The 55,184-nt window shown below is 67.1% G+C and carries 57 protein-coding genes and 1 pseudogene (2 of these 58 only partly in view); 27 read left to right on the top strand and 31 right to left on the bottom strand.

Translation table 11 applies throughout. The annotated features are described in order from the left end of the window. Window positions 1–268 carry the 5' portion of a carboxylesterase family protein gene (locus tag ACFVWG_RS13015; RefSeq protein WP_391543429.1) on the bottom strand. 1,166 nt of this gene lie to the left of the window's left edge, so 268 of the gene's 1,434 nt are visible here — the first part of the coding sequence; the start codon lies at window positions 266–268; the stop codon falls past the left edge of the window. Window positions 269–405: 137 nt separating this feature from the next. Beyond that, the gene (locus ACFVWG_RS13010; RefSeq protein ID WP_391543428.1) at window positions 406–792 is read right to left on the bottom strand and encodes an MmcQ/YjbR family DNA-binding protein; all 387 of its coding nucleotides are present in this window, start codon (window positions 790–792) and stop codon (window positions 406–408) included. A 104-nt stretch (window positions 793–896) separates the two neighbouring features. Here ACFVWG_RS13010 and ACFVWG_RS13005 point away from each other — a divergent pair, with 104 nt between their 5' ends. From ACFVWG_RS13005 to ACFVWG_RS12995, 3 genes are all read left to right on the top strand, one after another. Then, complete coding sequence (locus tag ACFVWG_RS13005) at window positions 897–1,490, top strand: TetR/AcrR family transcriptional regulator (protein WP_391543427.1); 594 nt, start codon at window positions 897–899, stop codon at window positions 1,488–1,490. After that, window positions 1,483–2,478, top strand: coding sequence for a zinc-binding dehydrogenase (locus tag ACFVWG_RS13000; protein WP_391543426.1), 996 nt, complete (start codon window positions 1,483–1,485; stop codon window positions 2,476–2,478). The genes ACFVWG_RS13005 and ACFVWG_RS13000 overlap by 8 nt, the downstream gene beginning before the upstream one ends. Window positions 2,479–2,650: 172 nt before the next feature. Beyond that, window positions 2,651–2,914: a hypothetical protein gene (locus ACFVWG_RS12995; protein WP_391543425.1), complete on the top strand. Its 264-nt coding sequence runs from the start codon at window positions 2,651–2,653 to the stop codon at window positions 2,912–2,914. 425 nt (window positions 2,915–3,339) lie between these two features. On the opposite strand, the gene ACFVWG_RS12990 is transcribed toward ACFVWG_RS12995, so the two are convergent. Together ACFVWG_RS12990 and ACFVWG_RS12985 are read right to left on the bottom strand one after the other, a co-directional pair. Next, on the bottom strand, window positions 3,340–4,179 hold the full coding sequence (locus ACFVWG_RS12990; protein ID WP_391543424.1) for a carotenoid biosynthesis protein: 840 nt from the start codon (window positions 4,177–4,179) through the stop codon (window positions 3,340–3,342). Beyond that, a complete protein-coding gene (locus ACFVWG_RS12985) occupies window positions 4,167–5,639 on the bottom strand; it encodes an FAD-dependent monooxygenase (RefSeq protein WP_391543423.1) in 1,473 nt (490 codons plus the stop codon). Before ACFVWG_RS12985 ends, ACFVWG_RS12990 begins: the two co-directional genes overlap by 13 nt. 121 nt (window positions 5,640–5,760) lie before the next feature. On the opposite strand from ACFVWG_RS12985, the gene ACFVWG_RS12980 reads away from it, so the two are divergent. Further along, a complete protein-coding gene (locus ACFVWG_RS12980) occupies window positions 5,761–6,489 on the top strand; it encodes a TetR/AcrR family transcriptional regulator (RefSeq protein ID WP_391543422.1) in 729 nt (242 codons plus the stop codon). Between the two features lie 17 nt (window positions 6,490–6,506). Here ACFVWG_RS12980 and ACFVWG_RS12975 read toward each other — a convergent pair whose 3' ends face one another. After that, window positions 6,507–6,656, bottom strand: coding sequence for a hypothetical protein (locus tag ACFVWG_RS12975; RefSeq protein ID WP_391543421.1), 150 nt, complete (start codon window positions 6,654–6,656; stop codon window positions 6,507–6,509). Between the two features lie 68 nt (window positions 6,657–6,724). On the opposite strand from ACFVWG_RS12975, the gene ACFVWG_RS12970 reads away from it, so the two are divergent. Continuing rightward, window positions 6,725–8,233 (top strand): FG-GAP-like repeat-containing protein, encoded by a 1,509-nt coding sequence (locus ACFVWG_RS12970; protein ID WP_391543420.1) that lies wholly within the window; start codon window positions 6,725–6,727, stop codon window positions 8,231–8,233. A gap of 10 nt (window positions 8,234–8,243) precedes the next feature. Here the strand turns inward: ACFVWG_RS12970 and ACFVWG_RS12965 are convergent, their stop codons facing one another. Beyond that, window positions 8,244–8,843, bottom strand: a complete 600-nt coding sequence (locus ACFVWG_RS12965; RefSeq protein WP_391543419.1) for a TetR/AcrR family transcriptional regulator — start codon at window positions 8,841–8,843, stop codon at window positions 8,244–8,246. 110 nt (window positions 8,844–8,953) lie between these two features. Between ACFVWG_RS12965 and ACFVWG_RS12960 the strand changes: the two genes are divergently transcribed. Genes ACFVWG_RS12960 through ACFVWG_RS12950 form a run of 3 tightly spaced genes read left to right on the top strand, consistent with a single transcriptional unit; the run spans window position 8,954 to window position 12,402 of the window. Then, window positions 8,954–10,381 carry an FAD-dependent monooxygenase gene (locus tag ACFVWG_RS12960; protein WP_391543418.1) on the top strand — a complete coding sequence of 476 codons (1,428 nt, stop codon included), beginning with the start codon at window positions 8,954–8,956 and terminating at the stop codon, window positions 10,379–10,381. Between the two features lie 12 nt (window positions 10,382–10,393). Further along, on the top strand, window positions 10,394–11,641 hold the full coding sequence (locus ACFVWG_RS12955; protein ID WP_391543417.1) for an amidohydrolase family protein: 1,248 nt from the start codon (window positions 10,394–10,396) through the stop codon (window positions 11,639–11,641). A 2-nt stretch (window positions 11,642–11,643) separates the two neighbouring features. Then, entirely contained in the window at window positions 11,644–12,402 is a 759-nt protein-coding gene (locus ACFVWG_RS12950; RefSeq protein ID WP_391543416.1) for an antibiotic biosynthesis monooxygenase, read from the top strand. 5 nt (window positions 12,403–12,407) lie between these two features. On the opposite strand, the gene ACFVWG_RS12945 is transcribed toward ACFVWG_RS12950, so the two are convergent. Continuing rightward, on the bottom strand, window positions 12,408–13,016 hold the full coding sequence (locus ACFVWG_RS12945; protein ID WP_391543415.1) for a TetR/AcrR family transcriptional regulator: 609 nt from the start codon (window positions 13,014–13,016) through the stop codon (window positions 12,408–12,410). Window positions 13,017–13,130: 114 nt separating this feature from the next. Between ACFVWG_RS12945 and ACFVWG_RS12940 the strand changes: the two genes are divergently transcribed. From ACFVWG_RS12940 to ACFVWG_RS12930, 3 genes are read left to right on the top strand one after another with little or no spacing between them, the layout of a single operon-like run. After that, entirely contained in the window at window positions 13,131–14,333 is a 1,203-nt protein-coding gene (locus ACFVWG_RS12940; protein WP_391543414.1) for an MFS transporter, read from the top strand. Continuing rightward, window positions 14,330–15,118: a cyclase family protein gene (locus ACFVWG_RS12935; RefSeq protein WP_391543413.1), complete on the top strand. Its 789-nt coding sequence runs from the start codon at window positions 14,330–14,332 to the stop codon at window positions 15,116–15,118. The genes ACFVWG_RS12940 and ACFVWG_RS12935 overlap by 4 nt, the downstream gene beginning before the upstream one ends. After that, window positions 15,115–16,047 (top strand): fumarylacetoacetate hydrolase family protein, encoded by a 933-nt coding sequence (locus ACFVWG_RS12930; RefSeq protein WP_391543412.1) that lies wholly within the window; start codon window positions 15,115–15,117, stop codon window positions 16,045–16,047. Before ACFVWG_RS12935 ends, ACFVWG_RS12930 begins: the two co-directional genes overlap by 4 nt. A 506-nt stretch (window positions 16,048–16,553) precedes the next feature. Here ACFVWG_RS12930 and ACFVWG_RS12925 read toward each other — a convergent pair. After that, window positions 16,554–17,387 (bottom strand): NAD(P)H-binding protein, encoded by an 834-nt coding sequence (locus tag ACFVWG_RS12925; protein ID WP_391543411.1) that lies wholly within the window; start codon window positions 17,385–17,387, stop codon window positions 16,554–16,556. An 81-nt stretch (window positions 17,388–17,468) separates the two neighbouring features. Here ACFVWG_RS12925 and ACFVWG_RS12920 point away from each other — a divergent pair, with 81 nt between their 5' ends. Further along, window positions 17,469–18,425, top strand: coding sequence for an AraC family transcriptional regulator (locus ACFVWG_RS12920; RefSeq protein ID WP_391543410.1), 957 nt, complete (start codon window positions 17,469–17,471; stop codon window positions 18,423–18,425). Here ACFVWG_RS12920 and ACFVWG_RS12915 read toward each other — a convergent pair. From ACFVWG_RS12915 to ACFVWG_RS12875, 9 genes are read right to left on the bottom strand one after another with little or no spacing between them, the layout of a single operon-like run. Continuing rightward, window positions 18,387–19,865 carry a bifunctional 3-(3-hydroxy-phenyl)propionate/3-hydroxycinnamic acid hydroxylase gene (locus ACFVWG_RS12915; RefSeq protein ID WP_391543409.1) on the bottom strand — a complete coding sequence of 493 codons (1,479 nt, stop codon included), beginning with the start codon at window positions 19,863–19,865 and terminating at the stop codon, window positions 18,387–18,389. The genes ACFVWG_RS12920 and ACFVWG_RS12915 overlap by 39 nt on opposite strands. Further along, window positions 19,858–20,868 carry a nuclear transport factor 2 family protein gene (locus ACFVWG_RS12910; protein WP_391543408.1) on the bottom strand — a complete coding sequence of 337 codons (1,011 nt, stop codon included), beginning with the start codon at window positions 20,866–20,868 and terminating at the stop codon, window positions 19,858–19,860. Before ACFVWG_RS12910 ends, ACFVWG_RS12915 begins: the two co-directional genes overlap by 8 nt. Continuing rightward, window positions 20,865–22,067, bottom strand: a complete 1,203-nt coding sequence (locus tag ACFVWG_RS12905) for a VOC family protein (protein WP_391543407.1) — start codon at window positions 22,065–22,067, stop codon at window positions 20,865–20,867. Before ACFVWG_RS12905 ends, ACFVWG_RS12910 begins: the two co-directional genes overlap by 4 nt. Next, window positions 22,064–22,951 (bottom strand): fumarylacetoacetate hydrolase family protein, encoded by an 888-nt coding sequence (locus ACFVWG_RS12900; protein ID WP_391543406.1) that lies wholly within the window; start codon window positions 22,949–22,951, stop codon window positions 22,064–22,066. Before ACFVWG_RS12900 ends, ACFVWG_RS12905 begins: the two co-directional genes overlap by 4 nt. Continuing rightward, window positions 22,948–24,036 carry an ABC transporter ATP-binding protein gene (locus tag ACFVWG_RS12895; protein ID WP_391543405.1) on the bottom strand — a complete coding sequence of 363 codons (1,089 nt, stop codon included), beginning with the start codon at window positions 24,034–24,036 and terminating at the stop codon, window positions 22,948–22,950. The genes ACFVWG_RS12900 and ACFVWG_RS12895 overlap by 4 nt, the downstream gene beginning before the upstream one ends. Beyond that, the gene (locus tag ACFVWG_RS12890) at window positions 24,033–24,995 is read right to left on the bottom strand and encodes an ABC transporter ATP-binding protein (protein ID WP_391543404.1); all 963 of its coding nucleotides are present in this window, start codon (window positions 24,993–24,995) and stop codon (window positions 24,033–24,035) included. The genes ACFVWG_RS12895 and ACFVWG_RS12890 overlap by 4 nt, the downstream gene beginning before the upstream one ends. After that, window positions 24,992–25,825 (bottom strand): ABC transporter permease, encoded by an 834-nt coding sequence (locus tag ACFVWG_RS12885; protein WP_391543403.1) that lies wholly within the window; start codon window positions 25,823–25,825, stop codon window positions 24,992–24,994. Before ACFVWG_RS12885 ends, ACFVWG_RS12890 begins: the two co-directional genes overlap by 4 nt. Beyond that, complete coding sequence (locus tag ACFVWG_RS12880; RefSeq protein ID WP_391543402.1) at window positions 25,822–26,781, bottom strand: ABC transporter permease; 960 nt, start codon at window positions 26,779–26,781, stop codon at window positions 25,822–25,824. The genes ACFVWG_RS12885 and ACFVWG_RS12880 overlap by 4 nt, the downstream gene beginning before the upstream one ends. Beyond that, on the bottom strand, window positions 26,778–28,280 hold the full coding sequence (locus tag ACFVWG_RS12875; RefSeq protein WP_391543401.1) for an ABC transporter substrate-binding protein: 1,503 nt from the start codon (window positions 28,278–28,280) through the stop codon (window positions 26,778–26,780). The genes ACFVWG_RS12880 and ACFVWG_RS12875 overlap by 4 nt, the downstream gene beginning before the upstream one ends. Window positions 28,281–28,386: 106 nt before the next feature. Here ACFVWG_RS12875 and ACFVWG_RS12870 point away from each other — a divergent pair, with 106 nt between their 5' ends. Then, window positions 28,387–29,172: a FadR/GntR family transcriptional regulator gene (locus ACFVWG_RS12870; RefSeq protein WP_391543400.1), complete on the top strand. Its 786-nt coding sequence runs from the start codon at window positions 28,387–28,389 to the stop codon at window positions 29,170–29,172. 36 nt (window positions 29,173–29,208) lie between these two features. Here the strand turns inward: ACFVWG_RS12870 and ACFVWG_RS12865 are convergent, their stop codons facing one another. Then, window positions 29,209–29,772, bottom strand: coding sequence for a TetR/AcrR family transcriptional regulator (locus tag ACFVWG_RS12865; protein ID WP_391543399.1), 564 nt, complete (start codon window positions 29,770–29,772; stop codon window positions 29,209–29,211). A 68-nt stretch (window positions 29,773–29,840) separates the two neighbouring features. Between ACFVWG_RS12865 and ACFVWG_RS12860 the strand changes: the two genes are divergently transcribed. Beyond that, the gene (locus ACFVWG_RS12860; protein WP_391543398.1) at window positions 29,841–30,173 is read left to right on the top strand and encodes an EthD domain-containing protein; all 333 of its coding nucleotides are present in this window, start codon (window positions 29,841–29,843) and stop codon (window positions 30,171–30,173) included. A gap of 9 nt (window positions 30,174–30,182) precedes the next feature. Here ACFVWG_RS12860 and ACFVWG_RS12855 read toward each other — a convergent pair whose 3' ends face one another. Next, window positions 30,183–30,545, bottom strand: a complete 363-nt coding sequence (locus tag ACFVWG_RS12855; RefSeq protein ID WP_391543397.1) for a nuclear transport factor 2 family protein — start codon at window positions 30,543–30,545, stop codon at window positions 30,183–30,185. Between the two features lie 116 nt (window positions 30,546–30,661). On the opposite strand from ACFVWG_RS12855, the gene ACFVWG_RS12850 reads away from it, so the two are divergent. Next, window positions 30,662–31,471: a helix-turn-helix domain-containing protein gene (locus ACFVWG_RS12850; protein ID WP_391543396.1), complete on the top strand. Its 810-nt coding sequence runs from the start codon at window positions 30,662–30,664 to the stop codon at window positions 31,469–31,471. A gap of 5 nt (window positions 31,472–31,476) precedes the next feature. On the opposite strand, the gene ACFVWG_RS12845 is transcribed toward ACFVWG_RS12850, so the two are convergent. After that, on the bottom strand, window positions 31,477–32,280 hold the full coding sequence (locus ACFVWG_RS12845; RefSeq protein ID WP_391543395.1) for an SDR family NAD(P)-dependent oxidoreductase: 804 nt from the start codon (window positions 32,278–32,280) through the stop codon (window positions 31,477–31,479). Beyond that, window positions 32,277–32,744 (bottom strand): nuclear transport factor 2 family protein, encoded by a 468-nt coding sequence (locus tag ACFVWG_RS12840; protein WP_391543394.1) that lies wholly within the window; start codon window positions 32,742–32,744, stop codon window positions 32,277–32,279. Before ACFVWG_RS12840 ends, ACFVWG_RS12845 begins: the two co-directional genes overlap by 4 nt. 114 nt (window positions 32,745–32,858) lie before the next feature. On the opposite strand from ACFVWG_RS12840, the gene ACFVWG_RS12835 reads away from it, so the two are divergent. Continuing rightward, complete coding sequence (locus tag ACFVWG_RS12835) at window positions 32,859–34,268, top strand: aldehyde dehydrogenase family protein (RefSeq protein ID WP_391543393.1); 1,410 nt, start codon at window positions 32,859–32,861, stop codon at window positions 34,266–34,268. A 12-nt stretch (window positions 34,269–34,280) separates the two neighbouring features. On the opposite strand, the gene ACFVWG_RS12830 is transcribed toward ACFVWG_RS12835, so the two are convergent. The 3 genes and pseudogenes from ACFVWG_RS12830 to ACFVWG_RS12820 form a co-directional block, all read right to left on the bottom strand. Next, window positions 34,281–35,069 (bottom strand): SDR family NAD(P)-dependent oxidoreductase, encoded by a 789-nt coding sequence (locus ACFVWG_RS12830; protein WP_391543392.1) that lies wholly within the window; start codon window positions 35,067–35,069, stop codon window positions 34,281–34,283. 1,153 nt (window positions 35,070–36,222) lie between these two features. Beyond that, window positions 36,223–36,660: pseudogene (rnhA, locus tag ACFVWG_RS12825) on the bottom strand (ribonuclease HI); the annotation flags it as partial. 950 nt (window positions 36,661–37,610) lie between these two features. Next, entirely contained in the window at window positions 37,611–40,007 is a 2,397-nt protein-coding gene (locus ACFVWG_RS12820) for a phosphoketolase (RefSeq protein WP_391543391.1), read from the bottom strand. 195 nt (window positions 40,008–40,202) lie between these two features. On the opposite strand from ACFVWG_RS12820, the gene ACFVWG_RS12815 reads away from it, so the two are divergent. The 4 genes from ACFVWG_RS12815 to ACFVWG_RS12800 all read left to right on the top strand — a co-directional run bounded on the left by ACFVWG_RS12815 (window position 40,203) and on the right by ACFVWG_RS12800 (window position 43,729). Next, window positions 40,203–40,550 (top strand): hypothetical protein, encoded by a 348-nt coding sequence (locus ACFVWG_RS12815; RefSeq protein WP_391543390.1) that lies wholly within the window; start codon window positions 40,203–40,205, stop codon window positions 40,548–40,550. Continuing rightward, window positions 40,540–41,229: a GAF and ANTAR domain-containing protein gene (locus tag ACFVWG_RS12810; RefSeq protein ID WP_391543389.1), complete on the top strand. Its 690-nt coding sequence runs from the start codon at window positions 40,540–40,542 to the stop codon at window positions 41,227–41,229. The genes ACFVWG_RS12815 and ACFVWG_RS12810 overlap by 11 nt, the downstream gene beginning before the upstream one ends. Before the next feature lie 72 nt (window positions 41,230–41,301). Beyond that, window positions 41,302–41,637 (top strand): hypothetical protein, encoded by a 336-nt coding sequence (locus ACFVWG_RS12805; protein WP_391543388.1) that lies wholly within the window; start codon window positions 41,302–41,304, stop codon window positions 41,635–41,637. Beyond that, the gene (locus ACFVWG_RS12800; RefSeq protein ID WP_391543387.1) at window positions 41,621–43,729 is read left to right on the top strand and encodes a catalase; all 2,109 of its coding nucleotides are present in this window, start codon (window positions 41,621–41,623) and stop codon (window positions 43,727–43,729) included. Before ACFVWG_RS12805 ends, ACFVWG_RS12800 begins: the two co-directional genes overlap by 17 nt. Before the next feature lie 117 nt (window positions 43,730–43,846). On the opposite strand, the gene ACFVWG_RS12795 is transcribed toward ACFVWG_RS12800, so the two are convergent. The 5 genes from ACFVWG_RS12795 to nadA form a co-directional block, all read right to left on the bottom strand. Further along, window positions 43,847–44,353: a hypothetical protein gene (locus tag ACFVWG_RS12795; protein WP_391543386.1), complete on the bottom strand. Its 507-nt coding sequence runs from the start codon at window positions 44,351–44,353 to the stop codon at window positions 43,847–43,849. Between the two features lie 73 nt (window positions 44,354–44,426). Further along, a complete protein-coding gene (locus ACFVWG_RS12790) occupies window positions 44,427–45,452 on the bottom strand; it encodes a hypothetical protein (protein WP_391543385.1) in 1,026 nt (341 codons plus the stop codon). Window positions 45,453–45,557: 105 nt separating this feature from the next. Beyond that, window positions 45,558–45,851 (bottom strand): DUF1330 domain-containing protein, encoded by a 294-nt coding sequence (locus tag ACFVWG_RS12785; RefSeq protein ID WP_391543384.1) that lies wholly within the window; start codon window positions 45,849–45,851, stop codon window positions 45,558–45,560. A 34-nt stretch (window positions 45,852–45,885) separates the two neighbouring features. After that, complete coding sequence (gene nadC, locus ACFVWG_RS12780) at window positions 45,886–46,770, bottom strand: carboxylating nicotinate-nucleotide diphosphorylase (RefSeq protein WP_391543822.1); 885 nt, start codon at window positions 46,768–46,770, stop codon at window positions 45,886–45,888. Window positions 46,771–46,775: 5 nt separating this feature from the next. Further along, window positions 46,776–47,753, bottom strand: coding sequence for a quinolinate synthase NadA (gene nadA / locus ACFVWG_RS12775; RefSeq protein WP_391543383.1), 978 nt, complete (start codon window positions 47,751–47,753; stop codon window positions 46,776–46,778). Between the two features lie 65 nt (window positions 47,754–47,818). Between nadA and ACFVWG_RS12770 the strand changes: the two genes are divergently transcribed. Together ACFVWG_RS12770 and ACFVWG_RS12765 are read left to right on the top strand one after the other, a co-directional pair. Then, window positions 47,819–48,523, top strand: coding sequence for an NUDIX domain-containing protein (locus ACFVWG_RS12770; RefSeq protein WP_391543382.1), 705 nt, complete (start codon window positions 47,819–47,821; stop codon window positions 48,521–48,523). A gap of 70 nt (window positions 48,524–48,593) precedes the next feature. Beyond that, entirely contained in the window at window positions 48,594–49,265 is a 672-nt protein-coding gene (locus ACFVWG_RS12765) for a DUF402 domain-containing protein (RefSeq protein ID WP_391543381.1), read from the top strand. A 292-nt stretch (window positions 49,266–49,557) separates the two neighbouring features. Here the strand turns inward: ACFVWG_RS12765 and ACFVWG_RS12760 are convergent, their stop codons facing one another. Continuing rightward, window positions 49,558–50,166 (bottom strand): hypothetical protein, encoded by a 609-nt coding sequence (locus tag ACFVWG_RS12760; RefSeq protein WP_391543380.1) that lies wholly within the window; start codon window positions 50,164–50,166, stop codon window positions 49,558–49,560. A gap of 137 nt (window positions 50,167–50,303) precedes the next feature. On the opposite strand from ACFVWG_RS12760, the gene ACFVWG_RS12755 reads away from it, so the two are divergent. The 5 genes from ACFVWG_RS12755 to ACFVWG_RS12735 all read left to right on the top strand — a co-directional run bounded on the left by ACFVWG_RS12755 (window position 50,304) and on the right by ACFVWG_RS12735 (window position 54,946). After that, window positions 50,304–51,473, top strand: a complete 1,170-nt coding sequence (locus tag ACFVWG_RS12755) for a hypothetical protein (protein WP_391543379.1) — start codon at window positions 50,304–50,306, stop codon at window positions 51,471–51,473. 501 nt (window positions 51,474–51,974) lie between these two features. Then, window positions 51,975–52,106, top strand: coding sequence for a hypothetical protein (locus tag ACFVWG_RS12750; RefSeq protein WP_391543378.1), 132 nt, complete (start codon window positions 51,975–51,977; stop codon window positions 52,104–52,106). A gap of 149 nt (window positions 52,107–52,255) precedes the next feature. After that, the gene (locus ACFVWG_RS12745; RefSeq protein ID WP_391543377.1) at window positions 52,256–53,764 is read left to right on the top strand and encodes a hypothetical protein; all 1,509 of its coding nucleotides are present in this window, start codon (window positions 52,256–52,258) and stop codon (window positions 53,762–53,764) included. Beyond that, window positions 53,764–54,105, top strand: coding sequence for a hypothetical protein (locus ACFVWG_RS12740; protein ID WP_391543376.1), 342 nt, complete (start codon window positions 53,764–53,766; stop codon window positions 54,103–54,105). Before ACFVWG_RS12745 ends, ACFVWG_RS12740 begins: the two co-directional genes overlap by 1 nt. 16 nt (window positions 54,106–54,121) lie before the next feature. Further along, complete coding sequence (locus ACFVWG_RS12735; protein ID WP_391543375.1) at window positions 54,122–54,946, top strand: hypothetical protein; 825 nt, start codon at window positions 54,122–54,124, stop codon at window positions 54,944–54,946. A 102-nt stretch (window positions 54,947–55,048) separates the two neighbouring features. On the opposite strand, the gene ACFVWG_RS12730 is transcribed toward ACFVWG_RS12735, so the two are convergent. Next, window positions 55,049–55,184: the final stretch of a hypothetical protein gene (locus ACFVWG_RS12730; RefSeq protein ID WP_391543374.1), read on the bottom strand. It continues 806 nt past the right edge of the window; the window shows 136 of its 942 coding nt (coding positions 807–942); its start codon lies beyond the right edge, outside the window; its stop codon occupies window positions 55,049–55,051.

The following is a 55,184-nucleotide window of genomic DNA, read 5'->3' as shown; positions in this document are numbered from 1 at the left end:
CGAAGACGTACACGACGACAGGGAGGGGCTTTGCTCCGCTCTCCGTCGGTGCCCAGATGTTGAGGTTCAGGCAGTCCTCGCTGAAGCCGTTGTCGGCCTCGAGCCAGCTGGTGTCCCCGGCTTGGAGCGGCGCGGGTCCCTTCTGGTCGTAGGGCAGGTCGGGGTCGAAGAGCACAACCTTCGGGCTGCGGAAGCGGTCCGCGGTGGCGTACGGGACGCCCAGCCAGGAGCGCACGGTGCTCCGCTCAGTGGTGTCGGTGCTGGTCATGTGACGAAGTTCCTTCCGGGGTTGGTCGTCGTCCGACGTGCTTGATTAGTCGACGAGGTTGGTGGCCGTGTTGTCAGTGGCCGCGCGGTCGGGGCGCAGGTTCGCCCAGTGCCGAAGCCGCTCGGTTCCCGAGCGCATCACCGGACATCGCGAGCGAACGTGGCAGGGTCAACCGGTCGCTTCGCACGCGGGAGATTCGCGACAACCAGCAGATAGGAGTCGGTGACCAGATCATCGATCAAGGTTTCCGGCAGGCCGCCCGAGGGGTGCAGCGTGATCCAGCGCTTCTTGTTCATGTGATAGCCGGGAGTGATGCCGTCGTGCTGCTCCTGAAGAGCTTTGCTGTCGTCCGGGTCGGTCTTCACAACCACGATCGGCTCCCCGGTGACGTCGGTGAGCAACATGAAGACCTTGTCCCGGACCTTGTAGACCTCCCAGCCGGGCCCGAACGGGTGCTCCAGATTCGCACCGGGTAGCTGCTGCACTCGCGCCCGAGCGTGCTCCTGCAGTTCAACGCCGTTCATGCGATCCCCTTCACCGTGGGCTAGATTGAGGTCAGGTACGTACGGATGTACGCACTCGGTCTGCGTACGAGTGTACGCACTACTTCAGGTATTTGGAGAGGGATATGCGACGAGGGAAACCGAATGACCCTGGGCGTCGCTCCCGGATCCTGCAAGCGACGCTCGACGTGATCAGGGCCGACGGCATCGGCGCGGCGTCCTACCGGGGCATCGCCGCGCACGCCGGGGTCCCGCTGGGATCGATGACCTACTACTTCCCCACCCTCGAGGGCCTGATCCTGAGTGCTCTCGATTCCACCCGTAGTGATCTTGAACCCCGCTACGCGGCCCCGCTGCGTGAGGCCCGCACGCCGGCAGACGTCGTCGAGGCGCTCGTCGAGGCGACGATCGGTTCGACAAGCCCCAGCCTCGTCGACATCCGTCTTTACGAGGAGATACGCCACTACGCTGCGCGGAACCCGACGGTGGCAGAGGTCCTCCAGGCGGTCGAGGACGATTCCCTGGTGATGCTCCATCGCGTGCTCCCGAACAGCACGGCGCTTGCGATCAACGCCCTGCTGTGGGGTTGGTGGAGCCACCGCCTGGCGCACCCCGATACTGCGCTCGACGAGCTGGCCGTGCGCCAGGCCTACGAAGCGCTTGTTGCCCTCCCCGCCCCCGGTCACCCATTCCACGAGAAGGAGCGGAACGATGCCTGAAACAATGCGTGCCATCCGACTTACCGGCCCCGCCGGCATCGAGGGCCTCGCGGTCAGCGACGTACCGATCCCGAAGGTTCGACCCGGGTGTGTGCGTATCCGGGTGATGGCATTCGGCGTCAACGAGTCTGAGGCCACGAGCCGCCAGGGAGAGTCCGGCCCCGACTTCTCCTTCCCCCGGATCTTGGGCATCGAAGCCGTCGGCGTCGTCGATGCCGCCGGCGACGGCGTCGCACTTCGCACCGGTCAGAAAGTCGCCACGATGATGGGAGGCCTCGGCCGAACCATCGATGGCAGCTACGCCGAGTACACCGTCGTCGACGCGGTCAACGTGATTCCGTTCGATACCCACCTCGGGTGGGACGTCGTCGGCGCGCTCCCGGAGATGCTGCAAACCGCCCACGGTTCGATCACCGCCGGACTAAGGCTGGAACCCGGCCAGAGCGTCCTCATCCACGGCGGCACGTCCACCGTAGGGCTCACCGCAATCGCGATCGCTCACCAGCTCGGCGCGACAGTCATCGCAACAACCCGGAACCCAGCCCGATCCGAGCTTCTCACCCGCGCCGGCGCCGACCATGCTCTCGTTGACGACGACACTCTGCCGCACGCGATCCGTAACCTCACACCAGACGGCCTCGACGCAGCCCTGGAATTCGTCGGCGCGACAGCGCTTCCAGCCACGCTGTCCTTCGTTCGACCCGGCGGCACAGTCTGCTTCGTCGGTGCGCTGAGTGGTACCTGGACCATCCCGGACTTTGACCCGTTCACCATCCCCACCGGAGTACGGCTCACCAGCTACGCCGGCGAAGCCAATGACCTTCCCTCCGGCGCGCTGAACCAGTACCTGCGCGCCATCGAGGCCGGCACCCTGAACATCGTCATCGCCGGAGCCCATGAAGGGCTCGAAAAGGTAGCCGAAGCACACCGCGACCTCGAGTCCCGCCACCAACCCGGGAAATACGTCATCGTCCTACCCACAACCTGAGGCCCGCCCATCAGATGCGCCACCACTGCGCGGCACCGAGACGCCTATGGGCCCGGTGCCTGATGGCCGGTGGCGCGGCATCAGTCGTGATCGTCTGTGACTGAGACGTGACCGAGTGGCGATCGTCGCCGAGGGCAACTAGTGCCGGCGCCGAGAGCCGCACACACTGGCTGTGTGGGCGAACTCCGTCTCGCGCAGCGTCCAGGCCAAGCGACTGTTCCTCATCGCGACGAAGTGCGCCACCTGCGGCGGACTGAGCGTCTACTACAACGGCAAGTACGTCGGCGCGGTGAGCCTGTACAAGGCCAGCACCGAGTACCAGGCGATCATCCCGCTACCGGTGCCCACGACCTTCCTGACCGGGTCCGTCCTGCTGACCACGCGGACGTCCGGTCAGACCTACCAAGTCGATGGGCTTTCGGTACGCCGTACCTGATCGGCTAGCAGACCTCGATGCGGTACAGACTGATGACCCTGGGTCGCCAGCTCGAGGCGATGGGCGAGTTGTTGCACGGCTGACGACTTGTCGGGTGAGGCCGCTGATAGCACAGCTTCACGAGAAGATCCGTCGGTAGAACCGGCGGATCTTCGGCCATGGCGTCGAACAGGTTCGGCTGGCAACGTCACCTTGGGAGCAGCTTCTCGCCAGACTTCCAGAGATCTGCCAGCGCTTTCGAGCCTCAGCATGATGACTGCCCCTGCCGCCTATGTGCGACCAGGCGAGGCAGTTCGAGAGCCCATCGACTTTATTGACCTCAGCGACTTCGGCGGACCTCAGCCGTCGGTACACCCTGACCAGTACTTGGTGACTGCGAACTTCACGGATGGCCGGGGAACCGACTGGCTGCCCGCTCCTGGTCATCACGCTGCGGGAGCACTACGCCGCTGGGCGATTCGGAGGAGGGAAAGCAGGGCGAGGAAGACCATTCCGTAGATGGCCAGCAGGGCTGAGGTTTGGTAGATGTCGGCGGTTTGCCAGGTCGCGCCGGTCGCATCGGTAACGGTGGTGTGCTCGCCGTTGATGAGCACTGTGAAGTACCCGAGCGTTGTGGCCGCGTAGAGCAGGACGGCCTGGGAGTCGCTCGCGGACCGCTCCTGTTGCCGCTGCGGCTCCGGGCCGCGGTAGTGCAGGTAGAGGGCGAAGACCTGCATGAAGAGGTAGACCGTGAAGGTCCAGCCCAGGTAGTTGATCAACGGTACGCCGAAGAAGCCGCCGCCGTCCTCCCAGATCCATGCCTGCTTGATGGTCGAGGCGGTCGGGTCGAAGGCGAGATCCCAGGCAGTCATGGCGAATGCGCCGATGACAGGGGTACCGATGGTGATCAGCCAGGGCGACCTGCGCCGTACCTCGTCGAGCAGAACGGTGGCCACGATCCAGGCGAGGTATCCGGTCGCCAGATAGGCCGGGCCGATGAACCACGGCACCTGGAAGATCTTGCCGTCGCCGGTGTAGTGGTAGTGACCGAAGGGGAAACCCGTTTGGATGCTGAGGTTTTCGAGGATGTTGCTGATCACCAGGCCGGCCACCACGAACACGCCGATGCCTCGCCAGCCGTAGCGTCGTGCGCCGTGCACGAGGAGGAACCCGACCTGGGCAACGATCACGACCAAGCGCAGACCGGGCGCGAAGGCGGTGACGGCCAGACCGAGGAGAACGATCCCCGTGACGACCCACAAGGTGGTGCGGTTCAGGACTGACATGCCACTGCTCCCAGCGTGAGGATTGCGTCGGCGAAGGAGGATTCCCAGTCGGCGGTGACGATGGCTCCGATGTATCCATCCGGCCGGATCAGGACGAGCGCATCGCCGGTGATGCCGTAGGTGTCTGCCGCCGCGGACGAGCTGCCGATCTCGATGCGATGAAGTGCGGCACCACCGGCCGGCCAGGTCAGCTGCGGCAAGATTTCGGCCGCCTCGGGACCGAAGGCCAGCAGGGTGAAATGCGGTCCCCGGAACGCCTCGAACAGACGCCGGGCCCCCGGTCCGTCGTACGGCGAATCCGGCGCGCGATCGCCGACTCGCAGGGTTCGTGTGGCGGGTACGGCGGCCGGAGCCAGCGGACCGCCGAAGTAGGACAACTCGAGTTGCCGTTCTTCGTCGCCGCGCTTCATGCTCGCGAGCCGGTTCTTGTCGATGCCGGCGTACAGCTCACTGGACCGGCCGAGCACGTGCGCGGCGATGGGTCGTCGTTCGAGCTCATAGCTGTCGAGCAGTGCGTCCGGCGCGCCGGCGAGGACCTGGCCGAGCTTCCAGCCGAGGTTGTATGCGTCCTGGACGCCCGTATTGAGCCCCTGTGCTCCGGCCGGTGTGTGCACATGGGCCGCGTCGCCCGCGACGAAGACCCGGCCGACCCGGTACCGCTCGACGATGCGGACGTTCGGCCGGAAGACCGAGGTCCAGGCGACGTCCCGCAGCCGAAGACCGGTCCGGGCCTGGAACCGGGCGGCCAGCGCGGCCTCGGCGACGTCCGGCGTCTCGTCGGGCCTGAGCCGGATCATCAACTGGAACAGCTCGGAGTGCGGAAGCGGACAGGCCCCGACGTACATGCCACCGAGGCCGGGCCACACATGCCAGCGATCACGGGACAGCCCGTCGATCACGGCATCCACGAGCAGCGTCCGATCGGTCTGGTCGGTTTCGCCCGCGAACCGGATACCGGCAGCCTTGCGGACGGCACTTCCACCACCGTCGGCGCCGACCAGGAACCGGCTGCGCACCTGCTCGCCGGAGGCGAGCGTGGTTGTCACGCCGTCCTCGTCCTGCACGAAGCCTTCCAAGGTCGTGCCGAACTCGATGTGCTGACCGAGGCGTTGCAGCAAACGATGCAGTACGGCGTCGGTGCGGGACTGGGGCAGTAGCAGGATGTCGGGGTAGGGCACGGCTGCGGTTGGCCGGTGCTTGCGCTGCATCCGCCAGGGCACAGTGATTGGGCCGAGATGAACGCCCATCAGCGGGTACGGTCCACCCTCGGCGAGGGCCTCGTCCAGTACTCCGAGATCCTCGAAGAGCTCCTGGGTGCGGGGCTGGATGCCCTTGGCGCGGGACCCTTCGAAGGCGCGCGGCGCCTTGTCGATCAGGCGCACGTCGAGACCGCGCCGTACCAGATCGGCCGCCAGCGTCGAGCCCACCGGCCCGGCTCCGGCAATCAGTACGTCGATCATCGCGCTCACCTCCCGCTCAGGTAATGGTTACGGCGTAGCCATTACGTTTCGGCTACAGTGTAGCCATATTTAGCTGACACTGACCAGCAGGGTCGTTTGTCGAGTGAGGCAGGGTGGGAGCGTGAGTCAGACAACTCCGCGGCCGGGAAGTCCGCGCTGGTGGCAGAACCGTCCGCCGAGGGAGCCCAGCGCAGAGCCGGGGCCGGGGCGTCCCGCCATGTCGTTCGACCGCGTCATCCGGACGGCGCTGGAGCTGATCGACGAGGTCGGTCCGGACGACTTCAGCATGAGACTGCTGGCCAAACGACTCGGCTCGAGCACCGCGACGCTCTACCGGCACTTCAAAGGCAAGGACGAGATCCTCGTCCACGTCGTGGACCACCTCTTCGGCGAGATCCCGCGCTACCTGACCGGCGTCTCGCCGGACTCGACCTGGCAGGCGAAACTGACCGGCAGCGCCGAGGCGATGTTCCGGACGCTGACGCAACATCCGCGGGTGGCGTCTCTCCTGGACGACCAGGTCCCGCTCGGGCCGCACGCACTCGCCGGCCGTGAGATCGCCCTCGGCGTCCTTCTCGCCAGCGGCTTCCCGCCCGAGGCCGCAGCCAGGGCATTCACCGCCGTGGGGCACTACATCATCGGCTTCGCCGGCCAACCAGGCGGCCACGAAGCATCCAGGCAGTACGGCAAGCAGGAGATCCGCGAGTTCTACCGATCCCTCGACGCCGCCCGCTTCCCAGCCACCCTCGCCGCTGGGCCGTACCTCCCGAACTCCTTGGACGACGAGTTCCGGTTCGGCCTACAGCTCATCGTGACCGGACTGGAGAAACACCTGACCGAGCACCACTGACCCGCCCCGACCGCGCATCAGGCCAAGGCCGGGGTGATGTCCATGTGGACGCGATAGTCGGTGATCTCGCCGGCGTGGAACTGGATGACTGTCACGCACGGCAGGGCGAGGGCGACCTCTTGAGAAATATCTATTAGCGCCCTACGTTGCCGCGAAAGCGCTCTCATCGCCCAGGGAGACCTCTCATGTTCGCTGGAATCGTTTCCGCCCCTCTTGACCTGATGAACGCGGCCTCATGAAGCGCCTCGCCTTGGCCCTCGCGCTCATCGCCGGGCTACTCGTCAGCACCGCCCCCACGGCGAGCGCCGTACCGGCTCTCAAGACTCTGCGGGTGATGCCGCTCGGGGACTCGATCACCGCCGGGGTCGGCAGTCCGACGTCATCGTCCTACCGCCGGCCGCTCGCCGCCCTGATCGACGGTCAGTCCCGGTACGCCGTCAACTTCGTTGGCTCGCAGGCGTCCGGCCAACTCGCCGACCTGTCGAACGAGGGCCACAGCGGGTGGATCATCGACCAGGTCCGCACCGAGATCGACAGCTGGCTCGCCGGTGCCCGGCCCGACGTCGTACTGCTGCATCTCGGCATCAACGACCTCAACCGCAACGTCGACGTACCGAACGCGCCCGCTCGCTTCAAGGGCCTGGTCGACCGGATCGTCGCCGACAAACCTGGTGTCACCGTGATCGTCCTCGGCCTGATCCCGACCACCCCCGGGCTCGAGTCCAAGGTCGCCACGTTCAACACCGCAATCAAGGCCGCCCTCACCAACCCCAAGACCCGGTACGTCGATCCGCCCGCGCTCACGTCGTCCGAGATGGCCGACGGGCTGCACCCCAACGACGCCGGATTCCAGCGGATGGCCCAGGCCTTCTACCCGGCCTTGGATCGCGCGTATTCCGACGGTGTCATCGCCGCAGCACCGGCTCTGAACGCGGGCAATGAGGCAGGTGGGTCCGGCAAGGTTCGCTGGGCCGACTTCGACGGCGACGGCCGGATGGACTATCTGGCGGTCGCGAGCAACGGCGCCGTACAGGCGTTCCTCAACCGTGGCGGCGACGGGCATGGCGGCTGGTCGCAACTCGGCCAAGTAGCGTCGGGCGTCACCACCGACGCGACCCGCGTCCGCTTCGCCGACTTCGACGGCGACAGCCGCGCCGATTACCTCGTCATCAACTCCAATGGCTCTGTGTCGGTCTACCTGAACCAGGGCGGCGATGGCCACGGTGGCTGGTCTGTGATCGGACAGGTGTTCGGCGGCGCGACCACCGATCAGGCCCAGGTGGTCTTCGCGGACTTCGATGGCGACGGGAAGACCGACTACCTGACCATCGCAGCATCCGGCGCCGTCCAGGCCTGGCTCAACCGCGGCGTCAACAACTGGACCTCCCTCGGCCAGGTAGCGACCGGTACGACGACCAGCCGGGCAACTGTGCGTTTCGCCGACCTCGACGGGGACACCCGAACCGACTACAGCGTCATCGCCACTGACGGCTCCGTCCAGACCTACCTGAACCGGGGCGGCGACGGCAGCGGCGGCTGGCTCCTTCTAGGCAAGACAGCAACCGGCCTGACCACCATCGCGAACCGCGTCTCGTTCAGCGATTTCACCGGCGACGGCAACGCCGACTACGCCATGGTCGACCTGACCACCAACGCGGCCACCGTCTACTCGTGGGCCGGCGGTGACGGCCACGGCGGCTGGATCAACCTCGGCCAGGTAGCGAGCGGCGTACCGATCGGTTGACCTGAAGACGCTAGCGGACAGATCCGAGGCCGGAGAGGCCTTCGACGAGTTGGGCGGCGGAGGCGCCGTCGACGAGGTGCTGGGTGACAATCAGGCCGGGCAGCATCGTCAGCAGTACGGCGCCTACCGCGTCGGGGTCGGCGTCCGGTGCGAGCCTGCCGTCGTCGAGCCAACACTGCGCGAGCTGGGTGAGGTGGACGCGGACGCCGGCGTAGAAGTCGTGGGTCCGGGTCCGCACCTCGGGCCGGCGGAGTGCCTCGGCCCAGGCGTACACGGCGATCTTGGACAGGTCGTAGTCCTCGTCTTTGTTGCGCTTGGCAACATAATCGACCAGGGCTTCGACGACCTCGGCCAGGGAGGGGGTCGGGTCCTGGGCGAGCAGGCCCGCCAGCAGGTTCCCGATCCGCTGGAGTGACTCCTCCGCGGTCGCGTCCACCAGCTCACTCTTGCTGCGGAAGTAGCGGTAGACGGCACTGGAGGACATGCCGGTGGCGGCGATGATGTCGTCCATCGACGTGGCGTGGAAGCCGTCACGCGTGAAGCACTGCCACGCACTGACGAGCACGTGCTGGCGACGCTGTTCCCACAGTTCCGTGCTGAGACGCGGCATGCGATCCATCCTAACTCAAAACGAAACGATCGTTGGCGTTAAGTCACCGACCGTGCTACGTTCGTCATCGTAAACGAAAACGTACGTTTCGGTTTAAGGAAGGAGGAATCATGGCCTCGTCAGCAACGGTTCCGACCCGGACGGATGTCCTCATCGTCGGTGCCGGTCCGGCCGGCCTGGCGCTGGCCGCGAGCCTGCGGCAGCTGGGCGTCGACCATGTGCTGATCGACCGCACCACGTCCATTCAGCCTGGTAGCAAGGCGGCCGCCGTCCAGCCGCGAACTCTGGAGTACCTGGACCGCATCGGAGTCGCCGAAACCTTGGTGAAGGTGGGTGTTCGCAGTCCCGGATTCTCTTTGCACGACTGCGAGAAGACCCTGCTCCGGGCGTCGTTCACCGATCTGGACACCCCGTTCCCCTACGTGCTGCTGGTGTCGCAGCAGACGACGGAGGAGTGTCTGCACGACCGGCTACTGGACCTCGGTGGCACGGTCCACCGCGACCACCGGTTCATCGACTTCACCGACGACTTCCCCGGTATCAGCGCGACGGTCGCCGGACCGGACGGCGTACTGCGCGCGATCTCGGCGCGTTATCTCGTGGGGTGCGACGGCGTCCGCAGTGACGTCCGGGCAGCCGCCGGCATCGAGTTCCCCGGTACGGCGCGTGAGTCGCGGTTCACGATTGCCGACATCAGGCTCTCCACCGTGGCCGAGGAACTGATCGCCCAGGACACGACCTTCTTTCTCTCCGGCGCCGGCATGCTGCTGTTCTCACCCTTGGCCGACGGGCAGTACCGCGTGGTCAGCCCGGCGCCGCCGGGGATGAGCGAGCCGACGCTGCACGACGTACAGAAACTGCTGACCGAGCGCGGGCCACTGTCCGGGCAGGCCACAGTGACCGAGGTGATCCGGGCTTCGACGTACCGCGTCCAGGAGCGAGTGGCCGAGAGCTTCCGCAAGGGACCGGTCTTCCTGGTCGGGGATGCCGCGCACACTCACAGCCCGGCCGGCGCGCAAGGTATGAACACCGGCATCCAGGACGCGGGCAACCTGGCCTGGAAACTGCACACCGTCCTGAATGGTGCCGCAGGCAACGATCTGCTGGATAGCTATCACACAGAACGGCATCCGATCGCCACCGCGATGGTCGGCTTCACCGCGACGTTCGCCAAGCTCGCCTCCGTGCGCGATCCGCTCGGCGCGCGGCTGCGCAACGACGTACTGGTTGCGGCGGCCGGAACGCTGGGCGTCACCGAATGGATCGCCGCCAAGCTGTCCGAACTCGATGTCAGCTATGCGGACGGCCCGACCGGTCCCCTGCGGATCGGCGACCGCGTACCGCCCACCGCCGTACCTGGCAGCGATCTGAACTGGACGCTCGCCACGCCTGACCCGCAAGAGATTCAGGGACTTCCCGTGAACGTGACCGCGAAGCACGTTCCCGCTCTCGACACTGCGTTGCTCGTGCGACCCGACGGCTATCTGGCCGCCAGCGGCGCACCGGCCGAACTTCTCACTCACCTTCCGATCGCCTAGGAGATGCCGCCCATGACCACCACACCCACCATCATCCGCAACGTTGCCGTCTTCGACGGTGTCCACCTTCAGCAGCGAGCAGACGTCCTCATCGACGGTCCGACCATCGCCGCCGTCGGCCCCGACCTCGCCGTACCGGCCGGAGCCACCGTCATCGACGGCCTCGGCTACACGCTGCTGCCGGGCCTCATCGACGCCCACACGCACACCATGAGTACCGCGCAACTCCATCAGGCACTGGTGTTCGGGGTCACCACCGAACTCGACATGGGCGGCGTACCCGAACACTCGCGCGCACTCCGCGCCGCTGCTCAGGCTCGATCCGACCTCGCCGACTTCCGGATCGCCACTACCGGCGCCACTGCCCCCGGCGGGCACCCGAGCCAGTTGGTCGAGCTGGGCTTCATGCCCCCGTTCCCGACGGTCGCCGGACCGGAGGACGCCGAGCGCTTCGTGGCCGACCGGATCGCCGACGGCGCCGACCATCTCAAGATCTTCATCGAGGACGGTACGGCGGCCGGCCACCCGATGCCGTTGCTCGCACCGGAGACGATCAAGGCGCTGGTGGCCGCCGCGCACGACCGCGGTCTGAAAGCCATCGCGCACACGATGACTCGCTCCGCGACCTGGACGGCAGTCAATGCCGGTGTCGACGGCCTCGCCCATGCTCCCGCGGACGGCCCCTCCGACCAGGCGCTGATCGATGCGGTCGCCGATGCGGGACTGTTCGTCGTACCGACCTTGGCGACGCTCGCCGGGATGAGCGAGCACCCGGTCGAGTTCCGGCTGGCCGCCGATCCGCGACTGCGCCCGTACGCCGATCCGCAGTGGCTCGAGGACCTCAAGAACCTGCCAGCCGATCCGGCCCAGCGAATGGGGCCGATGGCGATGGACGTCCGGAACGCGGCCGACTTCGCGATCCGGGTATTCCGGGCCGGCGTGCCGCTGGTCGCGGGAACCGATGGCACCGGCGGCGCCGGGCACCCAACCACCCACGGCATCAGCCTGCACGGCGAACTGACACTGATGGTCGAGGCCGGGCTCTCACCGGCCGAGGCGCTGATCACCGCCACCTCCGCAGCCGCCGACGCGTTCGGTCTGGCCGACCGCGGCCGCATCGCACCAGGACTGCGCGCGGACCTGCTGCTGGCCACCGGCGCACCGAACTCCGAGATCACCAGCCTCTACGGCATCACCAAGATCTGGAAGCAGGGCGTACTCGTCGACCGCACCGCCACCTTCTCCGACAGCGAGGACTGATCATGACCACGATTCCCCCGTACGCCGGGATCCACCACCTGCAGATCCCGGTCAGCGACCTGGACCGCAGCATCGACTGGTACGGCAAGGTTCTCGGCGCCCGTCGCCGCGGCAACGTCGACCACAAGCCCAGCGACGCGCCATTGTTCGCCGTCGGACTCGAGGTCCCCGGTCTCGGAGTCGGCTTCGAGCTTCGCCTCAACCCGACAGCCGCGGCCGGATTGGCCGGCTGCGGGCCGCTGGCCATCGCCGTCGAGGACCCTGCCGACCTCGATGCCTGGGTCGAGCACCTGGACGCGCTCGGCGTCGAGCACTCACCGGTCCTGATCGGCATCATCGGCTGGGTCCTGGTCGTGCCTGACCCGGACGGAATCAAGCTCCGCATCTACACCAACGCCCACCACAACCTCGAGCGCAGCCAGATCCAGTACCACTCTCCCTGGCTCGAGAACGGCCCGTTCGGCCGCAGCGGTACGACGGCAGCCGTCGGCCGGATCAGCGCCGTACCGGGGTCGGCCGACGAACTGGAGTCGCTGCTCATCTCGCTGGGCACGGTCGCCCGCAAGGAACCGGGCAACCTGGCGTACCACGTGCATCGGACCGCCGACGACCCCAACGAGTTCGTCATCTACGAAGAGTGGTCCGACCCGGCAGCGCTCGACAATCGCGAGGAAGCACCCGGATTCGCCGCCTTCATGGAGAAGGCCGGCCCACTCATCGCCGGCGAACCCCAGGTCACACCGTTGATCCGCGAGGACTGATCTCCTCAGCCGTGGCGTAGCGCCGCGATGATGTAGGAGCGAAGCAGGTCGTGCTTCTGCTCCAGGTAGGACTTGTCCGTCAGATTGGCAACGCGGTCCTCGGAGGCGCTCTGGGTCAGAGCGCCTACCGAGAACAGGTAACCCCACTGGTAGAACCCGTCCGGCTTGCCGGGCAGCGCCTCGCGCAGCGCATCGATGAACTCACGGGCCATCGGGTCGAACAACACCTTGAGCACCGGCCGGTCCTGGTTCGACGGGTCGCCGGCCTCACGCAGGACGAGCTTGGCGAACCAGGCGTCGTCCGGATCGTGATGCAGGGCGAGGACCGGGTCGACGAAGGCGCGAACGATCTGCTCGACGGCGTCGTCGGCCTGCAGATCGGGAATCGCGTGCAACTGGGCCAGCCGCTGCTCGTTGACGTACTGCCGGTGCTCGAAGATCGCGACGAACAACCCCAGCTTCGACGTGAAGTGATAGACGACCAGCGACAGCTTCACGTCGGCCTCGGCTGCGATCCGCCGCATCGTCGTCCCGTGATATCCGTCCTGCGCGAACACCTTCTCCGCGGCGCGCAGGATCGTCATCCGCTTACCACCCTCGGCAGTCTCCGTCATCTCCCCACCGTACTGCACGTACGTACAGTTTGGGCCTTGCCGTGTCGACTGAACGTACGTACAGTCTGGAGTCTCGGGGCCGTAACACGGGGTTCACCGAAGGGACTGGTCCGGATGAGAGATTCCGGTAAATGGGTGGTGCTGGGTGGCGCGTTCGTGGCCTACATGTTCGACGCCCTGGAGATCCTGCTGCTGTCGTTCGCGCTCCCCGACATCCGCACGGAGTTCGGGCTGACCAAAGCCGAAGGCGGTCTGCTCGCGACCGCCACGCTGCTCGGTATCGGCGTGAGCAGCCTGACCGTCGGCTGGCTGGCCGACAACTACGGCCGCAAGCGAGCACTGATGTACTCGCTGGCGGTCTTCGGAATCTTCACCGCGACGCTCGCCCTGGTGCCGAACTTCACGGTGTTCCTGATCCTGCGCTTCGTCGCCGGGCTCGGCCTCGGTGGCGTCTGGGGCGTGGTGTCGACGTACGTCGTCGAGACCTGGCCGGCTGCACAACGCGGCCGAGCGGCGGCGTTCGTCCTGAGTTCGTTCCCGGCCGGCGGCGCGATCGCCGCGGTCGTGGCCGGTGCGTTGCTACCCGACTGGCGGCTGCTGTTCTTTCTGGCCGGAGCGGGCGTCATCGTGCCGATGCTGATCATCGGCTTCTTCTTCAAGGAATCGGCCGAGTGGGCCGCACAGAAGAGCACCCCGGTCCGAGTGACCGAGATCTTCTCCCCCGACCTGCGCCGCAAGACCCTGCTCGGTACGGCGGTCGCGTCGCTGGCCCTGTTCGGCTGGTGGGGCGCGTCGACCTGGTTGCCGACGTACCTGCACTCCGACCGCGGCATCTCGACCGCGACCGTCGCACTGTTCATGACGGTCCTCAACCTCGGCATGTTCGTTGGCTACAACGTGTTCGGGTTGATCGCCGACCGGATCGGCCGCAAGTACGCACTCGTCCTGTCGTTGCTGGGAGTCGGCGTGACCTTGCCCCTGTACGTCGTCGCCGCAGACCGTACGGCGTTGTTGTGGCTCGGCCCGCTGTTCGCGTTCTTCGCCGCCTTCAGCGGCATCTTCGGCGCCTACCTCGGTGAGCTCTACCCGACCCGAGTCCGCGCTACCGGCGCCGGCTTCTGCTTCAACGTCGGCCGCGGCGTCTCCGCCTTCGCCCCGTTCGCCTTGGGCGCATTGGCCACCGGCGCGGGTCTCGGCACCGGACTGCTGCTGTGCGCCGGGATCTTCCTCTGCGGCGCAGTCGTGATGACGGCGCTGCCCAACCTCAGCAACCCGGCTCGCGTTCCCGCGCAGCCGGCCCTCGAGGGGGCCTCATGACCACCTTCATCGACATCTCCGTGCCGCTGATGTCCGGGATCGCCTCCGACCCGCCTGGCAACACTCCGGAGATCGAATACATCAACCACCAGGACAGCGCGGCCGAGATGCTGACGCACTTCCCTGGCGCCGGCCTCGAGGTCCTGCCCGACGGTGAGGGCTGGGCGATCGAGCGGATCCACCTGACCACCCACACCGGCACCCACGTCGACGCGCCGTACCACTATGCGTCCACCATGGACAATGGCCAGCGTGCGATCACCATCGACGAGGTACCGCTCGAGTGGTTCTTCCAGCCCGGCGTGAAGCTCGACTTCCGGGAACTGCCCGACGGCTACGTGGTCACGCCGGACGACATCGATCTGGAGCTCAAACGGATCGGGCACACCCTCAGCCCGCTCGAGATCGTGGTGGTCAACACCGCCGCAGGCATCCGGTACGGCGCGGACGACTATCTGGCACGCGGCTGCGGGATGGGCCGGGACGCCACGATTCACCTGCTGGAGCAGGGGGTTCGGGTCACCGGCACGGACGCGTGGAGCTGGGACGCGCCGTTCGTGCACACCGCCCGCAAGTACGCCGAGACCGGCGACGGTTCGCTGATCTGGGAAGGCCACAAGGCCGGCCGCGAGATCGGCTACTGCCACATCGAGAAACTGCACAACCTCGAAGCCCTCCCCGCCACCGGCTTCAAGATCTCCTGCTTCCCGCACAAGATCCACGCCGCCTCCGCAGGCTGGACCCGCGCTGTGGCCATCATCGACACCCCCGAGGAGAACTCGTGAAATTCGCAGCACTGGAACTGGACGGGCAGTACCGGCAGGCGCTCGTCCACGACGACCGGTTGCACCCACTCCCCGCCGGCACCGACCTGTACGACGTACTGGCCGCCAAGCCGAGTGAGCAGGAAGTGCTGACGCGGTGCGCCGCCCCCGTCGTACTGGACGAGCAGACGCTGCTGCCGCCGATCAAGGCATCGTCGATCCGCGACTTCATGATCTTCGAGCAGCACGTCGAGGGTTCGTTCCAAGGCATCCGTGAGCCGGCCGTCGTACCGGAGTGGTACGACATCCCGACCTTCTACTTCACCAACCCCTACAGCCTGATCGGCCCGCGGCAGCCGGTCCCGCTGCCGCCCGGCTGCAACCTGTTCGACTTCGAACTCGAGGTCGCCGCGATCATCGGCACCGAGGGCCGCAACCTTCCCGTCGAAGAGGCCGTGAACCACATCGCCGGCTACAGCATCTTCAACGACTGGTCCGCCCGCGACATCCAGATCCACGAGATGCGCATCGGACTCGGGCCGGCCAAAGGCAAGGACACCGCCTCCACCCTCGGCCCCTACCTGGTCACGCCGGACGAGCTCGAGCCTTACCGGCAAGGCGATCGCTTCGACCTCGCGCTCTCGGTCTCGATCAACGGAACCGCGATCGGCAAGGACTCACTGGCCAACGCGGCCTGGTCCTTCCCCGAGATGATCGCCTACGCCAGCCGCGGAACCGTCGTACGACCCGGTGACATCCTCGGCTCCGGCACCTGCGGAAGCGGTTGCCTGGTTGAGCTTTGGGGACGCAACGGCGGCGAGCGGGTCCCCCCGCCCCTCACCATCGGCGACACCGTCACCATCGAGGTCCAAGGCCTCGGCACCCTCGAGAACACCGTCATCCCCGGCGACCCGATCCACCCCGTCCCCAAAGCCCGCCGCCGCCCCTGAACCACCGCACAAACGTACTGAGCACAACGTCCGAAGCACCGGAGGGCCCGTCTCCGGATCTTCGGACCTTACGAGTGGTGCCGCTTTAACGTCCGAAGCGCCGGAGGGCCCGTCCCCGGATCTTCGGACGTTACGAGTGGTCGCTTTAACGTCCGAAGCACCGGAGAGCCCGTCTCCGCATCTTCGGACGTTACGGGTGATGTCACGCTAACGTCCGAAAGACCGGAGGGCCCGTCTCCGGTCCTTCGGACGTTACGGGTGATGTCACGCTAACGTCCGAAAGACCGGAGGGCCCGTCTCCGGACCTTCGGACGTTAAGTGCTTTGCCGGGCTGCTCGGTCGGAGGGGCAGCGAACCTCAGCCGGCACCCCGCCGTACAGAGCACAACGTCCGAAGAAACGCCGACCACGCCCTCGGATCCTTCGGACGCTAGGGGTTTGACTACCTCGGTCGGCATTCCCTCCGTGGTGGTCGAGGAAGTCGACCAGCTCGTCTGACTGGAACCGTCAGTTCCAGGCACCGGCGGCAGCTGCGCGGGTGACGTAGTCCGCGAACGGGGTGGCTGGGCGACCGAGGGCTCGCTCGACGCCGTCGCCGAGAGCGTCGGCCTTGCCGTCGCGGATGTCGGTCAGGCCGCTGGTGAGGAATCCGGCGATCTGCGGTGGGAGACCCTGGGAGACCAGTTCGTCGGTGTAGACCGCGGCATCCAGGTCGACGTACTCGATCGTTCGTCCGGTGGCCTTGGCGATCAGGTCGACGGCTTCGCCGAAGGTGACGCCCGACGGACCTGTGAGGACGTAGATCTGGCCGTTGTGGCGGTCGTCGGTCAGGCCCGAGGCCGCTACCTCGGCGAGGTCGTCGAGGTCGATGAACGGGGCACGGCCGGTGCCGGTGGGCAGGGCGAGCGTTCCGCCGAGGATGCCCGGCCGCCAGGCGAACTCACTGAAGTTCTGCGCGAACCAAGCCGGCCGCAGGATCGTCCACTCCGCACCGCTCTCCCGGACGGCCTGCTCGACCGCATTCATCGGGTTGTGCTCGTCGTCGGCACCGAGGGCCGACAGCAGCACGAAACGCTGGACGCCGGCGGCGACGGCCTGCTTCACCAGAGCCGGCAGGCGGGCCGGGCCGTTGGCGCCGGCTGCTCCCAGGTCGGGTTCGAGGAGGTAGACGGCGTCGACGCCGTCGAGGGCCGCGGCCCAGGTCTCCGGGGAGCCCAGGTCGAACTCGACGTCGGCGCCGTTGCGCGCCGCCGTCCGGACCGAAAGGCCGTCGCCGCGCAGGCGATCGGCGACGCGGCGACCGGTCTTGCCGGTGCCGCCGAGGATCAGGAATGTCTTCATACCTCTAGGTAACTGCGACCGACCGAGATGATCCATGGGACATCGTCGAGGATGCCTTTGTGATCGTCTACCGTGGAGGGTATGGACGTGCTGAGTGATGTGCTGGAACGCGCCGGAGCCGGCACGGCCATGATTCGGCAGCTGATCCGGCAGCCGCCGTGGGCGATGGCCTTTGCCGACGCCCCGACCCTCACGGTGGTTGCTGCCCTCGGTGGCCAGGTCTCGATCCGGATCGACGACGCCGACGGATCGCCGTACCAGCTTGAGGCAGGAGACATCGCCCTGATCAGCGGGACCAGCCGCTACACGATCGGCGACAGTCCTTCCACACAACCCGAAGTCGTGTTCCAGCAGGGCAAGCCATACTCCCTGGCGACCGGCGAGGAAGCGACAGTCGGACCCAATCTCCCTGCCCGCACCTGCGGCGACGGCGGTCTGCCGGGCGCAACGACCATGCTGTGGAGTGCTTACCAACTCCGCGACGGCCTCAGCGGCCGTCTGCTCGAGATGCTGCCGCCAGTGGCGATCGTTCCGGCCGGGCCGCGGACCCGAGCAGTGCTGGACCTCCTCACGACCGAGACCGGCTCCGATGAGCCCGGGCAGGATGCGATCCTCGCCCGACTCCTGGATCTGGTCCTGGTCGTCTCACTGCGAGCCTGGTGGGCCAGGCCGGACGCAACCCCACCCGCCTGGTACCGGGCACTGGCCGACGCGTCCATTGGCGAGGCACTCCGCCTGCTCCACGAAGATCCGGCGTACCGGTGGACGGTCTCGAACCTCGCCGAGAAGGTCGGCCTGTCCCGCGCCGCCTTCGCCGCCCGCTTCAGCAAACTGGTCGGCGAACCTCCGCTGACCTACCTGACGGGATGGCGGATGACGCTAGGCGCGGACCTACTTCGCGACACCGACTCGACGATCGCCGCCATCGCACACGAGGTCGGGTATCGCGACACCTTCGCCTTCAGCGTCGCCTTCAAGCGCACGTACGGCGTCAGCCCGTCAGCCTGGCGCCGCGAGCACACCGCCCACACCGCTTAGGCGAGACTGCAGCCTGTTCACGAGCTGCGCAAGCTCAGCACTGCTCGCGGCAAAGCCATACGGATGACGATCAGGCCGCAGTACGGCGGCCCGCGCGCCGACCGCATCCAGCCAGCTGGACACCGCCGAAGAACTCACCATCGTGGTCACCAGCGGTTCGGCGGCCAGTTCCGGGTCATCGGTGATCACCGAGAAACCTTTGGGCAGCAGGTCGTCCAGGCGCTTTCCCTCCACCAATGGCTGCGGTACGACGCCTGCCGCGGGCCGGCCGGGATCGATGAAACCACTCGTCACCGCCAGCGTCATCGTGCTGTCCAGCGACTGCCCCCACGCCGACCGCTCGAGCACGGCCTGATCGCGGGCCGCCGCGCGGTCCGGGTCGAGGATGCAGATCTCGCGGCCCTTGGTGACCGCGCGCCCGATCACCTCGCGTACCTGCGGTTCCCGTTCGGGCTGGTAGGAGTCCAGCAAGGACACATCGGCCCCGTCCTGGAGGATCGCCTGCAGCCGCCAGGCCAGCGCTTGGACGTCACGAATGCCGTGGCCCATCCCCTGGCCGAGAAACGGCGGCGTCTGATGCGCGGCATCTCCGGCGAGCAACACCCGGCCTTGTCGCCACTGCCGGGCCACCAACGCATGGAAACGATAAACGCTTGCCCTCAGCAACTTAACCCAGGACGGATCGACAAATGCCGACAGCAACGACTCGATGCTGTCCGGCCCGGCGATCTCCGCCGGGTCCTCTCCCGGCAGCAGCATGAACTCCCACCGCCGATGCCGTCCCGGCCCCGGTACGACGGTCGTCGGGCGACGCGGATCGCAGAACATCTGCGACGTCGCCGCCGGCAGCTCGTGCGGACCGTCCAGCAAGGCGTCGACAACCAGCCACGGCTCGTCGAAGTCGAGGTCCTCGAGCGTGATTCCGGCCAGCTTGCGGACCGTGCTCGCGGCACCGTCCGCCCCGATCACGAAGGCCGCGCGAACGTTGCCCTGCGCAACCGTACTCTCCCAGTGCACCACCCCGTCGGCGACCGCGGTGACCGCCGTCCCCAGCAGCACCTCGACATTCGCGAACCGTTCAACGCCGGTGCGCAGCGTCTGCTCGAGCTCCGGCTGGTAGAAGCTGTAGTGGTCGGCCCACCCGTCTGCCCCGGAACCACTCGAGCTGGACGAGAGCAGTTGCCCCTGCGCGCCGTACGTGGCCATCTGGTCGATCACCCGGCACTGTGCGGCGATCTCGTCGCCAAGGCCGATCGACTGGAAGATCCGCAGGATGCTCGCGTCGCAGTGGATCGCCCGCGGTACGTCGAAGATCGTCGTGGCGCGGTCGACCACAAGCGTCCGCAGACCGGCGGCGCCGAGCAGGTTGGCGGCGGTGGCACCGACCGGCCCGTAGCCGACGACCACCACGTCGTAGGACGGCTCCGGCACGTCAGGCATCGGCCACCCCGCGCTGCGCGATGCTGTACAACGGGTCCTCCGGTCCCAACCGGCCGAAGGCGATCTTCGACTGGTCCGGATACCGGTCCCAGAAGCGTTCCACGCCAGGCTCGGTGCGCGACCAGTCGAAGACGACCTGCCGATGCGTGATCGCCCAGCGGCCGTCCCGGCGGGCGAAGCGGTCCAGGTACCGCCCGGCGATCGTCGTGTCCGCCTCGTTGCCGGTCATGAAGCACAGGTGGTACGACTCGACCGCTGCCTCATCGCCGTCGAGTTCGATCAGCACGTTGGCGATCAGATGCACGAGTGAAGTTGCCGGCGGCACCTTTCCCGGGGCGTAGGCCGATTGCACCAGCACGAACTCTGCCGCCGGACCGGTGAATCCTTCGTGCTCCTCGGTCGCGCCGTCGTGGTAACAGGACAGCGCCAGCGCATGGTCGCGCCGATCACCGGCCCGCGCCCGGAGGTACAGCACCTCGGTGATCTCCTGCTTGGCCATCAGATCGGCGAGCTCCACGGGCGTCCTCTCCTTGAGGTCGATGAGGCTGATTGCTGCGGGCGATCGGGTCGGATCGGTGGCGGTGGTGGTTCGCGACCAGTCGTAGACGACGGTTCGGTCCGCGATGAGCCATTGCCCGTCCACCCGCCGTACCCGGTCGAGGTAGCGCCCGGCGATCAGGTTGTCGGTCGGTCCGCTGTGCACGCCGTGGCGGTGGTAGGCCAGGTGGTAGCTCTCCACCACAGCCTCGTCGTCGGCGACGAAATCGACCAGCACGTTGCCGATCATGTGTTTCTGCGGCCCGTTGTCCGGGTCGCGATAACTGGTGGCCGCCATCTTCTCGATGAACGTCCGGGCGCTTTCGCGCCCGCTGCCGTGGTCGTCGGTGCTGTCCGCGGTGTGACAGGCAAGCATCGCCTCCGGATCCCGCCGGTCGCTGGCCGTCGCCCTCCGCGAGAGCAGCTCCTGGATCTCACGGCGGTCCCGTAGCCGGTCGCCGCTCATCCCCACGGCCCCATGAAGATCTCGCCACCGAAGACATCGGCCGGCGCATCGATCGTCCGCGGCCACGCTGACGCCGGTCCGACCACAGAAGCCGGTACGGCGTCGTCCGCGTCGGCGGGGAGCTGCCGCTGGTGGAAGTAGAGCTGCATCAGGTTGCCGTCCGGATCACGCAGGTGGGTGACGTGTGAGAACCCGGGAACCAGCTCAGCCGGTACGTCGACCTCGGCGTACCCGCAGTCGGACAGGTACGCCACCGCATCCAGCAACTGCCGGTGGTTGGCCACCTGGAAGCCGACCCCGAAGACGCTTGTCCCGGCCGGCAGGCCGACCCGCTCACGCACCTCGGGCGCATACAGCGCGAGCGCGTGATGGCCGCTGTTGCACGCCAGCATCGCGAAGTCGATTCCGTCGTGGGTCGCGCGGCTCCGGACCTGGAAGCCGAACAGATCCCGGTAGAACCCGAGCGACTCGTCGAGGTCGTCGACGACGATCGAGAACGGGCCGAGCCCGACGACCTTGAACGGCCGCGCGAGCAGGACACCGTCGACGGCGTACGTCTCCTGCTCGGCCGCGGGCCGGAACCCGGTGCTGAGCTCGGCGGCGGCCAACGACTCCACCTCCGCGTACTCGGACGGGATCGGCAGGTCGGGGAAGGTCCGGTGCCGCAGGTGGTCCCAGTACGTCCGCGGTTTGCTCAGCGCGTCCCAGCCGAGCTGCTCCATCCCGAACGTCAGCTCGTCGGTGTAGCCGTTGGGGTCCAGCACGTAGGTGTGCCAGTTCGAGCCGGGCATGTCGCGACCGGATCGAAGGATGCGCTGCTTCTCGCCGCCCAGGTAGTCGACCGCTCCGGCCACCTCGGCCAGATTGCCGACCTGCCAGGACAGCTGGTTGATCGTGACCGACGGGTGTTCGGGATCGATCAGTGACCACAGCTGCCGATGCATCAGCACGAACTGGTGATGATCCGCGCCGTAGCGCAGGAAGTGCATCTCCCGGGCGCCCTCGGCGGTGAGGTGTTCGCCGTCCGGGTCGAGCCGGTTCGCGAGGTTCTCCGAGACGTCCGTGCTGCGCAGGCCGAGGTGGTCGCGATAGCAACGCAGCATCGCCGGGGCGTCCACGGTGTTCAGCCCGATGTGCGACACGCGGCGAATCTGGAACGGCCGCGGCAGCCGGACACCACCGACGTCGTACGTCGTCATCGCACACCTGCCGGCCATGGCTCCGTACTCGCGGGCGGCTCCACCACGCCGTGGCTCAGTACGCCGACGCCGTCGATCGCGATCGAGACCTGATCGCCCGCGGACAGGAACAGCGGCGGATCCTGCCGAGCCCCGACACCGCCCGGCGTACCGAGGGCGATGATGTCACCCGGCTGGAGTTCGGTGATGGCCGAGAGGTAGCTGACGACGTACCGGATGCCCCAGATCGCCGCACCGACCGGGCTCGACTGGACCTGCCGGCCGTTGATCGTGGTCTCCAATTGCCGGTTGTCCACATCCGGTACGTCGTCCGCGGTCGCGATCCACGGCCCGAGGGCACCACTGCGCGAGAAGTTCTTGCCGACGGTGATCTGGGTCGTGTGCCGCTGCCAGTCACGGACCGAACCATCGTTGAAGCAGGTGTAGCCGGCGATGTAGTCAGCGGCCTCGGCCTCGCTCACCAGATGGGCCCGGCGGCCGATGACGACCGCCAGCTCACCTTCGTAGTCCAGCCGGTCGGAGAACCAGGGCTTGTGGACGTCTCCCCCGTGGCCGACCAGCGACTGGCCGTTGCGGATGAAGAACGGCGGATAGTCCGGCCGGTTGAAGTTGCCTTCGCGCAGGTGCTCCTCGTAGTTCGCGGCCGCCGCCCAGAACGTGGCACCCGGATCGATCGGCGGCAACCACGTGACCTCGGTGGCCGGTATCAGCGGTGGTCCTTCGGCCAGCCCGGCCAGGATCTGATCACGGTTGACCGGCCAGTCGGACCAGAGGCCGGCCAGGTCCGCCGCCTTGACGCCGAGGTCGGTCAGGTCGACCAGGTCGGACTCGAGCACCACACCCAGCCGGCGACGGTCCCCAGTAGAGAACGCAGCGATCTTCATCGTGTCTCCTTCACAGCGGTCGGCTGTTGAATCGAAAGCTTGGCGAGCATCAGCTCAGTGATCTGCCCGGTTCGCGGCGCGTCCGGGCCGTCGTACAGATGGCAGGCCACCCGGCGGCCGCCGGGGAGGTCGGTCCAGCCCGGCCGCCGCTCGGCGCAGATCGGCATGGCCAGCGGGCAACGGGTCCGGAACGAGCAACCGGACGGCGGATCGGCCGCGGACGGAGGCGACCCGGTGAGGACGATCCGGGCCCGGCCGCGTACTGCGAGCGGATCGGGAACAGGCATCGCCGAGACCAGCGCTGCGGCGTACGGGTGGGCCGGAGTGGTCACCACCTGGCCGGTCGGGCCTTCCTCGACGATCCGCCCCAGGTACATCACCGCAACCCGGTCACTGATCCGCCGTACGGCGTTGAGGTCGTGGGAGATGAAGAGGTAAGCGACTCCGAGACGTTCCTGGAGGTCTTTGAGCAGGCCGAGGACCTGTGCCTGGGTGGAGACGTCGAGTGCGGAGACCGACTCGTCGCAGACGATCAACCGTGGCCGGCTGACCAACGCGCGAGCCACCGCGACACGCTGTCGCTGGCCGCCCGAGAAGTCCGCCGGGCGGCGCTGCAGGTGGGATTCGTCCAACCCCACCAGCTTGAGCGCCTCGGCGGCTTGCTGGCGACGACTCCGGCGGGACGCACCTGCGATCGCTAGCGGTTCGGCGACGATCCGCTCGATCGACCACCGCGGATCGAGTGCGGAGTACGGGTCCTGGAACACCATCGCCGCCGACTGATGCAGCCGGCGCAGTGCAGCACCGCGCAAGGCGCTCACATCGTCGCCGGCGAAGACCACGCGGCCCGCGTCCGGCCGGTACATCCCGACCAGCATCCGGCCGACAGTCGACTTGCCGGAGCCCGATTCACCAACCAGGCCGAGGGTTTCGCCCGGCGCGATCCGCAGATCGACACCGTCCACAGCTGTGAAGGTGCCGGCCGCCACGCCCTGGCGGCGAAAGACCTTCCTGATCTCCGTCGCCACCACCAGCGGCCCGGTAGCGAGAAGTTCGTCGGTGACTCGTGCATCGAGAGCGGTCATCTCGTCTCTCCTGTCTGATCCAGACGCAGACATCGTGCGCTCCGATCTCCCGGTACGTCGATCAACGGCACCGGGGCGATATCGCAGAGACCGGCCACGGCGAGCGAACAGCGGGGCGCGAACCTGCAGCCCGTCGGCCAGTGTCCGGGCGCCGGAACCGAACCGGGGATGCCACGCAACGACTCCTGTCCCACCGACGAACAGGCGAGCAACGCCTTGGTGTACGGGTGTCTCGGGGCACGGAACAGCTCGACGACAGTGGCCTGCTCGACGATCTGACCGCCGTACATCACCAGCACGTCGTCGCACAGCTCGGCCACGACGCCGAGATCGTGGGTGGCGATCATCGTCGTCATCCCGAGCCGTTCGGTGAGATCGCGCAGTACGGACAGGACCTGCGCCTGCGTGGTCGCGTCCAGCGCGGTGGTCGGCTCGTCGGCGAACAGGACACCCGGTCTGCCGACGAGGGCGATCGCGATCAGCACCCGCTGGCACATGCCACCGCTGAGCTGATGGGGATAGGCAGCAGCGTTGCGCTCGGCATCAGGAATACCGACCAGCTCCAGCATCTCGATCGCCTTGGCCCGGGCAGCCTTTCGATCCAGCGCGAGGTGCCGCCGGGCGACGGCCGCGATCTGTTCGCCGGCGGTGAAGGCCGGGTTCAGGCTGCGCATCGGCTCCTGGAAGATCATCGACAACTCGCGGCCGCGACGACCGCCGATCGTCGCGAGGTCGATCTCGTCGGGCCCCATCCGCAGTACGCCGATCTGCACCTCGGCGCTGTTCCGTGGCAGCAGGTCCATCAGGGCTAGAGCGGTGACACTCTTGCCGGAACCGGACTCACCGACCAGGCCCGTGATCCGGTGCGGACGAAGAGTGAACGAGACATCGCTGAGCACCGGCACCGGCGCACGCCCCGCCGTCCGGAAGGAGACGTTGAGACCTTCGACCTCGATCATCGCTTCCCCTCCAGCAGTCGGCGCAACCTCGTTGCGAAGGCGGTGAAGAGCAGCACGACGAAGACCATCGCCACGCCGGGCAGGACCGCCAGATGGTTCGCCCGGCCGAGGTAGTCGTCCGATTCGGCGATCAGCGTGCCCAGGCTCGCCGACGGCGGCTGGACGCCGAGGCCGACGAAGCTGAGACTCGCTTCGCTCAGGACGGCGACCGCCATCGTGACCGTGGCCTGGACCAGGACGGCGGGGAGAATGCCCGGCAGAACATGCCCGGTCATGATCCGCCAGCCCGGGGAGCCCATCGAGCGAGCCGCCTCGACGTAGGTCTGCGCGCCGGTCGCCAGCGCGCTCGCCCGGACCACGCGGTAGATCCGCGGAACGAAGACGATGCCGATGGCAATCATCGCGTGCACCAGGCTCCGGCCGGTCGCACCGACGATCGCCATCGCCAGGATCAGGCCGGGCATCGTCTGCAGGACACCGACCGCACGCGTGATCGCCCCGTCGGCGAATCCACGCAGGTAGCCGCTGAGCACTCCCAGCGGTACGCCGATCAACAGCGCGACGCCGACCGCCAGCGAGGCCGCGGCCAACGACGTACGGACTCCGCTCAAGGTGCGGCTGAACAGATCCCGGCCGACCTCGTCGATCCCGAACAGGTGGCTCCAGCTCGGCCCTTGCAGGGAAGGCCCGAGCGCGGTCTGGTTCGGCGGGTACGGCGCGAACATCGGTGCCAACAGCAACAAAACGACCACTGCGCCGAGCACCAGGACACCGCTGAACCTGCTCAAGTTGTGGGTCCGCCCGGCCGGCAGTACGGCGACGGCGGTCATGACCGCAGCCTCGGGTCGAAGTAGGTGTAGGACAGATCGACGCAGAGGTTCACCACCAGGACGAAACCACCCACGATCAGGACCACCCCCTGGATGGTGGGAATGTCGGAGTTGAGCGCCGCCGTCACCGCGAGCGATCCGACGCCCTGCATGCCGAAGACGGCCTCGACCAGCGCCGCCACCCCGATCAGCCGATCGAGCTGCAGCCCGGAGACGGTGACGACCGGGATCATCGCGTTCTTGGCACCCCACTTGGTGAGAATCGACCAAGTGCTCAGACCGGCGGCACGCGCCGTCCGGACGTAGTCCTCGGAGAAGACTTCGGACGCCGCCGCCCGCGTCTGCAGGAACAACTCGCAGGTCCCCGGGATCGCCAGGGCGAGCGCCGGCAGAATCAGATGTTCCAGGTAAGGCCCGACACCCTGCGAGGCCGGCACATACCCGTACGGCGGAAGCAGGCCCGCGCCGAGCGCGACGACCGCGACCAGGACCAGGCCGACCCAGAACGGTGGCAGCGCCTGCCCCACCGAGACGAGCAGACCGGCAATCCGGTCGGCGGTCCGGCTCTTCTTGTATCCGGCGAGCATGCCCAGCGGTATGGCGACGACGAGGGTCAGCAGGATCGCGGCCCCGACCAGCGAGATCGTCACCGGGAGCCGGGCCGTGATCGAGTCGAGAACCGGCGTACCGCCGAACAGCGATCGGCCGAGATCGCCGTTCAGCACATCGCCGAGCCAATGCAGGTAGCGCTCCGGCACCGGCTGGTCGAGCCCGAGCTGCGCCCGCAGCGCGGCGACCGCTTCGGGCGTCGCCGCCTCACCGAGGATGGCGTGCGCCGGATCGCCCGGGACGAGCAGCGACAGTGCGAACGCGAACATCGTCACGACGAGCAGGACCGGTGCGATCAGCAAGGTCTTTCCAGCCAGCCTGATGCTCGGCCTCCGCAGGGTGCTCATGGCCGACGCACCTGCAGGCCGCGCGGATCGATGTGCAGCGGGCTCCCGACCTTCAGTCCGTCGATCCCCGAGCGGACCATGTACGGCAGCTGGAGATTACAGATGCCGATCCCGAAGGCGGTGCTGGTGAACCGCTGGTTCCAATCGGTGTAGGCCTTGGTGCGCGCTCCCGCGTCGACCGTGTTCGCGCCCTTGGCCGCGAGACCGTTCAGGACCGGATCACTGAAGCCACCAGGACTCAGCGTGGTACTCAGCTGGGCCACGAGTGAAGCCGGGTCCGCATCACCGGTGTTGACGGTGAAGTACCCGTCTGCACCACCGCCGACGTACGTGCTGAGCAGTTGGGCCCGAGCCATCGGATTGATGGAGAGCCGGACGCCGGCCTTGGCCAACTGGCCCTGCATCGCCTGCAGGATCTTGGACCCAGGCCCGGCCGAGCTCACCACGACCTTGACGTCGAGGCCTTGCGGGTAGCCGGCTTCGGCGAGCAACTGCTTGGCTGCCGCCAGGTCGGCCTTCGGCGCAGCGCCGGTCGATGGCTGCGGCAACGCCTGTACGGCGGCCTGCGGCGTGCACGCGGACTCGAGAACCTGACTGTTCAGCGCGTCCCGGTCGATTGCCAGCGAGATCGCCTGCCGCACCCGGACGTCGGCGAGCGGACCCGTCTTCCGCAGGTACAGCATGTGCTCGTACGGGATCGCCGGGAAGTTCTGCTGAGTGAAGCCGGCCTTGGTCAGCTGCGGAATCATGTCCCGCCGCCCCTCGACCGAACCGATGTCGATCTGCCCGCCGAGCAAGGCGTTACCCATCGACTCGGCGGTGACGAGGCTGAGTTCGATCCGTTGCACCTTCTGCACGGACTTGTCCCAGTAGCCGTCGTAGGCGGTGTAGACCATCCGCTGCCCGACCACCGACTCGTCGCTGACCTTCCACGGCCCGGCGCCGATCGGCTTGTTCGGAAAGGACGGATCGGTGAGCTTGGCCGGGCTTCCCATCATGCCGACCCGGCCGGTCAGCGAACCGAGCAGAGCGCCGGCGCCACCGGACAGATCGATCTCGACCGTCGACGGATTCACCGCCAGCACCTTGGTCACGGTCGCCAGCTCCAACTTGACCACCGAGTTCTTCGCGGTCCGGGCTCGTTCGAGGTTGGTGACCACGGCCGCCGCGTCGAACTTGGCGCCGTCCTGGAAAGTCACGCCGGGGCGCAGCGCGAGAGTGACGGTCTTGCCCGACGGCGCAACCGTGTACGACGTGGCCAGGCCGGGGGCGAAGCCGCCGGCGTCGGTCCTGGTGAGCAGGGTGTCGAAGACCGGCGACAGGTAGCCGGTCGCGAACGCGTTCGGGTTCGTCACCGGGTCGTAGTTGCTTCCGGCCTCGGTGGTGATGCCGATCTTGACGACCGAGCTGGATGCCGCCGGAGCGGACGGGCCACCACAGGCGCCGAGAAGGAGTGTGAGTGCGGCGGCGGAGCCGGCCACGAGCGATGAACGGTGCATCGGTGCCTCCTGTAATTGCGCCACATTAAACACAATTAACATGCTAGTTACAAGATCCTGTAGTAGATTGAACGCAGACGTGCTGCCCACCGCCCGAAGGAGTGACATGGCCAGATCCCCCGAGCCCGGGGCGCCGACCGCCCGGACGGCCGCGCCGCTGCTGGCCAAGCTCCGCCAGGCGGTCGGCGACAACGGCGGCCTCGGCGCGTACCGCGGCTCACGCTCCGAGGGCGTCGCCGCCTACCTGGACGCGTTCATCACCCGCGAGCAGATCGAGCCGGGCACCCCCCTCGGCACCAAACCCGAGCTCGCCAACATCTTCGGCGTCGCACCGTCGACCTTGAACGAGGCATTGCAGATCCTCACCAGCAGGGAGCGGATCAAGCTCCGCCAGGGACCTCGCGGAGGCGCCTTCGTCGCTGCCCCACGGCCGGTGTTACGGCTGGCGCACTCGCTCGTGCAACTGACCGACGGACTCGAAGACGTCACCGACGCAGTCGAGCTACGCGACGCCCTCGAGCCCGCCGTGACCCTCAACGCCCTGGCCAACCGGACCCCGGAAGGCCTTCGCGAACTGCACAAACACCTCGACGCCATCGAAGCCACCGAGACCGGCACCGACCTCTACCAGGCGGTCCTCGCACTGCACGCCGGCATCGCCGAATGCTGCACCAACGAGCTACTCAGAGTCGCCTACCTCACCGCCCTGGAGACCGTCCGTTCACGAGCCCGGACGGTGATCCACGAAACCGGCGACGACACCACACCCCAGCAACTACGGCGCCGCCGGCTCGCCGTCCACCAGGCGATCGTCGAGGCCATCGAGACCCAGGACGAGAAGGCTCTGCACACCGCGCTGCGCCGCCACTCGACGTACCGCTACAAACACTGACTCGACCGAGGCGGCACCGGAGCGGGTTTCGGTCGCCTAACTGCGAACGGTCTTCAGGGCATTGACCAGGCGCACATTCGCCTGCGCCGGCGTCATTCCCCAGTTCCACTCGGTCTTGTGCAACCGCAGTGAAACCAGGCCGTGCCAGACGGTCCACAACAACAGGGCTGCTGAGAAAGGGTCGTCGGCGTCGACGGCCCCGGCCAGTTCGACGATGCGATTCTGCAGCCGTGGACCGTGCTCGGCGCGGGTCTCGGGGAGCGGATCGGCGCTCTCGAAAAGCAGTTGGTAGGCGCCGGGGTGGCTCAAACCCCAGTCGACGTAGGCCTGCCCGGCCTCCTCCAGGGCATCGGAGTCCGACGGGCGATCGTCGAGTGCGCGTTCGATCGACTCGACCATGTCGGAGTACTCCGCGTCGAGCACCGCCGAGCGCAGGTCCGCCTCCGAGGGGAAGTGCCAGTACACGGCCGACGGCGCGACCTCGCAGGCCCGGGCGATCGAGCGCAGCGACGGTACGGCGACTGCCTGCGGCTCGGCGAGCAACTCGATCGCCTTCTGAAGCAGGACGGCGCGCAGGTCACGGGACTCCTGTTTGGGCACCGCCCCATTGAACACCTGTTCATGATAATCTGCTCTCCTGAACAGGTGTTCAGGAGACGGAGAAGACCGTGCACACCTTGCTGACCGTGATCCGGAAGAAGCCCGAGATCGAGACCGCCGAGTTCCGGCGTTTCATGAAGCACGACTACGGACCGACGTACCAGGCACTCCCCCAGACCAGGGCCTACATCCAATACTTCTTGTCCGACCTCGCGATCGATGACGCCGAGGATCCGATCGACGCGATCGTGCAGATCAGCTTCGACTCGGTCGAGCAGATGCACGAGGCCCTGCAGTCCGAGGCCTACCAGAAGGCTCACGAACTGCGGGCGGCGTACATGCGCGAGACCTCGGTCGGCATTCACTCCGCGGTGGTCGAAGAGATCAATCAACTCGTCTAAGCGGAGCAGTCAGCTCGTTACCTGGTTGTTCCACATGCGGAACATGCTGCACCTGCCGCGGCCGTCGAGGGTCACGGTCCAGAGGTTGGCGAAGGTTCCGAGCTCGGTGTAGGTCCCGGTGCCTTCGATTGCGGCGGTGTCACCGTTGATCGCGAGGAGCGACCACTCGAACTCCCAGCCGCCCTGCTGCCACTCCTCACGCGACAGCCAGCCTTCGACAATCGCGGGCCGACCGATCCAGTCGGTTGCGTAGGGCAACTCGTGATACTCGGCATTCGCTGTGAACAGTGCTGCGATGTCTTTGTCCGCACCAGTTCGCCAGGCCGCGACATAGCTCTCGACCCATTTCGTCACCTGCTGTTCAGAGATCACACTCCAAGCATGCCGACGCTGCGGCCCGAGAGACAGGGCGGGTCTTCCAGGGTGCAGTACACCTAGGAACGGTCAGACCACTGCTGACGACGCGAATCCCGGCGTACCCTCGTGGTGTGACCGAACTGGGTGACTATCTACGGCTGCGACGCGCTCAGCTGAGCCCGGAGGACGTCGGGCTCCCAAACTCCGGAGCTCGCCGGGTCAAGGGGTTGCGCCGTGAAGAGGTCGCCGTACTGGCCGGCGTCAGCGCCGATTACTACACCCGGCTGGAGCAAGGTAGGGAACGACGACCGTCCGGCCAGGTGATGAGCGCTATCGCCCGGGCGCTGCGCCTCACCGCGGATGCCCGGCTGCACGCATACCGGCTGGCCGGCATCGTTCCGGAGTCCGACGACGCGCAGTCCGACGAGGTGGACCCGGCGCTGCTGGAGCTGGTCGCGGGCTTCTCCACGGCCGTTGCCTATGTCATCAATCGCCGGATGCAGGTGCTCGCGTCCAATGACCTGGCCAACGCGCTGCTGTCCCGGTTCGCGGACCCGCGCAACATGCTCCACACCTTGTTCCACGACCCGGTCGCCCGCGAGCTCTTCGCCGACTGGGAAGCCGTCGCGAGGGACGCGGTCGAGGCACTGCGCCTCGCGGCGGACGAGGATCCGGCGGTCCTGTCGATGGTCGACGATCTGATTGCCAGCAGCAAGGAATTCGCCGGCCTCTGGCGCGAGCACGGCGTCAGCAGCCTCGGCGCCAAGTCGAAGACCTTCAACCACCCTGACGTCGGCGAGCTGACGCTCACGTACCAGACCTTCACCGTTCAGAGCGCGCCAGGCCAGTACCTGCTGGTCGGAACCGCCGCAGCAGGCTCCCCCGACGAGGACTCGCTGGCCCTGCTCGGATCCCTGTACGCCGATGCTGCCGCGCACTGAACCGCTCAGACCGAGTGACTGTACGGGCCGTCGATCGCCGTCCAACCGCCATCGACGACGAGCACGCTCGCGGTGACATAGCTCGCCGCGTCCGAGGCGAGGTACACGATGGCGCCGGCGAGCTCTTCGGGCCGGGCCCAGCGACCGAGCGTGGTGTGCGACGCATAGGCGGCGTACCGCTCGGCGTCGGAGCGGAGCGGAAGGGTCATCCCGGTCTCCGTCACACCCGGCGCGACCGCGTTGACCCGAACGCCGTACGGGCTGAGCTCCGCCGCGGCCGCGCGCATCAGCTGGTTGAGGCCCGCCTTGGACGCCGCGTAGAGACCCTGCCCCGGCTCAGTGACCAGTGACCGGATGGACGACGTACCGATGATCGAGCCACGTCCGCGCGCCGTCATCGGCTTGCCGAAGGCGCGCACGATGTCGAAGGCGGCGCGGACGTTGACCGCAAAGATCTGGTCGAACTCGGCGTCGGTGTAGTCCAGCAGCGGCCGCCGGACATTGGTTGCCGGGGTGAAGACGACGATGTCGAGATCGGTCAGCTCTTCGGCGGCCGCCCGGACGGCAGCACGATCCAGCAGGTCCAGCTCGCGTGCCTCGCCGTCGATGGCGGCTGCGGTGTCCTTCACCGCCGCACCGTCACGGTCGGCGCAGACCACGTGCGCTCCTTGGGCGGCGAGCCCGTGCGCAGCTGCGCGGCCGATCCCGCCACCTGCACCGATGACCAGGGCTTTCCTGCCAGTCAGGTCGAACATCCGCGCGTAGTCCGTCCACGGCGGGCGGGCGTAGCCGGTGGTCAGATCGCTCATGACTCGCTCTCCTGCGGCGAGAACATCGCGTGTGCCATCTGGTCCGGGCCGCCGATGGTCTCGCTCACGACGAGGGGATTGGAGTAGTCGCGCCAGTAGACGACCTGACGATCCTTGATCGTGACGATCGACAGGTACTTCTGGTGGTAGGGGCGTCCGGTGACGACCCCCTTGCCGTGGCTCTCGTACTCGAGGATCAGTACGTCGGGATCGGTCGTCCGGTAGATCTTCTCGTTGCTCATCCGGTCGAGCGAGATGATGTCGCCGTACCCGCGCCACGCGTCGATCATCGTCTGCCGGCCCCGGATCGAGGGCGGCGTACCGGGTGGCGCGTAGATGAACTCCATCACGATGTCCTCGGCGAACAGATCGAAGTACCGATCGCCGTCGACGAGCCCTGCCAGGGATTCCTCGACCAGTCGCAGGAACGGGGCCAATGCCTCGAATTCCGAATAATCCACCATGCACTCATCATTCGGGCCGCCGGCCGGACTGCGGAAGGGTGCTTCTGCCTAGGAGCGCCACACCCAGGTACAGCCACCCTTCTTCCGCTGCGGCCGCGGTTCCACAGTGGGACTATGACTTACACGATGACCATCGGCGGCAAGGTTGTCGCCGGCAACGATTTCTTTCCCGTCGTCAACCCGGCGAACGGTGCGGTCGTCGGCGACGCGCCGAACTGCTCGCCGCAGCAGCTCGACGCGGCCGTCGCCGCGGCCCGCGACGCCTTCCCGGCATGGTCTGCTCGCCCCGTCGCGGATCGGCAGAAGGTACTGATCGCGATGGCGGATGCTGTCGACGCCAACACCGAAGTGCTCGCCGGGCTGATCACCGCCGAACAAGGTAAGCCGATCGCCGTGGCCCGGACCGAGGTCTTCGGACTCGGCTACTGGTTGCGGGAGACCGCCGCTCTCGAGCTGCCCGAGACTGTCAACCAGGACGACGCCGAGCGACTCTCCATCACGCGCCGGGTCCCCCTGGGTGTGGTCGCCGCGATCACGCCCTGGAACTACCCGCTGGGCCAGGCGTCCTTCAAGGTCGGACCAGCGATGCTGGCCGGGAACACCGTCGTCCTGAAGCCATCGCCCGCCGCGCCACTCGCGAATCTCAAGCTGGGCGAGATCCTCCGGGACGTCGTACCGGACGGCGTCCTGAACATCATCAGCGGAGACGACAGTCTCGGCGCACAGCTCACCGCACATCCTGGCTTCGACAAGATCAGCTTCACCGGCTCAACTCACACCGGCAAGCTGGTGATGGCAGCCGCCGCGCAGTCGCTCAGCCGGATCACCCTCGAACTCGGCGGCAACGACCCGGCGATCGTGCTACCGGACGTCGACGTCAAGGCGACCGCGGAGCAGCTCTTCTGGGCGGCGTTCAGCAACTCCGGCCAGATCTGCCTTGCAGTCAAGCGGATCTACATCCACGCGGACATCTACGACGAACTGGCCGCCGAGCTCACCGCCTACGCACGCAACGTCAAGGTCGGCGACCCGGCCGAGGAGGGCGTCCAGCTCGGACCGGTCTCCAACCAGCGCCAGTACGACACCGTCGTCGGTCTGCTCGAGGACTGCGAGCGCAACGGCTACAAGTTCCTGACCGGCGGCCTGCCCGACGCATCCGCCGGCTTCTTCATTCAGCCGACCCTCGTGGACAACCCGCCGGAGGACTCCCGCATCGTCCAGGAGGAGCAGTTCGGCCCGGTCCTTCCGTTGCTCAAGTACGACGATCTCGACGACGCGATCGCCCGCGCGAACGCGAGCCAGTACGGACTCGGCGCCTCCGTGTGGTCCGCCGACCCGGACGCGGCCTTCGCGGTGGCCCAGCAGATCCAGTCCGGCACCGTCTGGGTCAACGAGATCATGCACCTCAGCCCGCTGGTCGGATTCGGCGGCCTGAAGCAGTCCGGCATCGGAACCGAGAGCGGCCTGGCCGGCCTGCTCGAGTTCACCGAGTCCCAGACACTGACCGTCAAGCGCTCGGCATAACAGCGATGGCAGTCAGAACATCGGTACGGCGTGGAAGTCGTCGGGCAGGTCCGTGACGCGCAGGATCCGGACCGGGGTCTGCCGCGCGGCCAGCTCGGCGACCTCGTCCAGGTTGTCGTTGAGATCGAGGTAGGCACCGGACAGTACGTCGTACCGGCCGCTCGCGAGGTCGGCGATCATCCGGGCGGCGTCGTCCGGACGATCCGGGAAACGGTCCCTGGGCACGAGCCCGCGCTCGATCATGCCCTCCACCGAGGGGTTGGGGATGCCGCCCGGGTGCAGGCTGAACGCGGCCACCCCGGTCCCCCGCGTCTCGACGGCGATGGCCTCACTCAGCCGGATGGCCGCGGTCTTGGACACGACATAACCGGAGCTGCCCGGGACAACCGCCGTACCGGCTCGGCTTGCCACCGTGATGATCCGGCCGCGACCGGCCTCAAGCATCGACGGCAGCACCGCATGCGCGAACAGGAACGGCCCGTAGACATTGCTCAACAGCGTGTCCCGCCAACCCGACGGATCGCTGTCCGCCACCGTGGCCATCCCCTCAGCGGCGCCGGCGTTGTTCACCAACGTCGTCACCGGCCCGAACGCCTCGTTCGCCCTGGCGACGGCCTCTTCCACATGCACCGGATCCGTCACATCCCCGACGACCGCCTCGACCCGGACCCCGCTGCGACGCAACCCGTCCGCCACCTCATCCAGGACCTCCTTCCGCCGCCCGGTCACCAGCACGGCCGCACCACGCGCCCCGAACTCAGCCGCGATCGCCCGGCCGATCACGCCAGTCGCACCGGTCACCAACGCAACCTCAGAACCCAACTCCGCACCCGACATGCTCTCGCTCCCTCTGGATCTCCGCTCCTACGTCAAGCGTACTCCAAAGCGAAACGAGCGTTCTCATTTGAGGCATCCCCGGCCGGAGACACGTAACAGGGGCCGGAGACCCCGCCTCACAGGTCCCCGGCCCCGACTTCTTGTCCCCGGCCACCACTCCCTATCCCGGCCCCGACTTCCTATCCCGGCCCCGACTTCTTGTCCCCGGCCACCACTGGTGGCCAGGGATAGGAAAATGGGGCTCTTGTGACGTTGGGGTGGGTAGTTCGCACGTCGTCGGACCGGCGGGTCGCCATCCGATCGCAGGGTCTCGGGCGATGTGATCGGCGAGTGTGGCGAGGATGTCGCCGACTGAACGCACGGTGCTGCCGGACATCGATTTCTGGCGGCAATCTCCTTCCACTCGACATCGGACCACTGGTCCTGCACGCCCGACTGAACCCACCGTGCTCCCCGGGGCCGGAGGGTGCGGAGGGGGGAGGGCGTGGGGTGGCGGGGCGGACCGCCAGCACCGTCTAACTCGGCGCGGCACGGACACTTCACGCTCAGCATCACCCGCACGAGCAGCCGCACGAGAGGTTAGACGGTGGCACAGGTCCGGCACCCGGGGGGACGCCGGATCGGTCGCGGCCGCCAGTCTGTTGCCACTGCGTTTGGAGGTCGCCGGCTACAACCCGGGGGTGTGCACACCCCGCGGGGACCTTGAACAAGCCATGCCTTGTTCACAGCCCCCATTCCTGTCCACACCCTCAGCAACTGCACGCAGGCCACCTACTGCCAACGATGGAACAGCGCCCAGCTAACCCACCAGCACACCGGTCAACCGACCCACCACCAAGGGGAAGAGACCGGTACGCCGCACCACCCACGAATGAGTCAGAAGAGCCGAAAATGGTGGGGGGAGACAGGTAGTGATGGCTGGAGACCTCGCACCACAGGTCTCCAGCCATGGCTTCCTGTCTCCGGCCGCAACTGAGGGCGCGGTTCTGGGGCGTTCGAACTTTGGAGACACGCCCTAGTCGAAAAGGCTAGGTTCCGGGTCAGGTTGAACCGGAACCGGCCGGAAACCCGCAGCGGACCGGCCGCCCGGCTGGACGACAGCACCTCCGACTGCCTCCTCCAGCCCCTTGACCGCAAGCCGATCGGCGCGCTCGTTCTCCGGATGCCCGGCGTGCCCCTTCACCCACAACCACTCGACCTCGTGCCGCGCGTTCGCCTGCTCCAGCCGCTGCCATAGATCGGCGTTCTTCACCGGCAACTTCGCCGACGTCCGCCATCCGTTCAGCTTCCACTTCGGCAGCCACTGGGTGATCCCGTTCCGCACATACGTGCTGTCGGTATGGAGCGTCACCACCTCACCGTCCCGCGTCAGCCCCTCCAGCGCCATGATCGGAGCCATCAACTCCATCCGGTTGTTGGTGGTCTCCCCCGGCTCTCCGCCGTACAGCTCCTTCTCGTGCTCCCCGTACCGCAGCACCACACCCCACCCACCAGGCCCAGGATTGGGACTGCAGGCTCCGTCGGTAAAAATCTCAACAACCCGCTTGTCGGCCACCGCCGCACCCTACCGTCGGAATCGAGACGGCTAGCCGAAAGGTCGCCGACCAGTACGCCGCGCGCGTGGCGGTGTCCGTGCAGACCGCACTCAGATAACGGCAGCCGCCCGGGGGCCCGGCGCTGAACCCCAGCTCAGGGGCATCTCCCGCACTGAGTGAAGCTGATCCAGGACACTCCCAATATCTGTGGTCGCTGGATTAGACATTGCGCGACGGTCCGTGTAAGTTTCTTCTCGTTGACAGAGAAGAACAGTGAAGCTGACGTGGACAGCTAACGTCCTGTCCAAGAGTGTGATTGTGAAGTGGGTACGACGGCGGACTCCGCCGGGCCGATCAGTGGAAGGGCTCGGGTTCCCGCCAGGATCCGATCAGGGTCGCCGGAGCCAGTGGTCGACAGGGGTTCCGGACCGGACGGATGGAAAGCGCAGTTCGCAGTAGGCAGTACCTGTAGTTGCAGTTCGTAGTTGCAGTTCGCAGTAGGCAGTACCCGTAGTTGCAGTTCGTAGTTGCAGTTCGCAGTTGCAGTTCGCAGTAGGCAGTACCCGTAGTTGCAGTTCGCAGTAGGCAGTACCCGTAGTTGCAGTTCGCAGTTGCAGTTCGTAGTTCGCAGTACCTGTAGTTGCAGTTGAGTAGTTGTTGTTCGCAAGAGAGAAGGGAACGGGTTAAGCCGTCGGATCGCCCGCCAGTGCCAGTACTTCGCCGGGCGGGTGCCGTGGTTCCATCACGAAGGAAGGTGGTCTTCGGTTACGCATTCAGCGATCCCTGCAGCGACAGCCTTCACGTGGCGCGCTGTGGACCTGCAAGGCCGGCCTCACGGCCGGTAGATGGTGACAATCCAACAACCCCTTAAGGGCCCCGGTGCTTCGGCACCGGGGCCCTTCGACGTGGAGCCTCGCCCGAGACCTGGTGCAGGACGGTGAAACCTTCGGTACGTCGTCCTGAGCGGTCATCACGCATCGCGCGACGGGACGACGTACCGGCCCCAGCGCCAGTCGCGGACCTCCGGCAGGTCTTCGCCCGTTGTCGTCACGTGCAGGCGGTGCCGGGTCCGCTGGTCCGCGAAGAACTGCCGTGCCGAGCTCGCCCGGCTCCGCAACGACGGCACCCGATCGATGACGTCCATCGCGAGGTGGTACCGGTCCAGGTTGTTCAGCACGACCATGTCGAACGGCGTCGTCGTGGTGCCTTCCTCGATGTAGCCGCGGACATGCAGGTTCGCGTGGTTGGTGCGCCGGTAGGTCAGCCGGTGAATCAACCAGGGGTATCCGTGATAGGCGAAAATCACCGGCTTGTCCGACGTGAACAACGCGTCGAAGTCCGGATCGGTCAACCCGTGCGGGTGCTCGGTCGCGTCCTGCAGCCGCATCAGATCGACCACGTTCACCACCCGGATCTTCAGCTCCGGCAGGTGTTCGCGCAGCAGATCGACGGCGGCGAGTGTCTCCATCGTCGGCACGTCACCCGCACACGCCATCACCACGTCCGGATCACCATCGTCGTTGCTCGCGAAGTCCCATACCCCGATGCCCCGGGCACAGTGCAGCGCCGCCGAGTCCCAGTCCAGCCAGCTCGGCTGCGGTTGCTTGCCTGCGACAACGACATTGATGTAGTTCCGGGTCCGCAGGCAATGATTCATCGTGGCCAGCAAGGTGTTCGTGTCCGGTGGCAGATAGACGCGGACGACTTCCGCCTTCTTGTTCATCACGTGATCGATGAACCCCGGATCCTGATGCGAGAAGCCGTTGTGGTCCTGCCGCCAGACGTGCGAGGTCAGCAGATAGTTCAACGACGGAATCGGCCGCCGCCAATCCAGCCGGTTCGCTGTCTCCAGCCACTTGGCATGCTGGTTCACCATCGAGTCGACGATGTGGACGAACGCCTCGTACGACGAGAACAACCCGTGCCGCCCGGTCAGCAGATAGCCCTCCAGCCACCCCTGACAGGTGTGCTCACTGAGCATCTCCAGCACCCGGCCGTCCACGGCGAGATGCTCGTCGCTGTCTCGCCGGTCCGCGTTCCACGCCTTGGCGGTCACCTCGTAGACCGAGGACAACCGGTTCGACTCGGTCTCGTCCGGACCGACCATCCGGAAGTTCCGCTGGCCGGCGTTGAGCGTGAAGACCTCCCGCAGGAAGTCCCCGAGCACCTTCGTCGGCTCGCCGTCCTCGGCACCCGGAGACTTCACCGGTACGGCGTACTCCGCGATCGGCGGTAGCTCGAGATCACGCGTGACCAGCCCACCGTTGGCGTGCGGGCTCGACCCCATCCGCCGATCCGGTCCGGGCGCGAGTTCCAGCAAGCCGGCCGTCGGCCTGCCGCCGCTGTCGAACAACTCTTCGGGCCGATAGCTGCGCAGCCAATCCTCCAACTGCCGCAGATGATCCTCGTTCGTCCGTACGCCGGACAGCGGCACCTGATGCGCTCGCCACGTGCCCTCGACCAACTGCCCATCGACCGTGTGCGGACCGGTCCACCCTTTCGGCGTCCGGAGCACGATCATCGGCCACGCCGGGCGCAGTGGCGAAGCATCCGCCGTACGGGCTTCCAGCTGGATGTCGTCGATCCGGTCGAGACAGCGATCCATCGCGGCGGCCAGGGCCTGATGAACCTCCGCGGGCTCGGATCCTTCGACCAGGTACGGCTCGTGGCCGTAGCCCCGCAGCAGGGCTGACAACTCCTCGTCACCGATCCGGGCGAGCACGGCCGGGTTGGCGATCTTGTAGCCGTTCAGATGCAGGATCGGCAGCACCGCGCCGTCGCGCCGCGGATCGAGAAACTTGTTCGAATGCCACGAGGTCGCCAGCGGTCCGGTCTCCGCCTCGCCGTCGCCGACGACACAGGCGACCACCAGCCGCGGATTGTCGAACGCCGCACCGTAGGCGTGACTGAGCGAATATCCCAGCTCCCCGCCCTCGTTGATCGAGCCCGGCACCTCCGGCGCCACGTGACTGGGGATCCCGCCCGGGAAGGAGAACTGCTTGAACAATCTCGCCATCCCCGGCCCGTCCTGCGTCACGCTCGGATACGTCGCCGTCCAACTTCCCTCGAGCCAGCTGTTCGCCACGATCGCGGGACCGCCGTGGCCGGGGCCGATCACATACATCAGCTCGCGGTTTCGCTCGCGGATCACCCGGTTCAGGTGCGCATAGATGAGATTCAGCCCAGGCGTCGTACCCCAATGCCCGAGCAGCCGGGGCTTGAGATGCTCCGGCCGCAGCGGCTCCGCCAGCAACGGATTCGCCAGCAGATAGATCTGCCCCACGGACAGATAGTTCGCGGCCCGCCAGTACGCATCCAGACCCTGCAGTTCGACCTCACTCAACGGACGACCCTCAGCGCGCTCCACAGCTCTCCCATCGACGATCGCTCGCCGGTACCCACGAGCGACCGGCCGAACCTGACAGCGGCGGAACGACTGCAGATGAATCCCCGCCCTCAGGCGACTGCGGGTTCTCGCGACTTCTCACCCGGGCCGTCGTACTATGGCTGCGGTTGCTCCAGAAGGTGGGTTGCCGGGAGAACGGAGCCATAGGAGTTCGGCATGCCCCAGAACCACCCGTCTGCCGAGGCGTTCGGGAAGCTGGCTACCGAGATGCAGAACGCCGATGGCGTCGAACTGACGGTCGAGGCCGTCGTCGACTACGCACTACAGGCGGTCTGGTGCACGTATGCGTCGGTCGTCCTGATCGGGCCCAACCGGCGGCCGAAGACGATGGCCATGACCGACCCGCGGCTGATCAAGCTCGACGAGGCCCAGATCCTGGCCGGTGACGCGCCACTGCTGACCGTCATCCGCGACCAGGAGACCCTGCTCGTCGCCGACATCGCAACCGACCGCCGCTGGTCAGGCGCACCTCGAACGAGGTCAGGAGCGACCTGTGCCCGATAATCTCTCGTCGGCGGAGCAGTTCGGCCGGTTGGCCGTGGAGCTGCATGATGTCGGCGGCGTTCTGGAGACGGTCGACGCCGTCATCCAGTTCACCTTGCAGGCCATCCGTTGTGACTACGCGTCGGTCGTGGTGATCGACATGGGCCGACGCCCCGAGATCATGGCCAGCACCCACCCCGGACTCGAGAAGATGTACCGCGAGCAGCTCGACGCCGGTACAGGCCCGCTGATCACGGCGACCCAGGAGCATCAGGTCGTCATGATCCCCGATGTGCTCGCCGAGCTCCGCTGGCCCCAGGAATGGGTCGACCAAGCGGTCAGGGCCGGGATCCGGAGTTCGTTGCATGTGCCGCTGAGCAAGACCATGCAGCGCCGGTCGGCCGTTCTCAGCCTCTACCGCGTCGATCCGGACCCGTTCACGGACGACGACATCGCGGTCACCCACATTCTGGCCCGGCACGCCGCCGTCGCCATCTCGGCCGCCCGCCGGTACCAGCACCTGGCCACCGCGGTCGACGCCCGCAAGCTGGTCGGTCAAGCGATGGGGATCCTGATGGAGCGCTACAACTTCGACAGCGATCGCGCGTTCGAAGTGCTGCGGCGATACTCCCAGGACACCAACACCAAACTGCGTGACGTCGCCCAGGAGCTGATCGAAACCCGGAGGCTGCCGCGCTGACGCACACTGCCCGACGCGGTCGTCCTGCACAACGTCGTCCGGCGGCCGCTCGGCCACGTCCGGAGCCTCGGCATGCGGTACCTACTGCGGGCCTTTGGCAACTATCCGCGCGACCAGGTCTGGCTGCTCGGGACGGACGCGGACACTCGGGTACGTCCCGACTGGATCGAGCGGCAACTGGACCATGCCCAGCGCGTCGACACCGGTGAGGACCGCGACCTGTGGTTCCGGCTGGAGGCCGCCGGCTACGCCATGCTCCAGCCCCGCGACCTGGACGTTCTCACCAGCTCCCGGCTCCGCGGGCGGGCGCACGGCGGGCTGGCCGATCTCCTGACCGCGATGTGTACGCCGGGGGTACCGGTTGCGGTCGGCATCGATCAGGAGGAACCCCATGCCCCCGAAACGTAAGGCTTCCAGCGCTCCTCGCCGCGCGAGTGCGGCGCCCGAAGCACCTGCACGCCCCCCGGAGGATCGCCCGGTCGGCGCCGCCGAGGGCAGGCTTCAGACCAGTCCGCTGCTCACCACCGCACAGGGCGTCCGGCTGCCCGATACCGACCACTCGCTGAAGGCCGGATCGCGCGGCCCGACGCTGATGGACGACTTCCATCTGCGCGAAAAGATCACGCACTTCGACCACGAACGGATCCCGGAGCGCGTGGTGCACGCCCGCGGAGCAGCCGCGCACGGAACCTTCACCGCGTACGGGAACGCCGCCGCCGCGACCAAGGCCGGCTTCCTGCAGCGCGGCCGGGAGACTCCGGTCTTCGTCCGGTTCTCGACCGTGCTCGGCTCGCGCGGGTCCGCCGACACGGTCCGGGACGTCCGCGGCTTCGCGGTGAAGTTCTACACCGCCGAGGGCAACTTCGATCTGGTCGGCAACAACATGCCGGTGTTCTTCATCCAGGACGGCATCAAGTTCCCGGACATCATCCACGCCGGCAAGCCGCATCCCGATCGGGAGATCCCGCAGGCGCAGACGGCCCATGACACGTTCTGGGACTTCGTCTCGCTGCACACCGAGGCGACCCACCACGTGATGTGGGCGATGTCGGATCGTGGCATCCCGCGGTCGTACCGGACGATGGAGGGCTTCGGCGTCCACACGTTCCGGCTGGTGAACGCCAAGGACGAGACCTGCCTGGTGAAGTTCCACTGGAAGCCGGTCGCGGGCGTCCACTCGCTGGTGTGGGAGGAGGCGCAGATCGCGGCCGGGGCCGATCCGGACTTCCACCGCCGGGACATGGCCGACGCCATCGATGCCGGTACGCCGTTGGAGTTCGAACTCGGGATCCAGGTCATGCCCGACTCCGTGGACCAGACCTTCGAGGGCATCGACCTGCTCGATCCCACCAAGATCGTTCCGGAAGAGCTCTGCCCGGTGCAGCTGATCGGCAAGCTCAGCCTGGATCGCAACCCGACCAACTACTTCGCCGAGACCGAGCAGGTCGCCTTCCACACCGGCAACCTGGTCCCGGGGATCGAGGTGACCGACGACCCGCTGATGCAGGCCCGGCTGTTCTCCTACCTGGACACCCAGTTGACGCGGCTCGGCGGGCCGAACTTCACCCAGCTGCCGATCAACTGCCCGCACGCGGCGGTCAACGACAACCTGCGTGACGGAATGCACCAGACCGCAGTCCATCGCGGCATCGCGCCGTACCTGCCGAACAGTCTCGGAGCTGAGGGCGAACCCGTTCCCGCCGAGGTGGACGAGGGCGCCTTCGTCCAGGTACCGCGCGAGGTCAGCGGGGCCAAGGTGCGCGAGAACCCGGCGTCGTTCGCCGATCACTTCTCGCAGGCTTCGTTGTTCTGGGCCAGCATGACCGAGGTCGAGCGGGTCCACATCATCGAGGCGTTCACGTTCGAGCTCGGCAAGTGCTACGAGCAGCCGATCCGCGAACGCATGCTCGGAGTCCTCGCCAACGTCGACGCCGACCTGTGCGCGGCGGTAGCAGCCGGCCTGGGTCTGCCGGCACCGAAGGGCACCCCGGTCGCCGACGCTGTGCCCTCGCCCGCGCTCTCGCAGATCATCGTGGAGCCCGGACCGATCGCCGGACGCGTGATCGGCGTGGTCGCAGCCGACGGCGCCGACCTGCCCGGGATCACCAAACTGCGGCGCGCAGTCGAGGCTCAAGGCGCCGTACTGCGGCTGCTCGCGCCCGCCGGCGGCACGATCAAACGCGCTCGGTCCACCCAGACCGTCGAGCGAACGTTCCTGACCACGCGCTCGATCGAGTACGACGCCCTGATCGTTGCTGACGGCAACGCAGACCTGAAGGACATCAAACTGACCGTCCTGCTCAGTGAGCTCTTCCGGCACTGCAAGACGATCGGCGCCTGGGGCAACGGAGTGGACGTGCTGACCGCGGCCGGCGTCGACACGACCGCGCCTGGGATCATCCTCGGCGACACGATCGCCAAGCCCTTCACCACCGAGCTCTTCGCCGCCGTCGGCCTGCACCGCGCCTGGGACCGCGCGCAGCAGGTCATGGCCGGGTAGAAAGACCGCGCACCGGCCGATCACTGATCGGCCGGTGCGTTCTGTTACGGTGCGAGGCGATCCGCCCCGGCCTTCTGCATGAACGCTCCTTGGACCGCGTCGGGGTCGCTGTCTTCGTTATGAGGTGCAGGACCAGGTCACGGGACGGGTACGGCCCTGTGCGTCTGCGCTGACACCTGCCGCGGTGTTGTTGTTGGTGGCCACCGTGGCGGATGTGGAGAAGGAGTCGCCGCCGGCGGTGAGCGCCGGGAGCGGCTGCTCGTCGCCATCGATCCAGATCACTGCACCGAGGTTGGCATCGGACCCCACGACAGTTCCGAGGTCGTTCACCGCCCGCGCGTCGGGCTGCGTGCCGGGCAGGGCTTGGGGGCCGGTCGGCTCCCATCTGACCGCGCTTGCCAGGTCCTCGGATCCGCCTGTCAGCACAGCAGACCCGACGATGTAGCGGCCTGCCGCGGCGCGTGCGACCGAGTTGGTGCCAGCGACGGGGCCGGGCAGCGTCGTCAGTCCGTTGCGGACCGTACCCGCGATCGCCTGCTGCCTGAACTCGTCACCGACCGTCTCGGTCCACCCCACGACGGTGCCCTGCTGCGTGACGTCGGTGAGGTAGGCCGAGCCTGCCACTGGAACTAATCACCAGAACACGGGCGTGCCCGCGGAGAAGCCCGGCCCACCGGCCGGGCTTCCTCCGTTGGTCCTAGTAGTGGATGCGGGCCCGTACGGCGCGGTGGTCGGAGTAGTTGGCGGGGTTGTCGGAGCCGGTGTAGTGGGCGTCGGCCTGACCGGCTTCTTCGAAGGTGACGGTGTGAACGGCGGTGACGGCGGGCATGCCGCCCGGCTTCTTGGCCCAGACGTAGTCGATGCGGTTGCTGCCGCCGATCGTCCAGTTGTTGCCGAGGCACTCCCCGCGCGGAACCGTCCCGTCGCCGCAGTGGTCGTACATCACGTCGCGGAACCCGGCGTTGCCGCCGAGGTCGCCGTTCGTCTCCCGGTACCAGGCCTTCCAGTCACCCGGGTTGCCGGCGGTGGTGTTCGCGTCCCCACCCCAGATCATCAGGTCGCCGCCCCAGCCGGAGACCTTCTCGGACGCCTCGCGGGCGTTCTCCGCGACGCACGGGTGGCCGCCGCTGTTGCTGGTCGGCCAGTGCGTCGACGCGACGGTGAGGTTCTTGTCCGCCAGGGTGTCGTGGAGCTTGAGCCGCAGCGCCTCCGCCCGGCTCTGGCCGGTGTTCTCACAACCGTTGTCGCCGTCTCGGTCGGCTTTCCAGGTATCCGCCTGCAGCACCTGGAACCGGTCGGTGTCGAAGATGATCGCTGTGGTCTGCTGCTTCTTCTCACCCTCGCACCGGGCCGGCTGTTCCGGCGGCTCGGGGTTCGCGATCCGGCCGGTGTACTTGCGATTCAGCTTGGCCTCCATGGTGCTGACCAACTGGGTCAACTCCGCGCGGTTGCTGATCTGCTGCACCAGGAAGATGTCCGGGGCGGGGTCGGTGCTCTTCATCGCGAAGATGAGGTCCTGCCAGTCCCCCGGACAATTGGCGTCGATCGTCTTCAGGTTCTCCACGTTGTTTGTGTAGACGTTGACGTAGTCGCGCCGTGGCGCCTCGGCGGCGGTCGACGCGCCCGCCGCGGAGAGCAGCACACCGACGGACAGTGCGGTGGCGGCCAGCGCGGTGGCGGTCAGCCTCCGACTGGAGCGGGGCAGGCGGAGCGGAACAGGCATGACGTTCTCCTCGGGGCGGTGTCACGGCCCGGTCCGAGCGGACCGAGCCGAGTCTGGCCGTAGGTTAACGCCGACCGGGAGTCAGCAGAAGACACTGGACCTTGGTCAGTCGGCGCCTTCGACGATGCGGAAGTCGCGCTCGACGCCGTCCGACAAGGCGACCAGCGCTTCCTGGTACGCCGTACTCTCCCGCGCCGCGACGGCCTGATCGAAGCTGTCGAACTCGACCAGGATCGTGCGCTCGGCGATTCCGGCGTCATACGCAACGACCCGACCGCCGCGGATGAGGGTCCGGCCGCCCGCAGCCTGGACGGCCAGACGGGCCAACTCGTTGTAAGCAGCCAGCTTCTCAGGGTCTGAAATGGTGCGGTAAACGCTGACCCAGTAGCCCTTAGGCATGGAACCTCCAGTATTGGAATGATGCTCGATCGGGCTAGATCACGAGCAGACTGATGTCGAGTGCGGGGGCGGAGTGCGTGACAGCGCCGACCGAGACGGCGTCGACGCCGGTGGCAGCGATGTCGGCGACCGTGTTGAGGCTGATGGTGCCGGAGGCTTCGAGGCGGCAGGCGGACCCCGAGGCGTCGCGCTCCTTCACGACCAGGGTCATGTCCTCGGTGGACATGTTGTCCAGCAGCATCCACTCGACGTCGCAGTCGAGGGCATCGCGGGCTTCGGCCAGGGTGGTCACCTCGACCTCGATCGCCAACTGCTGGCCTTCCGCGGCCATGCCGTCGCGGACTCGTCGAACCGCCGACCGGACTCCGCCGGCTGCGGCGAGATGGTTCTCCTTGAGGAGAACCATGGCGGCAAGGTCGAGTCGGTGGTTGGTCCCGCCGCCGCAGGTCACGGCGTACTTGTCCAGCGCTCGGAGGCCTGGTGCGGTCTTCCGGGTGTCGAGGAGTCGCACGTCGCGTCCGCCGATCGCGGCCATGAAGGCCGCCGTACAGGTTGCGATTCCCGACATCCGCTGGGCGAAGTTCAGTGCGACCCGCTCGCCGGTGATGATCGAGCGTGCCGGTCCACTGATCGTCGCCAGCAGCTGTCCCGGGACAACCGCATCGCCGTCGGTAACGGCCGGCCGTACAACCACGGCGGCGTCAACCTCGCCGTACACGCTCTGTACGACGGACAGTCCGGCGACGCGTCCCGCCTGTTTGGCGATCATCGTCGCCTCGACGCGCAGTGCCGCCGGGACGCTCCACCGCGTGGACACGTCGTCCGCCGCGTGATCCTCGGCCAGTGCAGCCCGGACCGCGGCCAGGATTGTTGCTGTTGCCGGTTGCATCAGGAGCGTCCTCTCTTCGGTGATGTGCATGTGAGTCACGCGGCCGAAGGTTTGCCGATGGCAACCATCCGCTGGACCGAACGCCTGGCCCGCTCGGCGATCTCGCTCGGCAGCTGGATCTCGTCGCGGCCTTCACGCAGGCATCGGAGCAGCAGTTCCGGGGTAATCATCTTCATGAACCGGCACGACGCCTTCGGGTTCACTGGGACGAAATCCGTGTGCTGATTCACCTTGCGCAGCTGGTGCAGCATGCCGATCTCCGTGGCGACGAGGGCGGTCTTGGCCGTCATACCGCGGGCACTCTCCAGCATCCCAGCCGTGGAGAGGATGTGGGTCCGCTCGGCCGGCAGGTCGCCCCGCCCGGCCAGCCAGATCGTCGACGACGCACAGCCGCATTCGGGGTGGACGAGGACCTCGGCCGTGGGGTTGGCCGCGATCTGGGCGCGCAGGTCGGTCGGGCTGATACCGGCGTGCACATGGCACTCCCCCATCCACACCTCGATGTTGTCCCGGCCCGTCTGCCGCCGGACGTGCTCCCCGAGGAACTGGTCAGGCAGGAACAACACCGTCTGATCGCGTGGGATCGAGTTGACGACCTCCACCGCGTTGGACGATGTGCAGCAGACGTCGGCCTCCGCCTTGACCGCCGCACTGGTGTTGACGTAGGCAACGACCGCGGCACCCGGGTGCTGGGCCTTCCAGGCACGCAACTGATCCGCGTCGATGGTGTCCGCCAGGGAACAGCCTGCCTGGGCGGTCGGGATCAGCACGGTCTTGTCGGGGCTGAGCAGCTTGGCGGTTTCGGCCATGAAATGCACGCCACAGAAGACGATCGTGCCGGCATCGGTCCCGGCCGCGATCCGGGACAGTGCGAGCGAGTCGCCGACATGGTCGGCGACATCCTGGATCGCCGGCTCCTGGTAGTTGTGGGCGAGGATCACTGCGTCTCGCTCCCGGGCAAGGCGGCGTACCTCGTCCTGCCAGTGAGTCGATCGGGTCTCGGTAACAGTCACGTCGGTATCCTTTGGGAGGTTTTCGCTTCAGAGGCGATAACTAGCCTCACGGTACCATGGCCGACGTGCCGGCAATCAAGGAAGGTGATCGGGTTAACTTCCCGAGCTATCCTCACGAAGTACTCGCGGTGGTCCTCTCCGTCCGCGACGGCAGGCTGTGCGTCCTGCTGTGGAAGCGCGCCCGGAGTCCGCACCGGGACCGATGGGCCCTGCCCGGTGGCGGCGTCGAGCCCACCGAGAGGTTCCGGGAGGCCATCACCGGGCACCTCGCCGCGAAGGTCGATGTCCGCGACGTCGCGCATCTGGAGCAGCTGGCCACCCACAGTGCCGTCGACCGTGATCCTCGGGCCCGGGTGCTGGCCACGGGCTATCTCGGCCTGGTTCCGTCCGACGTCCAGCCGGACCTGCCGTCCGACACGGCCTGGCATCCGGTCGAGGACCTGCCGCGGACCGCGTTCGACCACCACCACTTCATCGACGCTGCGACCGGGCGGCTGCGCGCGAAGCTCTCGTACACCAACATCGGGTTCGCCCTGGCTCCGCTCGAGTTCACCATCGCGGAGCTGCGGGATCTCTTCGGTGCCGCCCTGGGCTACCAGCTCGGCGCCACCAATCTCACCCGCGTCCTGACGCGCCGGCACGTGATCGACCCGACCGATCGGCGAGCCAGCTCCGGCCAGTCCGGTGGACGCCCGGCCACTGTCTACAAGTTCGTGACCCGCGAACTCACCGTCACAGACCCCTTCGCGGTCCTCCGCCCGCCCCGATGATCGGCTGAACAGCACGCGGTCCAAGAGCCGCTTCGCACGGGTGTTGCCTCTGAATGGCACGATCGATCGAGTGAGTACTGATGCGTGGGACCGCCAAGACAGTGGATCCGGTCACTACAACCGCGGCGACGTCGTACTGCGGCGGTCGCGCCGAGGCCTCGTTGTGACGTGGGTACAGGCGACACGAGTCGTCCGCGATGACGAGGACGGCCTGCTGCTGTGGCTGCCGGTGGGCTCAGGATTCGGGCACCGCGCTGATCATCAGGGACGGGCGACACGCGAGGAGCCGATCGACGTCGTCGCGACGCGTCCGCTGGTAAAGGGCCAGTGGAAGAACAACAGCGTGCTGATCTGGAACCCGGCCGGTGCCGACCATTCGTTGTGGTGGTTCTTCGATGCGAACGTTTTCACCGGCTGGTACGTCAACCTGGAAATTCGCGGACCGCGTTGGACCGACGGTCAGCGCCGCGGCATAGACGTCGCCGACCTGGGGCTCGACGTCGTCGTTGAACCCGACCGGACCTGGTGCTGGAAGGACGAAGACGACTTCGCGACTTTCACCGACGCCCCGGGATACTGGACCGCCGTACAGGCCGTTGCCGCCCGCGCTGAGGGGCGTCGTGTCATCGCATTGGCCGAGGAAGGCAAGTTCCCCTTCGACGGAACCTACTGCGACTTCGCCCCCGACCCCACCTGGTCGCCGCCGGAGCTACCGACGGACTGGGACAGCCCACCTAGGTAGCCCTCTGCCGGCCGCACGTCATCCCTTGGCTCGGTCGGGCAGCGAGCCGGGGCGGACCGCCACCACTCACCAACTCCGCGCGGCCCGCCTCGTTCACGCTCAGCACGCGCTGCCGAGACAGCTCGAGACCGGGTTGGTCAGTGGCTCAGGTCCGCCTCAGCCAACCTGCGCCCGGTCCGCACGAGTCGCGTTCCGCCAACCCAGATCACAACGTCCGAAAACACGCCGACCACGTACTGCGGGCCTTCGGACGTAACGAGACCCTCGCGCCGGTCGTGGCCGAGCTGGCCGGTCAGTCGGCGATCAGGGCGTAGGCGAACGGCAGCCGACGGTCCAGCCAGTCGGCTTTCACGGTTACGGACTTGCTGCCTTCGGAGAGCATGACGATCTCGTCGCCGGCACGCCATTCCAGGACGCGGTCCTTGGTGGCCTGGTCTCCACCTTCGGCCCCTGCGCTGGAGACCGCGTCCAGTACGCCGATGAGCAACCGCCCAGCCGCCTTGACCGCGAGTTCCTTGGGTCGGCCGCTGAGCCACTCGGTGCGGCCGACGATCTCCGGCCGGCCCGGTTGGTCGATCCGCCAGGTCGGCCGGAGCAGCGGCCTGCCGGACGGGACGCGGGTGATCGTCCCGATCAGTCCAGCCTGCTCGTCGCGCACCTCGAAGCTGTTCTCCGCAGTCTCGGCAACCGAGCAGAGCAGTTGCTTCTCCTCGGAGTCCAGGCTGAGCCGACCGCCGGAAGCGACGTACGCACACGGCGTGAAGACCCGGTCGCTCTTGGGACCCTGAGGCACCCGAATGGCTTTGGGTCCCCACTCGATCCGGTTGCGCTTGCGGGTGTCCGGTCGAGCGACCGTGCCCAGGGTGAACTCGCGGACCTGGTTCCACTCAATCTCAGCCACTGCGCCACCTTAGACGTCGAGGAGTCAGGCGCACCGTCCCACCGCCAACGAGACGAGGGCGTCGTTGACCCTTCCTCGCTCCTATCGTGCGTCCGAGTGCGGCTTCGCAGGGAAGCGCGCACAGCAAAGGGGGCTTCATGCTTACTCGGTACGGAATCGGCCGGCTAACGCGGACAGTGGTTGCGCTCGGCGCCGCCACCGCGCTCACGATCGGCGGCACGGTGACCGCGAGCGCCGCGTTGCCGAAGGTCACTGGCCCGACCCTGGCAGGGACCGCCAAGCCGACCTCCGCCAAGTACACGGCGCTGAACGGTGGCGTCACCGACGGCACCTACTGGTACGCCGTCGTCTCCGAGCACGCCAAGTCCAACGGCAAGCTCTACGACTCGACCCAGCTGATCAAGACCAAGCTGTACGCGAGCAGCCCGACGAAGGTCGCCACCTTCCGGCTCCGCTCCGGTAACCACACGAACCTGCTCGGGCACGGCAATGACATGGCCTACAACGCCGACACCAAGCGGTTGCTGATCCCGGCCTGGACCAACGACGCCTCGGTTCAGGCCTCCACCCAGGGCCGGGCGGTCCGGGTCATCAACCCCAGCACGCTCGCGATCGAGAAGACCGTACTGTTGCCGCACACAACGACCGGGCTGTGCTACGACGCGGTCAAGAACCGGTACGTCGGCGGCACGCTGAACCAGTACTACGCCTACACCAGCGCGTTCAAGCAGACCGCGAAGTCGGCGAAGCTGGCGATGCCCGGCACCGGTCAGGGCATCGACTGCGACCAGAGCTACATCTACGTGATCACCAGCCCCAAGGGCACGCAGAAGACCAACAAGATCTTCGTCTACGACTGGACCTTCAAGCTGGTGCGCACCTACGAGCACGCCTCCGGCTCCGAGAGCGAGCACCTCACGCACCAGAGCGGCACCTACTACCTGGGCTTCAACATCGGCGCCGGCAAGCTCTACCGGCTGGACAACTTCCAGTTCACGGTGACCTACGCCGCCGGGGGTGGCACGGGCTCGATGTCGCCCACTGTGGTCCTTTACGGCAGGACGACGGCCCTGCAGAAGAACACCTTCAAGCGCTCCAGCTACACCTTCACGGGCTGGGCCGCGAAGCGGTCGTACGACAACAAGACGCGCTACCAGAACCCGAAGGACACCAGCAAGACCGGCTGGTACACCAACGGCAAGCAGCCGAGCGGCTGGAAGCCGTACCTCTACAAGAACGGCGCGACCGTGCTGCACACCACCCCGCGCGGAGCCGTCGCGCTCACCGCCGTCTGGCGCAAGGCGTAAACACCACCATGCTTTCCCCGGTCCGTCGGCTCCTGCGCGGTAGCCGACGGACCGGGTTCAGAGCGCCGCGGCCTCGTGGACGCAGCCAGCGAGGATCAAATCTCCGTCGGTTTGCTCCGAGCCCTTGCAACGCCTCCTGCAGCGGGCGTGCGCCACCGTTCGTGGGCAGATTGGCGGCTCATTCCCAGCACGGCGCCCACCTCGTCCCAGGTGACGCCATTGGACTTGGCTACCGCTACACATCGGTCGAGATTCGCCTTCGCCTCCAACAGAACCCGGTGCGCCCGGTGGAGCTGGACTATCGGCAGGGACGCAAGATGATCCCGGAAAGCGCTCCGTGCAGAATCGCGGATCTGTGGCGATGCCTCCCCGTGCCGGGAGTTGCGCTCGGTCCGTTCGTAGAACGGACCGGTCCATTCACAGGCGCACCACAGCATCCAGCCACGCACGTCGTGTGAGCTGTCGAAGATCACCGTCCTGGTCGTTGTCTTCTGCCTCGTGATGCTGGTCTCGCTTGCGCTGCCGGCTGCGCGCCGCAATTACGTGCTGCGACTCGCACCGATCGTCGTACAACTGGTGCGCGAGATCGGAGCCTCGAACCGCACGTCGACCGGCAAGAGCTCGCGGAATTAACTCGGGGTCGTCGATCATTGCCATTGGCATCTATTGGGCCACGGGGCCTGCGCCGTCGAGCGTTTGAGTCAATGTCACGGATTGTGCTCGACCTCTGGACGCCGCCCGAGTGATCGCCGTACCGTCGGTCCGGTTGGGGGGAACCAACCATGAGGAACTGCCATTCCTGTGGCGCGGCCAACCGGGCCAGCGCCACCTACTGCGGCACGTGCGGAGTCACTCTGCCGGCCGCAGAACAAGATCCGGCGACGATGCCGCCGTCGGATGCCACCCGTTACCTGTGTGCTGCTGTGCAGCTGGACAGCAGGCTTGCCAAGCAGGTGGTTCGCGACGTTCTGGAGGAGAGGTTCAAGGCTCCGCCGACGTCGCCGGACGTCGACCTGGTGCCGGTTGTTCTGCATGCCATCGAGGCACAGAAACGGCATGTCGTCCGCGATCTCCTGCTGACGCTACTGTTTTTCGTCGGGGTGTGGAGCGTCTACACCGGGCGGCCACTCATCTTCGTGCTGGCAACCGCGCTCTGCTGGGTAGTCGTCGTCGGCGAGACGCTGGTAGCGACGTACGGCGTGGTAGCACATGAGCTGCACCCGGCGCGATTCAAGCCTGACCAGCTACCGCGACCGTACAACGACGGACAACGCCGGCGGCTCGTCCAGATCGCCGAAGCGCAGCAGGGAAACGTCAACGTCTACAGCGCGTACAAGCCCTTTGCCGGCAGTGGGAGACTCGTCGACGCCTGGTCGATGGTTCTCGACACGCACCGGGCAGCGGAGGGCCGCGAGGTCGAGACCTTCACGGTGCTGGAGGTCCACGACTTCGTCCGGGACCAGTTGCGCGACCTGCGGACCGGCACGGTCACGATGACCGACCGGGTCTTCGTCGACGGTCGCGACCTCCGCGACGACCTCCGGTTCCTGCCTCAGCAGGTCGGGGCCCCGGTGACCTCGGTCGATCCCGCGCTGCTGCGCAGCCTGACGATCGCGTCCGAGGACCGGGCCCGTCCGTACCTGTGCATCCAGGTCAGTGGTTGGCAGGGGCAACTGGTTCATTCGACCTTCCTGCGCTTCGTCCTGACGCCTCACGACCTGTTCATCGAGGCCAGCCACTTCCTGCTCACCCCGGTGCGGGACGAGTTCCAGGAGGTCGACAGGTTGCTGCCCGAACCGACCGCCGGTCAGGCACTGCGGATCGGCGGACGAGCGCTGCGGCGGACGCCGGGTCACTTGTTCCGGGCACCCGTCACGACGATCGCCCATCTGTTCGGCTCGATGACGGAGGAGCAGCAACGGACCAGGCAGAAGAAAGAGATCCTCAACGCGCTCCGGTTCGACCACGGCGCTCCGGTCAGCCCGCGCGAGACAGTCAGCGACGGGTGGTACCAGCGGTACTTCCAGCAGCTCGACGACAACTGGTACACGAAGGTGATCAACAAGCGGCTGCTGCAGTCGTTCAACGAGTTCCTCGACTCCAAGGGGATCCACACCGACGAGCTGGCCCAGGCCGGCACGGTGATCCAGAACTCCGGCGTGATGATCACGGGCGGCTCCGTCACGACGGGCACCATGGCCGCCGGCACCGGGGCCCGAGCGACTTCCATGATCTCCAAGGTCGCCAAGGCGGCAAAGCACAGCGTTGACGAAGTAGCGGGAAGGAACTGATGAAGAACTACGGGATCAGCGTCACCGGCGGGAAGGTCGAGGCCGGTGCGATGGCGGCCGGTGACCACGCGACCGCGACGAACATCTCGGCGGTATCGGACTCACTCACCGACGCTCGTGCCGAGATGACACACCTCCTCGAACTGCTGCGCGCCGTACCGGAACTGCCTGAGCAGACCGTCGCGATGGCCGAGCTGGCTGATCACGAACTGGGGAAGGAAGAACCCGACAAGAGCTCGGTACTAGGTCTGCTGGAACTGATCGCATCCGGAGCCAAGTCGATCGCGTCGATCGGCGGCGCGGTGACCGCGGTCCAGCAAGCGGTCAGCGCGATCCTGTAACTGTCCGGGGGGACTGATGTCTGTGTACTGCACCACCTGCGGCACCCGCCGCGCGGAGCCGGTCAAGTACTGCACTCAGTGCGAAGCCGGTTTCGAAGAATCCCGCCCGACCCGTTCCACCGAAGCCCCGACCAGCTACGGACAGGGCTGGTACGTCGGCGCCACCGTCGTACTCGCTGTCGTCGTAACACTGGCGATCGTCGGACTGAACGCCCTGCTCACCCGCTCCGTGAACGGCCTGATCGAAGACTCCAGCGCCAGCGGGTCTGGAGTGCTCGGCTACAAGATCGACTCCGACGGCTACGTCGTCCCTGCCGAGGGCAACCCCACCTCAGAGGAAGCTCCGACCTTCACACCCTCGCCATCGGAGTACGAGACGACCGAACCGACCGTTGAGCCCACCCCGGAACCCGCTCCGACTCCCGAGCCGACGCTGGGAAACGACCTGGTCTCCATCACTCCCGAAGCCGCACAAGACCCGGCCGCGCCCGCCGTCGTTGAACTGCTCACCACCTACTACAAGGCCATCAACGATCACGACTACCTGACGTACCAGGCCCAGCAAACCCGTGCAGCAAACGCGCTACTGACCCGCACCGACTTCGCTACCGGCTTCCGCTCCACCGTCAACTCCGAAGTCGTCATCCAGGCCCTCAGTCCCACCGATGACGGCCGCCTCCTGGCCAGCATCACCTTCACCAGCGCCCAAGACGCAGCAGACGGACCCAAGCATCAAACCTGCACCCACTGGTCCGTAGGCAAATTCCTGAAGGGCCAATCCTCAACCCTCCTGATCGACAAGGCCCCCAAGTCCTACAAAGCCACATTCGACCCCTGCTGACGAACGACCGGGCCTTCCTCACCTTGACGAAGGTGAGGAAGACCAGGGCTCGGCACCGTCCCTCCGGGCGCCGGCCCTTGCACGACGATCCGCGCAGGCTGGCTACGGGTGACGGCGGTTGCCGGGAGCGCGGTGATCTGCGCGGCCGGGCTGCTCGTCACGGCGTTCGACCGGGTCGGGGTGCTGCGGCACGCCTCGCTTCATCAGGAAGTGGACTTCGTACGTCCCGAGGTTGTCG

Source organism: Kribbella sp. NPDC058245 (assembly GCF_042882005.1).
Lineage (GTDB): Bacteria > Actinomycetota > Actinomycetes > Propionibacteriales > Kribbellaceae > Kribbella.
This window is presented reverse-complemented; position numbering and strand designations above follow the sequence as displayed.

Coding starts and splice junctions, on each gene's coding strand:
- ACFVWG_RS12880 (WP_391543402.1), bottom strand. CDS start 26,781: ATGAGCACCCTGCGGAGGCCGAGCATCAGGCTGGCTGGAAAGACCTTG.
- ACFVWG_RS12890 (WP_391543404.1), bottom strand. CDS start 24,995: ATGATCGAGGTCGAAGGTCTCAACGTCTCCTTCCGGACGGCGGGGCGT.
- ACFVWG_RS12805 (WP_391543388.1), top strand. CDS start 41,302: ATGCGGTACCTACTGCGGGCCTTTGGCAACTATCCGCGCGACCAGGTC.
- ACFVWG_RS12885 (WP_391543403.1), bottom strand. CDS start 25,825: ATGACCGCCGTCGCCGTACTGCCGGCCGGGCGGACCCACAACTTGAGC.
- ACFVWG_RS12905 (WP_391543407.1), bottom strand. CDS start 22,067: ATGACGACGTACGACGTCGGTGGTGTCCGGCTGCCGCGGCCGTTCCAG.
- ACFVWG_RS12965 (WP_391543419.1), bottom strand. CDS start 8,843: ATGCCGCGTCTCAGCACGGAACTGTGGGAACAGCGTCGCCAGCACGTG.
- ACFVWG_RS12920 (WP_391543410.1), top strand. CDS start 17,469: ATGGACGTGCTGAGTGATGTGCTGGAACGCGCCGGAGCCGGCACGGCC.
- ACFVWG_RS12870 (WP_391543400.1), top strand. CDS start 28,387: ATGGCCAGATCCCCCGAGCCCGGGGCGCCGACCGCCCGGACGGCCGCG.
- ACFVWG_RS12990 (WP_391543424.1), bottom strand. CDS start 4,179: ATGTCAGTCCTGAACCGCACCACCTTGTGGGTCGTCACGGGGATCGTT.
- ACFVWG_RS12940 (WP_391543414.1), top strand. CDS start 13,131: ATGAGAGATTCCGGTAAATGGGTGGTGCTGGGTGGCGCGTTCGTGGCC.
- ACFVWG_RS12975 (WP_391543421.1), bottom strand. CDS start 6,656: ATGAGAGCGCTTTCGCGGCAACGTAGGGCGCTAATAGATATTTCTCAA.
- ACFVWG_RS12970 (WP_391543420.1), top strand. CDS start 6,725: ATGAAGCGCCTCGCCTTGGCCCTCGCGCTCATCGCCGGGCTACTCGTC.
- ACFVWG_RS12800 (WP_391543387.1), top strand. CDS start 41,621: ATGCCCCCGAAACGTAAGGCTTCCAGCGCTCCTCGCCGCGCGAGTGCG.
- ACFVWG_RS12945 (WP_391543415.1), bottom strand. CDS start 13,016: ATGACGGAGACTGCCGAGGGTGGTAAGCGGATGACGATCCTGCGCGCC.
- ACFVWG_RS12875 (WP_391543401.1), bottom strand. CDS start 28,280: ATGCACCGTTCATCGCTCGTGGCCGGCTCCGCCGCCGCACTCACACTC.
- ACFVWG_RS12845 (WP_391543395.1), bottom strand. CDS start 32,280: ATGAGCGATCTGACCACCGGCTACGCCCGCCCGCCGTGGACGGACTAC.
- ACFVWG_RS12755 (WP_391543379.1), top strand. CDS start 50,304: ATGCTTACTCGGTACGGAATCGGCCGGCTAACGCGGACAGTGGTTGCG.
- ACFVWG_RS12955 (WP_391543417.1), top strand. CDS start 10,394: ATGACCACCACACCCACCATCATCCGCAACGTTGCCGTCTTCGACGGT.
- ACFVWG_RS13010 (WP_391543428.1), bottom strand. CDS start 792: ATGAACGGCGTTGAACTGCAGGAGCACGCTCGGGCGCGAGTGCAGCAG.
- ACFVWG_RS12790 (WP_391543385.1), bottom strand. CDS start 45,452: ATGCCTGTTCCGCTCCGCCTGCCCCGCTCCAGTCGGAGGCTGACCGCC.
- ACFVWG_RS13000 (WP_391543426.1), top strand. CDS start 1,483: ATGCCTGAAACAATGCGTGCCATCCGACTTACCGGCCCCGCCGGCATC.
- ACFVWG_RS13005 (WP_391543427.1), top strand. CDS start 897: ATGCGACGAGGGAAACCGAATGACCCTGGGCGTCGCTCCCGGATCCTG.
- ACFVWG_RS12835 (WP_391543393.1), top strand. CDS start 32,859: ATGACTTACACGATGACCATCGGCGGCAAGGTTGTCGCCGGCAACGAT.
- nadC (WP_391543822.1), bottom strand. CDS start 46,770: ATGCACATCACCGAAGAGAGGACGCTCCTGATGCAACCGGCAACAGCA.
- ACFVWG_RS12895 (WP_391543405.1), bottom strand. CDS start 24,036: ATGACCGCTCTCGATGCACGAGTCACCGACGAACTTCTCGCTACCGGG.
- ACFVWG_RS12840 (WP_391543394.1), bottom strand. CDS start 32,744: ATGGTGGATTATTCGGAATTCGAGGCATTGGCCCCGTTCCTGCGACTG.
- ACFVWG_RS12815 (WP_391543390.1), top strand. CDS start 40,203: ATGCCCCAGAACCACCCGTCTGCCGAGGCGTTCGGGAAGCTGGCTACC.
- ACFVWG_RS12750 (WP_391543378.1), top strand. CDS start 51,975: ATGCTGGTCTCGCTTGCGCTGCCGGCTGCGCGCCGCAATTACGTGCTG.
- ACFVWG_RS12785 (WP_391543384.1), bottom strand. CDS start 45,851: ATGCCTAAGGGCTACTGGGTCAGCGTTTACCGCACCATTTCAGACCCT.
- ACFVWG_RS12985 (WP_391543423.1), bottom strand. CDS start 5,639: ATGATCGACGTACTGATTGCCGGAGCCGGGCCGGTGGGCTCGACGCTG.
- ACFVWG_RS12735 (WP_391543375.1), top strand. CDS start 54,122: ATGTCTGTGTACTGCACCACCTGCGGCACCCGCCGCGCGGAGCCGGTC.
- ACFVWG_RS12740 (WP_391543376.1), top strand. CDS start 53,764: ATGAAGAACTACGGGATCAGCGTCACCGGCGGGAAGGTCGAGGCCGGT.
- ACFVWG_RS12900 (WP_391543406.1), bottom strand. CDS start 22,951: ATGAAGATCGCTGCGTTCTCTACTGGGGACCGTCGCCGGCTGGGTGTG.
- ACFVWG_RS12915 (WP_391543409.1), bottom strand. CDS start 19,865: ATGCCTGACGTGCCGGAGCCGTCCTACGACGTGGTGGTCGTCGGCTAC.
- ACFVWG_RS12950 (WP_391543416.1), top strand. CDS start 11,644: ATGACCACGATTCCCCCGTACGCCGGGATCCACCACCTGCAGATCCCG.
- ACFVWG_RS12935 (WP_391543413.1), top strand. CDS start 14,330: ATGACCACCTTCATCGACATCTCCGTGCCGCTGATGTCCGGGATCGCC.
- ACFVWG_RS12960 (WP_391543418.1), top strand. CDS start 8,954: ATGGCCTCGTCAGCAACGGTTCCGACCCGGACGGATGTCCTCATCGTC.
- ACFVWG_RS12745 (WP_391543377.1), top strand. CDS start 52,256: ATGAGGAACTGCCATTCCTGTGGCGCGGCCAACCGGGCCAGCGCCACC.
- ACFVWG_RS12925 (WP_391543411.1), bottom strand. CDS start 17,387: ATGAAGACATTCCTGATCCTCGGCGGCACCGGCAAGACCGGTCGCCGC.
- ACFVWG_RS12910 (WP_391543408.1), bottom strand. CDS start 20,868: ATGAGCGGCGACCGGCTACGGGACCGCCGTGAGATCCAGGAGCTGCTC.